Raw genomic sequence first — 57,671 nt, forward strand, 5'->3', positions numbered from 1 at the left:
CGGACTTCAGCGCTGCCAGCCGGGCTTCGATCTCGGTCTGCTCGCCAAGATCTTCCAGCGAATTGAACTGGGCGTCCAGGCTCGAGGCGGCGAGCTCCTGCTGGCCGCGGACCTTGGCTTCTTCGCGGCGGATCTTCTGTTCGAAGCGGCCCACCTCGGAGGTGGGGTCCATGATGTTGATGCTCTTGAGGGCGTCGTGAACCTGGCTCTGGGCCTGCACGGTCTTTGACCGGGCCACCAGCTCGTTGCGCTTGCTGGTCAGTTCGTTGAGCTTGCCCTTCATCTGGTCAAGGCCGTGCTTGAGCTTGTCCACCACCTCGGTCTGGGACGCGATGCTCGGCTCGGCAGCCTTGGCCTCGTTCTCAGAACCCATCTGGCGCTGCAAAGCTACCTTGGCCAGGTTGTCGAACTTCTCGGCATCGCCGACGTCGCCCTTCGCCCGGTACTCGTCGGCCTTGCGCGAGGCGGCGAGGGCCTTTCTGCCCCAGTCTTGGGCGTTGCGGACGTCCTCGTTGTAGTCGTCCTGGAGCATGCGCAGGTTGCCGATGGTCTGGGCCACGGCGGACTCCGCCTCCGCGATGTTGTTCGTGTAGTCACGGACCATCTGGTCCAGCATTTTCTGCGGATCTTCGGCCTGGTCCAGCAGCGAATTGATGTTTGCCTTCGCCAGCTGCGCCATGCGGCCGAAAATGGACTGCTTAACCATGGTGTTACCTTTCGTCCTGCTCCGTTGTCTCACTGCTTCCAGTGATCGATGATGTATCGCATCTATCCGCTGTCCGGGCCGTTGCGGCCGGCGCGTGGTCTGTAATGTTTCCCGTCACTGTTTCCCCACTTTGTCCTCTGCGGGGGCGGGGCCAGCGGGCTAGAAACTTCCGGAGTCTCCGCCACCGAAGTCTCCGCCGCCGCCAAAGTCGCCGCCACCCCAGCCGCCGCCGGAATCATCGCCGCCTCCGCCGCCCCAGCCTCCTCCGCCGCCGCCCCAGCCGCCGCCTCCGCCGTGGAGGATCGAGTTGATGAGGATTCCGCCGAGGATCGCGCCGCCGAGGCCCCCTCCGCTGCTGCCGCCGAACATGCCGCCCCGGCCGTAGCCTTGGCCCTGGTTGGCGTAGCCGCCGAATTGGTCAACGTCGGACTGGGCCAGCTGCGCGGCCTGTGCCGCCAGCGCGTAGGCCTGCTGCGCGTACTGCAAGGCCGTGACAGGGTCCGTGCGGGAAATGGAGAGCGCATAGTCCAGGTTCCGCTGGGCTTCCGCCAGGCGTGTGCGGGCATCGGTGCCCACGCCACCGCGGCGGGCGGTGATGTAGTCCGACGTCGCGCTGATCTGGGCCTGGGCCGACATGATGCTCTGCTGCAGTGAGGCCTGGGCCCGGCGCGCCTGGTCCTGCTGGTCGCGGATTCCGGCGAGGGACTGGTCGAGTGCCTGGTGGGCCGTGACCACCCGTTCCAGCGTCGCGATCGGATCAATCTTGCCGCCCTGGATTTCCGCCTTGACCTGGGCAAGCGCAGCTTCCGCCGCGGCCACCGGGCCGGCAAGTTCCGGATGGGCGCCGGACTGGATCATCGCCTTCGCCTGGGCCAGGTCCTGGGCGGTATCGACGACGGCGGCTTCCAGGCTGTTGCGTGCCTCGTCGAGGCTGCCAGCCACCTTGGTGATGGCGCCGATCAGCACGTTCGTCTGGTGCAGGCTTTCCTCGGCGGCGCGGACCGCGACCGCGGCCAGGCTGCTCTCACCCGCGGCGAGCTTTTCGTGCGCCGCCGTGGAGGCATTCTGCACGAAGTCGAGACGTTCCTTGGCCTGTTTGATGTTGTCCGCAACCTGGACCAAGGCGCTCTCGGCGTACTTGGCACGCAGATCGGTCAGGGACTGTTCGGCGCTGGCAAGCTTTGCCTGGGCGTCCGCGGCGCCGGCGCCGACGGCGGCGAGGGCCTGCGGTGCGTTCTTTTCCAGCTCCCGGAGGGAATCGAAATCCGCTTTCTGTTCCTGCAGCGATGCCAGCGCGGCCTCGGAGCGGCCGATGATTTCAACGAGCCAGCTCCGTTGCTGCTCCTCGGTGTCGGGGATGTGGTCGTCAAGCTGCTGCTGCAGCTTGAACGATTCCGTCATGTGGCCCTTGGCCTCCTGCAGGGCTTTGGTGAAATTGCCCACCGCGGCGTCGCCGTACTGGGCCTGGGCGAATCCGAGCTCCTGCTCACTGGACTTGATGGCGTCATCGGCTTCGATCAGCAGGGAATCGCTCTTCCGGCGCAGCTCGGCCACGCTGAGCCCCGCCAGCGGGTCCGGCTGCGAGCCTTGGGCCCCGGCTGACGCCCCCGAACTTTGCAGGGCCTTCTTCCGCCGGTTGCGCAGGTACAGGTACGTTCCAGCTCCGCCCACAGCCACGACGCCGACTCCCACGAGGACGGCGCTGCCCGCTCCGTCGCCGGAGGGCACCGTTCCGCTGCCGCCGCCGGCCGCGTCGCCCACCGCAGCGGCCGTATCAATGGCGGCCTGGGAGAAGTCGCGCTTTCCGCCAGCCAGGTTCGGCACGATGGCGTTCTGGACGATGTTGGACGTCTTGGGATAGATGGCGCTGGCCGAACTGGGTGAGAAGTAGTACTTGCCGTCGTCGGACATGGTCAGGATGACGTCGGCCTTGCCCATGCCCTTGTTGGTCGCGACGGCCTGGGCCCACGCCTTGGGGTCGGCCGGATTCTCGAACGTCTTTGCCGTGATGACGTAGAGGTTGTACTTGTGGTCCTTCAGGAGCTTTTGGATGGCGTCCTGGACTTCGGCCTTGCGGCTGCCGAGCACGTTCGCACTGTCCACGATGTTCTGCCCGGACGGAATGGTCACCGGATCTTCGGCCCGGGCTGGAGCGGCAGGGAGCGCCAGCAATCCAGCGACGCCAAGGACGGCGAGGAAACGATTCAACTTAGACCGCATGTGCAACCCTTCAGCACTTCTGGGACCGGTTCGGTCGAACCAGCCGTCACAGAAAGCAGCAGCGCCCCCACGCAGATGTAAAGCCGCAGGTCGCTGTGGCATTTCCATTTGATTCTATGGTGCACCCAAATGGCAGTCCACCTAGGGGAATATGCCACCAGCGAAACGCGCTTAACCAAAGAAACACCGGCCCGCGGGCCGCGAAACTGTCCGTTCAGGAACCTCCCAGCAAATGTCCGCTCTAGTGTCAGCCTGAGCGTCCATAGTTAAATGCAGACGAGGATGAAAGGAAGTCTCATGACTGAGAACCCAGTGCCGGGTGTGTCACCGGAGCCGACACAACAGAACCAGGAACCGGCGGGAGCGCAGGAGGGCTCGCCGGAGCAGCCGCATGCCGGCCGCACGCCTGAGGCGGCACCGGGAAATCCGGTATCCGAACGACCGGCCGCGGGAAGCCCGGCGCCCGAGAACCCGACCCTCCGGCTGGACCGCACCGAAGACGGCGCACCGCGTCCGGTGTACCAGCAGCACCAGCCCCCCGCCGCGGACACCCAGCAGATAGGCGCCCCGGCCCAGCACGCAGGCCCCTACGGCGGACCATCGCAGCCCGGCCAAGGCCAGCCCTCCCAGCCCGGCCACCCGCCCTACGGCCAGTCGCAGCAAACCCCGTACGGCCAGTCGCAGCAAGCCCCGTACGGCCAGTCCCAGTACGGCGCCAACCCCTACGGTGCCCACTCCGGCGGCCAGCCGCCGTCGGGTCCGTCCTACCCTTCCGGCCCGGCCTTTGCGAACGACCCGGCGCACGCCCCAAAGCGCAAGGCGGCATTCGGCGTCCCCACCCTCGTGGCCAGCATCGTGGCCGCCGGCCTGATCGGCGGCGGCGTGGTGGCCGGCAGCAACGTCCTGCTGGGCGACCGTCTTGCCCCGTCCGCCGCGAGCAACACGAGCCAGGCCGGTCCGGTGATCGTCAACAACAGGGACGACGTCAACGCCATCACCGCCGCCGCCCTCAAGGCTTCCCCGAGTGTTGTGACCATCAAAGCCACCAGCGGCAGCGACGGCGGCACCGGCAGCGGGATCATCCTCGACACCCAGGGCCACGTGCTGACCAACACCCACGTGGTGACACTCGACGGCAAGGCCGCCAACGCTTCCATGGAGGTCCGGACCAGCGACGGCAAGGTCTTCTCCGCGAAGATCGTCGGTACCGACCCGCTTTCCGACCTCGCCGTGATCAAGATCGAGAACCCCTCGGGGCTGGTCCCGGCAACGCTTGGTGACTCGGGCAAGCTGAACGTCGGCGACACTGCAGTCGCCATCGGATCGCCGCTGGGACTCACCGGAACAGTCACGGACGGCATCGTCTCAACCCTGAACCGGACCATCAGCGTGGCATCCTCGGCTGCGCCGAAGGACGGTGCGGACAACTCCCAGGGCGGTGACCAGGGCTTCCAGTTCGCACCTCCCGGCGGCGGCGAGACTCCGAACACCGCGGACCAGGGCTCGATCTCGATCAATGTCATTCAGACGGACGCGGCCATCAACCCGGGTAACTCCGGCGGCGCGCTGGTGAACACCAAGGGCGAAATCATCGGCGTCAACGTCGCGATCGCCTCCGCCGGCGGCGACGCGGCCAGCGGGAGCAGCAGCGGCAACATCGGCGTGGGCTTCAGCATCCCCATCAACCACGCCAAGCGCGTGGCTCAGGAGATCATCAGCGCCGGCAAAGCCTCCCACGGGCAGTTCGGCGTCAGCGTGAAGCCCAAGGCCGCCGGCTCGTCCTCCTCCGGGTTCTCGGTGGGCGCGGAGGTCGCGACCGTCGAGTCCGGCTCGGCCGCAGACAAGGCCGGCATCAAGGTCGGCGACGTCGTGACGAAGTTCCAGAACCTGACCATCAGCGATCCCAACCAGCTCACCGCGGCGGTGCGGGAACAGGCCGCCGGGGCCACGGTCAAGGTGACGGTGCTGCGCGGCGGCCAGCTCAAGGACGTCGACGTGACGCTCGGCGCCGCAGCTGAGCAGTAGAACTGAGCAGTAAGAAGCCAGCGCAGCACTAAACAGCGCAGTACCGGGCAGGCCGGGCGGCACCGAAAAGGTGCGGCCCGGCCTTTGCCGTCACGGGCCCGTTCACTGACACAGACGTTAACCGTGGCCGCGCTGCCCGGCGGCTATGTGGTTAGCTAGGAACAGCCCGGCTGCCGGGCGATCCGTGGCCATGACCCCGTCAGGGGCGGCTGTCCACCCGCATGGAAGGCTGCTGTAGACACAGTGGAAGAAACTCTGAAAATCATTGTGCTGGTCAAGCACGTCCCGGATGCGCAGTTCGACCGCCACCTCACCGGTGAGGCCAACACGGTGGACCGCTCCGAAAGCATCCTGTCCGAACTGGATGAATACGCCCTGGAAGCGGCGCTGCAGCTGACCGAGGCCCGCGGCGGAGAAGCGGCCGGCAACAAGGTCATCGCATTGAGCATGGGCCCGGCCGGGGCCGTCAATGCGGTGAAGAAGTCCCTCCAGATCGGCGCCACGGAAGGCGTGCACCTCAGCGATGAGGCCTTGGCCGGTTCTGATGCCGCGGCCACGTCGCTGGCGCTGGCCGCCGCGATCCGCCACCTGGGCGCGGATGTCCCCGCGGACCTCATCCTCACCGGGATGTCCTCCACGGACGGGGAGACCTCGCTGGTCCCGGCACAGCTCGCTGAACGGCTGGGTCTCCCGCAGGTAACTTTCGCCGCGTCCCTGGAGCTCGACGCCGGCAAGCTTACCGCCCGCCGCGACGGCGACACCCACGCGGACACCATTGAGGCCGCACTGCCGGCCGTCGTTTCCGTCACCGACCAGATCAATGATCCGCGGTACCCCAACTTCAAGGGCATCATGGCGGCGAAGAAGAAAACCATCACCACCTTGAGCCTTGCCGACATCGGCGTCGACGCTGCCCAGGTGGGCAAGTCCGGTTCCTGGACCGCCGTCGAGACCGCAGAGGCCCGCCCGCCGCGGACGGCCGGCACCATCATCACCGACGAAGGCGACGCCGGCATCCAACTGGTCGAGTTCCTGGCCGCCCAGAAGCTGCTCTAAAGGGGATTATCCGAATCATGGCAAAAGTACTCGTTTTCATCGACAACCCCGGTGCCGCGCTGAAGAAGTCGAGCCTGGAACTGCTCACGATCGCCCGTTCCCTGGGCGAGACCGTCGCCGCCGTCAACGGCGAACTGCACGACGACGTCGCCTCGACCCTGGCCGCCTACGGCACCCAGGCACTGTACCGCCCGTCCGCCGCGGACCTCGACGACTACCTCGTAGGACCCAAGGCGGCATTCCTGGCCGCGGCCGCCGACGCCGCCGGGGCCGACGTGGTCCTGGCCGAGAACTCGGCCGAGGGCAAGGAAATCGCCGCCCGGCTCGGCATCAGGCTCGGCGCCGGCGTCATCACCGACGTCGTGGCCGTGGACCCCGACGGAACGGCACACAAGTCCGTGCTGGCCGGGTCCTACACCACCACCGCGAAGGCCACGACGCCCGTTTCCGTGCTGACTGTGAAGCCCAACAGCGTCACGCCCGAGCCCGCGGTCACCGGCACGGCGCCGGAGAGCATCCCTGTCCAGGTCCCTGACGTGACCGCGGCCGCCGCCCGGGTCACGGCGCGCACCGAAAAGCCTGCCAGCGGACGCCCCGATCTGTCCGAGGCGCGGGTCGTCGTGGCCGGCGGCCGCGGCGTGGACGGCAACTTTGGTCCGCTGGAGGAACTCGCCGACGCCCTCGGCGCGGCCATCGGCGCCTCGCGGGCTGCCACGGACGCCGGCTGGATCGGCCACGACGCGCAGATCGGCCAGACCGGCAAGACCGTCGCGCCGCAGCTCTACATCTCCGCGGGCATTTCCGGAGCCATCCAGCAGAAAGCCGGCATGCAGACCGCCAAGGTGATCGTGGCCGTGAACAAGGACGCCGAATCGCCGGTCTTCGAGATCGCGGACTTCGGCATTGTGGGCGACCTCTTCCAGGTCCTGCCGCAGGCCACCGCCGAAATCAAGAAGCGCAGAGGCTGACCGCATGAGCACCACCGCCATTCCGGCACAAAGCCCGTTCGACCCGGAGAGCTCCCGGATCGAGCGGGTGCTTTGTTTCACGGCACACCCCGACGACATCGATTTCGGCGCCGCCGGCACTGTTGCAGCTTGGACCGCCGCCGGCGTCCAGGTCAGCTACTGCATCATGACCGACGGCGATGCCGGCGGCTTTGATCCGGAGCAGCGCGAGGAAATCGTGCGGCTGCGCGTTGCGGAGCAGCAGCGCGCCGCCGCCCTGGTCGGCGTCACGGACATCCATTACCTGCACCAGCGCGACGGCTACCTCGAACCGTCGCATGAGGTGATGCGCGAGGTGGTGCGCCTGATCCGGCAGCTCCGGCCCGACGTCGTGGTGTCCATGCATCCGGAACGCAACTGGAACCGGATCCAGAAGAGCCATCCGGACCACCTGGCCGTGGGGGAGGCCGTGACCCGTGCTGTGTACCCCGCGCTGGAAAACCCGTTTGCGTACCCGGAACTGGCCGAGGCCGGGCTGGAGGCCTACAAATTGCCCTGGCTGTGGCTCTTCGCCGGGCCGGAAGAGCGCGAAAACCACTTCGTGGACGTCACAGAGCATGTGGAGAGCAAGCTGGACGCCATCCACATCCACGTCAGCCAGCATCCCGACGTCGACGCCATGGAGCGCACGGTCCGCGGCCTCATGCTCGGCACCGGGGCCCGCGCCGGACTTCCCGCCGGGCGCAGCGCCGAGGCCTTCCATGTCGTAACAGTCAACGGCCAGGGGACCATCGCCGGCTTCTAGTGTTGCTGCAGCACAACCTCTGCCATAAGCTGGCCTCTGTTTAAATCATATTTATTTGATGGAAGGCAGACTTTGATGGCGAAGACTGCGCAACACCCCGTTCTTGTGATCATGGGCGTCTCCGGATCCGGCAAATCAACTGTCGCGGGACTTCTGGCCGGCAGGCTGGGCTGGGACCTGGCCGAGGGCGATGATCTGCACCCCGAATCAAACGTCGCGAAGATGCACGCAGGACAGCCGCTGACCGACGAGGACCGGTGGCCCTGGCTCGAAAGCATTGCCGACTGGATCAGGGCCCACACCGGGGCCGGGAATCCCGGCGTCGTGACCTGTTCGGCGCTGAAGAAGCGCTACCGGGACATTCTGCGCGGCGAAGGGGTGGTCTTCGTGTTCCTTGAGGGATCACGGGACAAGATCTCCGACCGGCTGGCTTCCCGCCACGGGCACTTCATGCCCCCCGCCCTGCTTGAGTCCCAGTTCGACGCGCTCGAAGCCCCCACAGCGGACGAAAACTTCATTTCCCTGTCCGTCTCCGCAACGCCGGCGGAAGAAGCACAGGAAATCATCACCCGACTTAATCTCGACGCCGCCGACGCCAGGCCCTGAGCCTTCCCGCGTTCCGCCGCGACCAAGGAATTTTTGTGAAATCACTGATAGCAATGCAGCTTCCGGCTGCCGTTGAGGCCGGGACCGGCGTCAATAACCAACTACTGCTCATTGCGGGCCTGGGCATCGCCCTGCTCGTGGTGCTGATCGCCAAATTCAAGTTCCACCCCTTCCTGGCCCTGATCCTGGGATCCGGATTCGTCGGCCTCGCCGCCGGTGTGGAACCGGCCAAGGTGATCGCCAACTTCGAAGACGGTGTGGGCGGCGTCCTGAAGGAAGTCGGCCTGCTGGTCGCCCTCGGCGCGATGCTGGGCAAACTGCTCGCCGACTCCGGCGGTGCCAACCGGGTGGTCGACACCCTCCTGGCCAAGGCCACCGGAAACAAGCTGGTCTGGTCCATCACCCTGGTCGCCGTGATCATCGGCCTGCCGATGTTCTTCGAGATCGGGCTCGTCCTGCTGCTGCCGGTGATCGTCCTGGTCACGCAGCGCTCGAAGATGCCACTGATGCGCATCGCCATCCCGGCGCTGGCCGGCCTGTCCGTGCTGCACGGGTTGGTGCCGCCGCACCCGGGACCGCTGATCGCGATCAGCGCCGTCAAGGCGGAACTGGGCACCACCCTGGCCCTCGGCATCCTCATCGCCGTCCCCACGGTGATTATCTGCGGCCCGCTCTTCTCCCGTCTGGCGGCCCGCTGGGTGCCGGTGGGCGCCCCCGCCGTCGCCGGCGGCGTCGACACGGTGCACGGCGCGGACATGGAAGGCGTCAAGCGCCCGCCGAACTTCACCGTCACGCTGCTGACCATCCTCTTCCCGGTGGTCCTCATGCTGCTCAGGGCCGTCGTGGACATCATCTGGCCCGACCCCAGGACGGCCCCGGCGATCCGGATGTTCTTCGACTTCGTCGGGCAGCCGCTGGTGGCGATGACCCTGGCCGTCCTGCTGGCCATGGTGACCTTCGGCTACGCCGTGGGCCTGAACGGCGCCAAGATCACGAGCAAGATCGCCGCCAGCCTGGGCCCGATTGCGGGGATTATCCTGATCGTCGGCGCAGGCGGCGGCTTCAAGCAGACGCTGATCGGTGCCGGTGTGGGTGACTCCGTGAAGGCTTGGGCCGAGGGGACCAACATGTCCGTCCTGGTGCTCGGCTTCATCGTGGCCGTTGCCCTGCGCCTGGCGACCGGCTCGGCCACCGTCGCCACAGTCACGGCCGCCGGCATCGTGGCACCGCTGGCCAGTTCGCTGTCGCCGACGCACGCGGCCCTCCTGGCGCTGGCGATCGGTGCGGGCTCGCTGTTCTTTTCGCACGTGAACGACGCCGGGTTCTGGCTCGTCAAGGAGCTGTTCGGACTCACGGTGGGCCAGACGTTCAAGACCTGGTCCGTCATGGAAACGCTGATCTCCGTGGTGAGCTTCGGCCTGGTCATGCTGCTCTCGCTGGTCATTTAGCCGGGCAGGAAAGCGGCCGGACAGGACGCCCGCCGGACAGGACGCCCGCCGGACACAACACAGAAGCCGCCCGGGCCTTGAGTCCTTCTACGGAAGGAGCCAAGGCCCGGGCGGCTTTGTCTGTCCGGGCGGCTTTGCCGTGTCCTGCGGGTTGCTAGGCGTCCAGCGGTGCGGCCGCGACGGTCGGCAGGGTGGGTGACGCGGATCCGCCTTCGGGTTCCACGGTGATGCCCAGGGCGGCAGCGGAACCGATGCCCTTGACCACCGCGGGCTTGGACAGGGCTTCAGCGTCCATGAGGCCCTGCGAGACCGGGGCAGAGCCGTCCTTGGGGATCAGCCACATCTGGTAGACCTTGCCCGTGGGCGGAGCAGGGACGCCGTTCATTTTGACGACGGCCGCGTCCTTGGACGGGGAAATCGACACGGTGGCGGTGCCGCCGCCGTTGACGTCGACGGTCGCCTGGCGGACGTCACTGGCCTGCATCACCTGATTCAGCGGATCGTTCTGGTTGGCCACGTACGCGCCGACACCCACGCCGCCCAGGGCGATCACGGCTGCGGCGGCGACGCCGATAAGCCAGTTCCGCATGCCCTGCGGGCGGCGGCGTTCTTCCCTGCGCTGGCGGGCCGCACCGAGTTCGTCGGTGGCGGGCAGTGCGGAGCTGTCGCGTGCCGGATGCGGCAGCACCGGCGTCGCTTGCGGACCCGTGCCGGGAAGGGGCACTGCGGCGGGGATCTGCGCTGCGGCCTGCTCTGCCGTCTGCGCAGGCAGGGATGACATGATCCGGTCCAGCAGCCCGGCCGGAGGCTCTTCCTCTGCGGTGAAGCTGGTGGCCAGGGTCTCCCGGGCCTGCCGGACACGGTCGTTGAAGGCATCCCGGTCTGCTGCCGGTGCGGAGGCGAGGAACTGCTCGATTGCGGTGCGTTCGGCGTCGTCCACGGCGTTGAGGGCGTAGACCTCGGCGAGGTCCACGACGCGGCCGGCCGACAGATCGGTGGCGATCTCGGCGGTGAAGCCGCCGGGGAGGCGGTTGTTGTTCTCAGGTGCGTTCATGTCGGTCAATTCAGCTCACCCCCAAGCAGGTCTTCAGTCGGATGAGTCCATCGCGGATGCGGGACTTGATGGTAGGTACTGCGGCATTCAGCCGCTCGGCCACTTCCCGGTAGGTGAGGCCGCCGTAATATGCCAGCCGGACGGACTCCTGCTGCGTATCGGTCAGCGTCTCCATGCACCGGACCACGGCCTCGGCCTCGAGCCGGCTGCCGACTTCGTCCGAGACGGAATCGTGGTCGATCTCCTGGCTGCTGGCACCGTATCTGGCTTCGCGGTCGGTGGCGGACTGCGAGGACCGGACTTTGTCAACGGCGCGGCGGTGCGAGATTGTCATGAGCCAGGCGAGCGGACTGCCGGCGGCGGGATTGAACTTGGCGGCGTTCTGCCACACCTGCAGGAAGACTTCCTGGGTGGTGTCCTCACTGAGTTCGGTGTCGATCAGGACCCGGCGCGCCATGCCGAAGACGCGCCTGGAGGTAAGGCTGTAAAACTCCGCGAACGCCGTCTGGTCACCCTGGGCAATCAGTGCCAGCAGGCTGCTGAGCCGGCCGTTGATGTCGGCTGAGGTGCCCGCCGGTGCGGCGGCCTCGGGGTTCGGGGCATTCGGAGTTTCCATCACTCCCAAGCATAGGGCGCCTGCAGGCCAACGCGGGCCACTCGGTGCGAAATGCTGCGCGAGGCCGGCCCCTGCCGCACCGGCAGAGGATCTGTCCAGATGTACTGTTTTCACCCGCCGTTCCTCGCTCCCTTCCGTTTCTCCGCATGATGCTTGGTAGACACAATGCCGAGTGGGCGGATTTGGTGTCCGCCTTCAGAAGTGATTCGGCGCAGCCCGGCACCTGGATGGGCGCGGTGCGCGGGAATTCTTTCCCGCGGGCCCCCCACGGGGCCGCCGCCGGTCCTGGCGGGCCTCCGCGGCGGACCGCTACAACTTGGCCCCTGCGAACCCGTTCTGGCGCCACGCCTCGTAGACGGCGATGGACGCCGCATTGGCCAGGTTCAGTGAGCGCAGGGACGGCAGCATCGGCAGGCGGACCCGGGACGTCACCCGGGGACTGTGTTTGACTTCCTCGGGCAAGCCCACGGATTCAGGACCAAACAGGAGGACGTCCCCGGCACGGTAGCGGATGTCTGTGTACGTGGTCTCGCCGTCAGAGGTGAAGGCAAATACCCGTTCCGGTTCCAGAGCGGCCCACGCCGCGTCGATGTCCGGGTGGACGGTCACTACGGCGAGGTCATGGTAGTCCAGGCCCGCCCGCCGGAGTTTGGCGTCGGAGAAGTCAAAGCCCAGGGGCTCCACCAGATGCAGTTCGGCGCCCGTGATGGCAGCCAGCCTGATGGCGTTTCCCGTATTGCCGGGGATTTCGGGGGTGTGGAAGAGTATGCGGAACACCTTTCCATCCTAGCGAGCCGCCGGCGTCGAACGCGCCGCGGGCCTTCTGTCCCGGGGGCGCAGGGGAGTGCCCGGGCGGTATCTAGTGCATTCCGCCCAGCAGGCGGGCCAGAACGGGAACGTTGACCGTGTTGGGCGCCGGTCCCGAGCCGAGGAACAACTTGAGGCCACGGGCCAGGCCCGCGGCATTGACCACCTCGACAAGGCCCGAGCCTTCCCCGTACCCGCTTCCCTGGCCGCCGGCGCGGCGGTGCCGGTCGATGACCGGTTGATGCAGATTGCCGTCCGTACTGTGGACAACAATCCAACCGGTGACATTGAGCTCGGGAAATATGTCCTGCATCCGGCGCACGATGTGGCCCAGTTGGGGCGGGGCAACGGAGCGTCCACCGTGGGTCAGCGTGCTGCCGTTCCATGCATAGGCGCCCGGCGGCAGGAGCATGGATCCCACGATCGCGAGCCGGTACCCGGCAAGGACGGCGTGGTCGATGTGGCTGTTGTCCGCCGGGGACTGCAGCCCGTTGACGAGGCGCGCCGCCGGGATGGTGGTCAGGATCTGCCTGCTGATGAGCTGCACGGTGCGCATCTCGCGTTGGATCCGGGCTTCGGCACCGAAGATTCCGCGCTTGCGGGGCATGCCGTGGACCTGCTGTCGGGCCACGCTGGCGGGAATCAGCGGCACCGCCGTCCCGCTGTCAAACTGCTCGAACGGCGGAACGTAGACGGGTGGGTCCGCGGCCGTATTCCGCGGAGTGTTCGGCCGTCGCACGTTGGCCGAGGCCCGGCTGCCAGCAGCAGGCGCGTCGAAGTGGGCGCCCTCGTCGCCGGCGGGCGACGCATACGCCCCGCCGGATGCGCTGCCGTAGGAGCGGTCATAGTCCGCGCGGCGCTTGGTGTCGATGAGTGTCTCGTAGGCGAGGGTGACGCGCCGAAACGCGGCAGGATCGCCGCCGTGGTCCGGGTGGGCGGTCCGGGCGGCCTTGCGGTACGCCACTTTGATGTCCTTCTCCGTCGCCGTCACGGGGATCCCGAGGACCTGGTAGTGCGAGCTGCTGCCCTGCGTCAAACAGAGATCCTTTTCATTGATGGTGCCGGCGGTGCGAATGCCGGACCGTTCGTGGGCGTCCGGCGTGCCCAGTTTAACCGGCTGGAGGGATAACGACTGCGTGTACAGGGATGGTTCCCGGCGGCTGGCATAATTGCGCGCATGCTGATCGCCGTCGCCGTCAACCCGCGCGCATCCTTTGGCCGGGCGCGGCACGCCGGGAAGGACGCGGCGGCGCACTTCCGTGCAGCCGGGGCGGAGGTCCTGCTGCTGTGCGAGGACAGCTATGCCGGGCTCGCACAGACCGTTGAAGATGCGCTGGAGTCCGGCGTGGATGCCCTCGTGGTGGTGGGCGGCGACGGCATGGTCCACCTCGGGCTCAATGCGATTGCCGGTGCCGGCCGTCGGGTTCCGCTGGGCATCATTCCCACCGGGACGGGCAACGATACGGCCCGGGCGCTGGGCCTGCCGCTGCACAACCTCACGGCGGCCTGCGAAAGGGCGCTGGAGTCTTTGGCCGACGGCGGCCGGATGATCGACGCCGGCAGGATCACCGCTGGAGGATCCTCCCGCTTGTTTGCGGGCGTCGTCTCGGCCGGATTCGATGCCGCCGTCAATGAGCGGGCCAATGACTGGCGTTGGCCGCGCGGCAAGATCCGCTACCAGCTCGCCATGCTTCGGGAACTGGCGTCGTTCCGGGCCATCGATTACACGGTGACGGCCGACGGCGAGCGGTGGCAGCAGGGCGCCATGCTGATTTCCGTCGCCAACGGCCAGTCGATCGGCGGCGGGATGATGATTGTCCCGGAAGCCGTCCTCGATGACGGCTACCTGGACCTGTTCATTGTCAGCAGGCTGTCCCGGACCGGGCTGCTGGCCGTGTTCCCGAAAGTGTTCGCCGGCAAGCACGTGGGCCACCCCGCCGTGCAGCTTCGCCGGGTCCGCACCGTGGAACTGTCGGCCAGCAACATCGTGGCCTACGCCGACGGCGAGCGGATCGGGGCGCTCCCGATGACCATCGAGGTCGTTCCGCGGGCCGTCTGCGTTTTGGCGTAGTGGCGTGCCCGGCGTCGTCGCCTAACTGCTGGGGACCAACCTCGATGACCCAGTACACCTAGCTGCCCGGCGTAGCGGCCGGCGCGGCCTTGCGCGGGGACAGCCTGTTCAGTGCCAGGGCGCCCACGAGCAGCCCGAAGTCACGCAGAGCGACGTCATAGAAGCCGCCGAGGATGATCAGGTTGATGATGATGCCCAGCAGCCAGGCAGCCACAAGCGCCGATCCGAAGCGCGGGCGCAGCGCCACCGCTACACCGGCGGCGATTTCCACCACGCCAACGATGTACATGATCGTCTGGGCCGGCAGCGGAACCACCTGGGTCACCACGGGGGCCAGATACATGGTCCAGTCGGTCAAAAGGTTCGTGAACTTGTCCAGGCCGAACAGGATCGGCGCAACCGTAAAGACGGTCCGCAGCAACAGGAAGGCCTGGCGGTCCCTTGTGGGCTGATGCGTCGGAGTGGCGAGGGCTGGGGAAACTTTCATGGCATTGCTCCTTCTAAAAATGGATACTTCGATTTTAGAGGCCCGCACGAGGATTAAGCAATGATTCTTGTTTTTAGAGATATTCTTGTCTCATGACCAAGCCTCCGTGGAACCACAGGCTTGCGGCGGTCGCGTCGCTGGGAGACGAGAGCCGCAGGAGGCTGTTTGACTTCGTCGCCTCAGCGGCAGATGCCGTTGGCCGGGACGATGCAGCCCAGGCCGTCGGCCTGGCGCGGAGCACCGCCTCCTTCCATCTTGACCGGCTGGTGAAAGACGGGCTGCTGGCCGTGGAGTTCCGAAAGCTCGGAGGGCGGGAGGGCCCCGGTTCCGGCAGGCCCGCCAAGCTGTACCGGGCCGCCGTGGACGAGGTCGCGGCCTCCGTTCCCGACCGCCACTATGACCTCGCCGCCGAACTGCTGGTGTCCGCGATCGAGGACGCAACCAGCGGCGGCGGATCGCCGCGGGAGGCCCTGCTCCGGGCTGCCCGCGCCAGGGGGCAGTCAGCGGGTGAGTCGGCAGCCCGCGCAGCCGGCCGCGAGCCGGAAGGGGCCGCCGGGGCGGCGGAGGCGGACCGGACCGCCGGTCCCGATGGCGCCGGTCCGTTCGCGGACTTCCTGGCGGGGCAGGGCTACTGCCCGGCGGACGACGGCGGCGGGGGACTGGTGCTGCTGAACTGCCCGTTCCACCGGCTCGCCGCCGGGCACGCAGACGTGGTGTGCGCCATGAACGGCGCCTTCCTCGGCGGGGCCTCAACGGCCCTGGGGATCGACCCGGACCGGATCGAAGCGCTCGCCATCGAAGATCTCAGGGAGCAGGGCGGCGCGCAGCCCGGGCAGTGCTGTGCCCGTATTCTGCCATCGTGACCGGGCTGCCTGCGTGACCCTGCCCGCCTGAAGCGGCGGCGACCGTCCCGGCCGGGGCCCTGCCGGCGGGCCGGCCGGCACTGCGGGCCTGGCCCTTGATTCCGGTCAGCAGGACGCCGGCGATCACCAAGAGGCCGCCTACGATCTGCACTAGGGTGAGCGGCGTCCCGAGCAGCACGGTGATGATCGCGGTGAAGACGACCATCAGGTTGAGGTAGTTTCCCGCGGTCCCGGGCGGGGTGGTTTTCAGCGCCAGGTTCCACAGCAGGTAGGAACCAAGGGACGGGAACAGGGCGATGTACGCCATTGACCAGCCCTCGGCCGCGGTGTCGGGAAACTGCACGTTCATGGCGAGGGCAAACGGCGCCAGCATCACGGTCGCGATCACCACCTGCACCGCTGTGGCCGCGATGGGCGGCACAGTCAGCCGGCGGGCAATGATCGTGTAGAAGCCCCAGACGATGATCGCGCCGATCATCATGAGCTCACCGGTGTTGATGGAGAGGCTGACCACGCGGGCCAGGTCGCCCTGGGTCAGGACGAGCAGCACACCCAACAGGCCAAGGCAGATGCCGAGCCAGCCCAGCCGCGTGGTCTTCTCGCCGAGCAGGATGATCGCCATGACCACGATGAGGGCCGGGTTTGCGGCCGTCATCAGGGAGGCGTTCATCGCGGACGTGAATCCGAGCGCGCCGTAGAGCAGCAGCGTGTAGCCGCTCATGCCCAGGACACTCAGCAGCAGGAGCACTCGCCAGTGGCGCAGCACGGCGCCCCAGTCGGGCTTTTCGATGAAGTGGGCCAGGACCAGCAGCGGCACGGCGGCCAGGGTCCAGCGCCAGAAGGTCAGCTCCAGCGGGGGCATGGAGGCAACGGCGGCCCGTCCGACGACGAAATTGCCGGACCAGAACAGGGTCGCCAGCACAAGGCAGAGGGGCGCTTTCACCGCTTGAATGTACACCAGCACCGTGCTCTTCACCGTCCCTCCGCCCGGCGCCCTCGCCCCGGGCCTTCGGCCCGGCACTATGCCTTCGCCCTAACGCTGCGCCTTCGCCCTGGCCCCGCGGCTGCCCGGGTGCACGCAGGTAGAATTGGGCTGTGCCTGTCTACCTCGATCACGCCGCCACTACCACCCTCGCCCCGGAAGCGCTGGCCGCACTGACGCGCGAACTGGCCCGGACCGGCAACCCCTCATCGCTGCATGGATCGGGCCGCCGTGCCCGGCGTTCCGTGGAGGACGCGAGGGAAGTACTCGCGGCGGCCGCCGGCGCCCATCCCTCGGAGGTCATCTTTACCTCCGGCGGGACCGAGGCGGACAACCTGGCGGTCAAGGGCCTGTACTGGGCCCGCCGTGCCGAGGATCCCGCGCGTAACCGCATCCTTTGTTCCGCCGTCGAACACCATGCGGTGCTGGACACCGTCGAATGGCTCGAACGGCATGAGGGCGCCGAGGTTTGCTGGCTCCCGGTCGATGCCGCGGGCGTCGTGGACCTGGCCGTGTTCGAAGCCGAGCTGTCCCGGGATCCGGGCTCGATCGCACTGGTGAGCGTCATGTGGGCCAATAATGAGGTCGGCACCATCCAGCCCGTCGCCCGGGTTGTGGAACTGGCCCACGCTGCCGGCGTACCGGTCCACTCCGACGCCGTCCAGGCCTTCGGTTCCCTGCCCGTTGACTTCCGCGGGACGGGCCTGGACGCCATGTCCGTCTCCGGGCACAAGATCGGCGGACCGGTCGGCGTCGGTGCGCTGATCCTGGGCCGGGCGGTGAAGCTGACCCCCGTCCAGCATGGCGGCGGGCAGGAACGCGACGTCCGTTCCGGGACGCTGGACACCGCCTCGATCGCCGCGTTTGCCGCGGCCGCCGAGGCCGTTGCCGCGAAACTCCCCGAGGAAGCGGCCAGGATCGCGGCCCTTCGGGACCGGCTGATCGAGGGGGTCCGTGCGGCCGTCCCCGAGGCCGTCCTGCGGGGTGCCCCGGGCCCCGGGCGGCTGCCCGGCAATGCGCATTTCACGTTCCCCGGCTGCGAAGGGGACTCGCTGCTGTTCCTTCTGGACCTCGCCGGCGTCGAATCCTCCACGGGCTCCGCCTGCACCGCGGGTGTTCCGAGGCCCTCCCATGTGCTGCTGGCGATGGGCCTGGATGAGGACACGGCGAGGGGGGCGCAGCGCTTTACGCTCGGGCATTCCTCGACCGACGCCGACGTCGATGCCCTGCTCGCTGCGCTGCCGGGCGCCTATGCGCGGGCCCGCCAGGCGGGCATGGCCGGGCATGAGTCCAGCATCCAGACCGCGGGAACAGTCGCGCGGGAGTCTGCCCGTCAAGCCCCCGCAGGGAGTTAATCCAGGAGCTGATCCAGGGGTACTGAGGAGTCGGCAAGCAGGTCCGGGCTCACGGCGGTGCGGGCGTTGATGAGGGCCTTGATCGCCTTCTGCGGCTTGGCGGCGCGGGGCCAGTTGACGTTCATTCCGGCGATCACCCGGCCTTCCTGCTGCCAGAACGCAATGAACTCCTTGTCCGCCAGTGAGCCGCGGATGACCGGTGGCCCGGCAACGAGCGTCGGGAAGCCCGAGTACTCCATGCTGACGTCGTACTGGTCCGTGTAGAAGTACGGGATGGTGTCCAGCGTGGCGTCGAGGCCGAGCATCGCCTTGGCGGCCACCTTGCCTCCATTGAGGGCATTGGACCAGTGCTCGCTGCGGTGGTGCTCGCCGGTGAACGGGTGCAGGGCATTCGCGACGTCGCCGGCGGCGAAGATCACGGGCGCGGAGGTCCGCAGCGACGCGTCGGTGAGGATGCCGTTGCGGATCCCGAGGCCGGCCGCCTCGGCCAAGCCGACCTCCGGCACGACCCCGACGGCGACGACCACCAGGTCGGCGGGCAGCACTTCGCCGGCATCGGTGACCACTGCCGTCGCCCGTCCCGACTGCCCCTGGATCCCGGCAGCAGACGCCGGAAGCCTGAACCGTACGCCGTGGGCCTCGTGCAGCTCGCGGAAGAAGCCACCCAGGTCCGGGCCGATCGCCGCGCCCAGCGGCACGTCCTCCAGCCCCATCAGGGTAACCGTGTTTCCAAAGGTGCTGGCGGCGGCGGCCAGTTCCATCCCGATCCAGCCGGACCCGACCATGACCACGTTCAGGCCACCTTCGGCGAGGCGGGCGTGCAGGCGCCGGCTGTCCTCCACCGTCCGGAACGTGCTGACGCCGTCGAGCCCGCTGCCGGGCAGCGGGATGGTCCTGGGCCGCGCTCCCGTGGCGAGCAGGAGCGAGCCGTACTCCAGCCGCTGCCCGTGCTCCAGAACCACGGCCCGGGCCGCCGGGTCCAGCGCCGTGGCCTGGACGCCAAGCCGGAGGTCGACGTCGTTCGCGTCGTACCAGTCCTCGGGCACCACCGGCAGGGTGTCGTCGCCGGCCTTGCCCAGCAGGTACTCCTTGGACAGCGGCGGGCGCAGGTAAGGCGGGTGGGACTCGGCGGCCACCAGCACCACGGGGCCGCCGAATCCCTCCGCCCGCAACGTCTTGGCGGCGGTGGCACCGGCCAGCCCGCCGCCCACGATCACGATGTTCCCGACAACCATGTCCGCTCGATTCCCGCGAGTGCGCAGTTCCGTTTTCTAAAACTGCTTATCCTGACGCTAGAAGGGGGACGCGGCCCCGTCAAGGCCTTTTGGGGAGGATTCGGCGTGGCGATAGAATGGCGTAGCAGGCATTGTGCTATTTCCGGGGGCCGGCAGTACCAGTGCAGTTAAGCCCAGTTGTGAAGCCCAGTTGTGAAGCCCAGCAGTACTGCAGCTGTGAACAGCACCCCCGGAGCCTGCGACACCCCGAACCCTAGAGAAAGCCAGTATGCGAGTTCTTGCAGCCATGAGTGGCGGCGTCGATTCCGCCGTTGCCGCCGCCCGCGCCGTCGAGGCGGGGCACGACGTCGTCGGCGTCCACCTCGCGCTGTCCCGGATGCCGGGCACCCTGCGAACCGGCAGCCGAGGCTGTTGCACGATCGAGGACTCCCGTGACGCCTGGCGTGCCTGCGACATCCTCGGGATCCCGTACTACGTCTGGGACTTTTCCGAGCGGTTCAAGGAAGATGTCGTCCAGGACTTCATCGATGAATACGCCGCGGGCCGCACCCCCAATCCCTGCATGCGCTGCAACGAGCGGGTCAAGTTCGCCGCCCTGCTGGAGAAGGCCATCGCCCTGGGCTTCGATGCCGTGTGCACCGGCCACTACGCCAAGGTCATCACCGACGCCGACGGCAACCCCGAACTGCACCGAGCGGCGGACTGGGCCAAGGACCAGAGCTATGTGCTCGGGGTGCTGACCCACGAACAGCTCAAGCACTCGATGTTCCCGCTGGCCGAGACGCCGTCCAAGGCTGAGGTCCGCGCGGAGGCGGAGCGCCGCGGCCTTTCCGTGGCGAACAAGCCGGACAGCCACGACATTTGTTTCATCCCCGACGGCGACACCGCCGGCTGGCTCGCCGAGAAGATTGAAATGACCACGGGGGACATCGTGGACGAATCCGGCGCGAAGGTCGGCGAGCACCCGGGCGCCAACGCGTTCACCGTGGGCCAGCGCCGCGGGCTGAAGCTCGGCACCCCGGCCGCGGACGGCAAGCCGCGGTTCGTGCTGGAGATCCGGCCCAAGGAGAACAAGGTGGTGGTGGGCCCGGAGGCGCTGCTCGCCATCGACGAAATCCGCGGCATCAAGGTCTCCTGGGCGGGGCTGCCCATCGCCGAGGTGGCAACGGGCGAAGAGTTCGACTGCTACGCCCAGGTCCGCGCCCACGGCGACCCCGTCCCGGCCCGCGCGCACATGGCGGGGGACGAGCTGGTGGTCACCCTCACCGAGCCGCTGCGCGGCGTGGCCCCCGGCCAGACCGTCGTGCTCTACCAGGGCAGCCGCGTGCTCGGCCAGGCCACGATCGATGCCGCGCGCTCACTGCAGCGGGCCGCTCTCTAGCCGCCCGCCACACCGAATCCAGCGAAGGGTCCCGCCAGATGGCGGGGCCCTTCGTCGTTCACCCGACGGCCGGCGGGCCAGTGACCCTGCCGAAGATCCGGGCGGAATCCTGAAGAAAATGAGAGAAACCTTCGAATCGTGTAAATTTTGTGTCTCAACTCACAAAATGCAACGTTTCACCGAATGATTGTCTGGTTGAATCTAGGGATCAGCAAAGCGTGCCGCCCGACGAGTCCTTCGTTTCACTTCGGGTTGCGCTAGAACGCATCGAACAGAAAGTTCACAGATGGCAATGAACAAAAAGGCCTGGCAGAGCGTCATCGCGCTCGCCGGGGTTTCCGCCTTTGCACTGACGGCCTGCACCGGGCCGACCGGCGGCGCTGGCGGGTCATCAGCCGCAGCAAGCGGTCCGATCGCCTACGGCACCACGGACAAGGTCACAGCCTTGGATCCGGCGGGCGCCTACGACAACGGTTCGTTCATGGTGATGAACCAGATCTACTCCTTCCTCCTCAACTCGAAGCCGGGCAGCGCAGATCCCGTGCCGGACCTGGCCGAGTCCGCGTCCTTCACCTCGCCGACCGAGTACACGGTCAAGCTCAAGCCGGGCCTCAAGTGGGCCAACGGCCACACGCTCGACTCCAAGGACGTCAAGTTCTCCTTCGACCGGCAGACCAAGATCAATGATCCCGCCGGTCCCGCAAGCCTGCTGACCAACGTCGAAAGCATCACCGCCCCCGATGCGAACACCGTGGTCTTCAAGCTGAAGCAGGCGAACGACCAGACCTTCGCCCAGATCCTCAGCAGCCCCGCCGCGCCGATCGTAGACGATGAAGTCTTCCCGGCCGACAAGCTGCTTGACGACGACTCGATCGTCAAGGCCAAGGCCTTCTACGGCCAGTATGTGATCGACACGTACAAGAAGAACGAGCTGATCAGCTTCAAGGCATTCCCGGACTACCAGGGAGTCCTCGGCAAGCCGGCCAACGACGCCGCCACCATCAAGTACTACGCCGACCCCACCAACATGAAGCTGGACATCCAGCAGGGGAACATCGACGTCGCTAACCGCAGCCTGAGCGCCACCGACGTCGATGACCTGAAGAAGGACTCCAAGGTCAAGGTCAACGTTGGCCCCGGCGGCGAAATCCGCTACATCACGTTCAACTACGACACCATGCCGTTCGGTGCCAAGGCTGCCGACGCCGATCCGGCCAAGGCGCTCGCCGTCCGCCAGGCCATCGCGAACCTCGTTGACCGCCAGTCCATCGCGGACCAGGTCTACAAGGGCACCTACCTGCCGCTGTACTCCAACGTTCCCAGCGGCTTCCTGGGCGCCAACGAATCGTTCAAGGACGCCTACGGCGACGCCGGCAAGCCGAGCCTGGACAAGGCCAAGAAGGTCCTGGCCGACGCCGGTGTGACGACCCCCGTCTCGATGAACCTGCAGTACAACCCGGACCACTACGGCAAGTCCTCCGGCGACGAGTACGCCATGATCAAGGACCAGCTGGAGAAGTCCGGTTTGTTCAAGGTCAACCTGCAGTCCACCGAATGGGTCACCTACAGCAAGGCCAGCCGCGCCGACGAATACCCCCTGTTCCAGTTCGGCTGGTTCCCGGACTTCAGCGACGCCGACAACTACCTGACCCCGTTCTTCCCGGAGGGCGGCTTCCTGAAGAACCACTACAACAACCCGACCGTCAACGACCTGATCAGCAAGCAGCTCACCACCGTCGATAAGACTGAACGCGAGTCCACGATCAAGGATGCGCAGAATGCCCTCGCCAAGGACATCTCGACGCTTCCGTTGCTCCAGGGCGCGCAGGTTGCCATTTCCGGCAGCGGTGTCAAGGGTGTCGATTCCACCCTCGATGCCTCCTTCAAGTTCCGTTTGGGAACTATTTCCAAGTAAGGCTGCACCTGTGCTGACCTGACCAGCCTGCCAGGCGGGGCGCCCTCGAGGCGCCCCGCCTTTGCTGGTCATTGCCGCACCCTGCAGTCCACGCCGGCCCGCCCAAGGCCGCGACAGCACAATCTTAGGTACCAATGACAACATTGACTGAGGCGCCGCTAAACGACGCCGACGGACTTCTTCCGTCCAAGAAAAAATCCTCGGGTGGGGGCTTGGGGACCTACATCCTGATCCGGTTCTTCCTGATCATTCCGACCATATTCATCCTGGTGACGTTGGTCTTCTTCCTGATGCGGGTCATCGGCGACCCCATCACCGCCGCCCAGGGCGGCAGGCTTCCCCCGGAAGCGCTCGCGCAGCGCATCCACGACGCCGGCTACGACCGCCCGATCCTCGTGCAGTACCTCGAATATGTTGGCCAGGTGGCGACCGGCAACTTCGGCACCACCATCACCGACCGCCGGCCCGTGGTCGAAATGATCATCACGTTTGGCACGGCAACCCTGGAACTGGCCATCAACGCCCTCATCGTGGCGCTCGTGGTCGGCATCCCGCTCGGGCTTATCTCCGCCTACAAGCGCGATAAGGCACCCGACGCCGTCCTGCGGTTCTTCGCCATCCTCTGCTACGCCACCCCGGTGTTTTTCGCCGGCCTGCTGATGAAGCTGGCCTTCTCCGTCTGGCTCGGCTGGCTGCCCGTCGCAGGACGGGCCTCCACCAGGACCGAACTGGCCATGGGAAGCCTGGCCGCACCGACCGGGATCTACTGGCTGGATGCCTTGCGCAGCGGCAACATGGCCGCGTTCGGCGACGTCGCGGCCCATTCAGTCCTCCCCGCGCTCACCCTCGGGCTTCTGACGGCAGGGGTCTTCCTGCGGCTGGTCCGCACCAACGTCATCGGCACACTCGGCAAGGACTACGTCGAGGCCGGCCGGTCCCGTGGCGTCAGCAATTACCGGCTCGTGACCAAGCATGCCTACAAGCCTGCCCTCATCCCGATCATCACGGTCATGGGGCTCCAGATTGCCCTCCTGCTCGGCGGCGCCGTCCTCACGGAGTCCACCTTCGAGTGGAAGGGCCTCGGCTACCAGCTGGTGCAATACCTGAATGCCCGCGACTTCGTGGCCGTCCAGGGAATCGTCGTAATGCTGGCGGTCATCGTTGCCGTGACGAACTTCATCGTGGACGTCGTCGCAGCCCTGATCGACCCGCGAGTGAGGTACTAGCCATGAATGCAACCAAAGTAAGCGGGCGCAAGCAGCCCCTCGTCTACCGGCTGCCGGTGATCTCGCATTTCCGCTCGAGCGTCGGGCTGCAACGCGGCATGCTCGTTACGGGCATGGTGCTGGCCGCCGTCTTCCTGCTCGTCGCCGTGTTTGCGCCGTGGATCGCGCCCTACGGGTTTGCCCAGCTCAGCGACGCCGCCGGTCCCTTCCCGACCCAGCAGCCCCCCAGCCCGGCCCACATCTGGGGCACCACGGTTGGTGGCTATGACGTCTATTCGCGGGTGCTCTGGGGTGCCCAGACGGCCGCCGTGGTGATCATCGTCGCCGTCGCAATGTCGATCTTCCTCGGCGTAGCCCTCGGACTCGTCAGCGGCTACTTCGGCGGCTGGCTCGACCGGGTGTTCGTGGTGGTCGCCGATGCGATCTACGCTTTCCCGTCCCTGCTGCTGGCCATCGTGATGTCAATCGTCATCAGCCACGGCCAGTCCAGTTTCTGGGGAGGCATTGTTGCCTGCTCCATTTCCATCTCGGTGGTGTTCGTCCCGCAGTACTTCCGCGTCATCCGTGCCGAGACCATCCGGCTGAAGGCGGAGCCGTACGTCGAATCGGCCAAGGTGGTGGGGGCCTCCAGCATCCGCATCATGGGCCGGCACATCTTCAAGAACGCAACCCGCACGTTGCCGCTGATTTTCACGCTGAATGCGTCCGAGGCCATCCTGACCCTGGCGGGCCTTGGCTTCCTGGGGTTCGGCATCGAGCCGACCTCCGCCGCCGAGTGGGGCTATGACCTGAACAAGGCCATTGCAGACGCCTCTTCGGGCATCTGGTGGACCGGTGTCTACCCCGGTACGGCGATCGTCCTGACCGTGCTTGGGCTGACCCTCGTCGGTGAGAGCATCAACGACCTCAACGATCCCCGCCTGCGGGGCCGCAAGAAGGCTGTGGCAGGCAAGGGTGGACCGGACTCAACCGCCGGTGCCCAGGCTGCACTCGAAGCAGAATCGAGAGTTCTATGACCATCAACATCGACAAACCCGGCGCAGGCGCAGGCCCTGTCCTTGACATCGACCGCCTTAAGGTCACCTTCGCCACCGACGCCGGGGATGTGTATGCCGTCAAGGACGTCAGCCTCACTGTCAACCCCGGCGAGGTCGTGGCCATCGTTGGCGAATCGGGATCCGGCAAGACCGTGACGGCCAAGACCATCCTGGGACTGCTGCCGGAGACGGCCATCAGCCAGGGCGCGGTCCTGATCAACGGCAACAACGTCATCAGCGTCAGCGAGGCGAAACTGCGGGAGATCCGGGGCCGCGATGTGGCCATGGTGTTCCAGGAACCATCCACCGCCCTTAACCCGGTCTTCACCGTGGGCTGGCAGATTGCCGAGGGCATCCGCGCGCACGCCGGCAGCGGCGGCCGCAGCAAGGTCTCGGCCAAGGAAGCCAAGGCGCGGGCAATTGAAGCCCTCCGCAAAGTGGGCATCCCGGACCCGGAAACGCGGGTCAACTACTACCCGCACCAGTTCTCGGGCGGCCAGAAACAGCGCGTCGTGATTGCCGCAGCGCTGGCCCTGAACCCTGGCCTCATAGTGGCGGACGAGCCGACGACTGCCCTGGATGTCACCGTGCAGGCCGAGATTCTTGAACTGCTGCGGGACCTGCGCGACAACTACGGAACGTCCATCGTGCTGATTACGCACAATATGGGCGTTGTCGCTGACCTCGCCGACCGCGTCGTGGTCATGTACCAGGGCGACGTTGTGGAGGAGGCATCCTCACGGGTGCTCTTCGCCCAGCCCAAGGAGGACTACACCAAGAAGCTCCTCGCCGCCGTCCCGCACTTGGGCCGCAACTCCGCGTCCGAGGGCATGGTGGAACGCGCCCATCAGGGGGGCAAAGTGCTGGTCGAGGCAAAGAACCTGACCATCGAGTATCCGGGGCGGCTCGGCAGCCCGGGGTTCAAGGCAGTCGACGGCGTCAGCTTCACCGTGTCCGAAGGCGAAGTCTTCGGTCTCGTGGGGGAGTCGGGCTCCGGCAAGACCACCATCGGCCGGGCGATCGCCGGCCTCAACCGGACCACTGGCGGCAGCCTGAAGGTGCTGGGCTACGAGATGCTGAACTTTAAGGAGCGTACCTTCAAGCCGCTCCGCAAGGAGATTGGCTTCGTGTTCCAGGACCCGGCGGCCTCGTTCAACCCGCAGCTGACCATCGGCGACTGCGTGGCGGAACCGCTGATCATCCACTCCAACCCGACCGCGGCCGAGGCGCGCAAGCGGGTCGGCGAGCTGCTCGAGTCCGTGCAGCTGCCGGCGTCGTACGCTGACCGCTTCCCGCACGAACTCTCCGGCGGGCAGCGCCAGCGTGCCTCCCTGGCGCGGGCGCTTATCCTGAACCCGAAGCTGCTCATCGCCGATGAGCCGACGTCGGCCCTGGACGTGTCCGTGCAGGCCGTGGTGCTGGAGCTGTTCAAGGAGATCCAGCAGGAGTTCGGCTTCGCGTGCCTGTTCATCAGCCACGACCTCGCCGTGGTGGACATGCTCTCCCACTGGGTCGGCGTGCTCTACAAGGGCAAGATGGTGGAGCAGGGCCTCGGCAACCAGGTGATGGGCAACCCGCAGCACGACTACACGAAGAAACTCATCGCATCCTTGCCCGTTCCGGATCCCGACGAACAGGCAAGGCGCCGCGAGGCATTCAAGGCCGTGCTCCACAGCTAACTGCCAGAACCGGGCACCGGCAAGGCCGCAGCCACATGGGCATGCGCACCGTTCGCCACGAACGGTGGGCATGCCCATTGGTGTCTCCGCGGGCGGCCTGCAACGGTGCTTAACAGCGGGAGGCATTGGCCGCAGAACCCCTAGACTGGGTCAATGACCGAGCAGAACCCCAATCTTCCCGAAACCGATTCCTACGACCCGGCGGCAAGCTCCCTGGCCGGTTCCGTGGATCCCGCGGTCATGGCGGAGCTGCTGTCGATCCGCTCCAGCATCGACAACATCGATGCCACCTTGGTCTTCCTCCTCGCCGAACGCTTCAAAGCCACCCAGAAGGTCGGCTTCCTCAAGGCCGCGCACCAACTTCCCGCCGGGGACCCGGGCCGCGAAACGGCGCAGATCGCCCGGCTGCGGCACCTCGCCGCCGAGGCCCACCTGGATCCGGCGTTCGCGGAGAAATTCCTGAACTTCATCATCGGCGAGGTCATCCGCCACCACGAGGCCATCGCCGAGGACCACCAGGCCGCCCAGGCCTCCGGCTCCGCGGACCCCGCCCGCGCCGCGGGCGCCTAGCCATGGCCGCATCAGATGCTCCCGCACCGGGCCAGGTGACCGCGACGGCCCTTGGCCCCTGGCCGGGCGAGGACCCCGCCGAGGCCGCGCGCATCATCCGCGGGGAACTGGGCAGCCCGCACCTGCCGTTCCTCGCCGAACTTCCCGACCGCGGCGTCGGCTCCGATGCCCTGGGCCGGACCGCCTCATTGCTCGTGGAACTCGCCGTCGACGTCCAGCCGCATGGATGGCGGTTCGTGGACCGGCCCGGCAAGGACCTGCAGCGGGCCAAGTCGGCACTGTCCACCGACATCAACATCCTGGCGGACGTGATCGGCGTCGAGGAAGTGCCGTCGGACGATATCAAGATCCAGCTGCGCGGGCCGCTCAGCCTTGCCGCCGGCCTGCACCTGCACAACGGTGAGCGGGCCCTGATCGACTACGGCGCCCGCCGGGACATCGCAGACTCGCTCGCGGCAGGCGTGGAAGGCTACCTCAAGCGGGTGGCGGCGGCCGCCCCCGGTGCCCGGATCGTCGTCCAGATCGACGAACCTGAAATTGCCTCGGTGCTGGCCGGCACCATTCCCACCGCCAGCGGTTACCGGACCCTGCGCTCGGTGCCGGGCCGGGAGATTACCGAGTCCTGGCAATTGGTAATCGACGCGCTCCGGGCCGCGGGCGCCGTCGAAACCGTCGTGGCGGTCTCCGAGGTCGAGGCGCCGTTCGAGCGGATCCTGGCGGCGGGCGCGGATGGAATCGCCGTACCGCTTCGGGCCCTGACCTCGCGCCAGTGGGAACAACTCGCGGGCGCGGTGGAGGCCGGCAAGCGGCTCTGGGCCGGCGCGCTGGACGTGGCCGACCCTGCCGCGTCGCTGCCAAGGGTCCGCGACGTCGTGGAAGACGTGTGGCGCCCATGGCGGCAGCTGGGTCTCCCCGCGTCCACGCTCGGGGCGCTCCGGGTCACGCCGTCGGAGGGCCTGGCACGGCACTCACCCGCCACTGCGGCAGCGGTCCTGACCCGCCTGACCCAGGTCGCGGACGGCCTCAACCAGCTCGCCCTCGGCTAGCCCGGCACCTTCAGCCCCCGGCGGGCCCGGGCCGCAACCGGGCCCTGGCCGCCGGGGACCCGGTCAGACCCTGCTTTCCCAGCCGTCCGGGCGGGCGTGCCCGGGCAGGTAGCCCGGCGTCGCAATACCGCCGGGGTACGGCTCGAGCCGGTAGTCGAAATGGCCGGCGTAGACCAGCACCAGGCCGAGCTGGGGCTGGATCACCTTGACCTGGATCCGGTGCCGGCCGCCGTCCTGCGGCTCCCACCACTGCTCGGCGTAGGCCTTGGCGTCGAGGGCTGCCGGCAGCGGGATCCGGAGCGGTCCCAGGAACAGCCGCGACGCCTCGGACACGCCGCGCAGCCGGCCCTCCGGTGTGACGCTGAGATTGAGGTCGGTGACCAGCCGCCGGTACCGGCCCACGTAGTCCACGAGCCCGGGCCCGCGCCCGCCGTTATCGCCGTCATCAAAGCTGGTGGTGTCCTGGAACAGCCGGGTGGTGTCCGGGAAGAAGATTTCCCGGCGGGCCGTCAGGCTTGACCGGCCGAAGGGGTCCAGGTGGGCGTGGTTCTCGATCCGGAAGCGCACGCCCTCGCCGTATTCGGGGAAGAAGGCCTGCTCGCCGGTGGTGAGCCGCAGCAGGGGGCGCAGCCAGGCCTGCCGGCAGCCGACGACGTCGAACACCCCCTCGCCGACGCCATAGTGGCCGGATCCCGGCGCCAAAGCAAAGTATTCTTGAAGCTCGGGCTGCAGTCGGGCAAAGTCGCTGCCCAGGGCGCGCTCGTAGATCGGGGTGTTCACGGGTTCCTCCTGCGGTCCGGGCCGGTTCACTGGGCCTGTCCACAGCATGCAGGACAACGCGGCAATTGTCACAGCGTCCCGTGCGGCGGCGGGGTTCCGGCAGCGGTGGCAGGCCCGGTTGCACCATGCCGGCGGGCCGCCCGATACGACAAAGCCAATTCAATGGGGGAATATATAACTATGAAGGCACGCATTCTGGTAGTGGATGATGACGAGGCACTGGCCGAGATGATCGGTATTGTGCTGCGCAATGACGGCTTCGAACCCGTCTTCTGCGCTGACGGCGCACAGGCGCTGGACGTGTTCCGCTCCGCCAAGCCGGACCTCGTGCTGCTCGACCTCATGCTTCCGGGGATGGACGGCATTGAGGTCTGCCGCCAGGTCCGTGCCGAGTCCGACGTCCCGATCGTGATGCTCACTGCCAAGGCGGATACCTCGGATGTGGTCCGCGGCCTCGAGTCCGGGGCCGATGATTATGTGCCCAAGCCGTTCAAGCCCGCCGAGCTCGTCGCCCGGGTCCGGGCCCGGCTCCGCCCGGGTGACCAGAAGGCCCCGGAAACCCTGCGGATCGCCGACGTCACGATCGACGTGGCCGGCCACCTGGTCAGCCGCGGCAACGACCGGATCTCCTTGACGCCGCTGGAATTCGACCTCCTCGTTGCCCTGGCCCGCAAGCCGTGGCAGGTCTTTACCCGCGAACTGCTCCTGGAGCAGGTCTGGGGCTACCGGCACGCTGCCGACACCCGGCTGGTCAATGTCCATGTCCAGCGGTTGAGGTCCAAGATCGAACGCGACCCGGAAGCCCCCGAAGTTGTATTGACGGTCCGTGGTGTCGGCTATAAAGCAGGTTCCTGAGCCTGCGGACCGCAGTGTCCGGCAGGCCATAGCAACGGATACGTCGCCGGACACGAGGCCGGCCGAACCATCCGCGGCGCCATCGCCAGAGTCATCAGCAGGCACCTCGATGCCCCGCGCGTCCGAAACGCCGCCTGCCGGCGGCGGGCCGGGCCCTTTGCGCCGTCTCGCCTTCCGGACCCGGTTGTGGGCCAAGCGCGCAAGGATCGTGGGCGTCCGGGTCGCGCGGCTGGTCCGCACCGGGATGCAGCGCCTGTGGCCCGGCATCCTGTACCTGCTCCGGGCGGTGCAGCGGAAGTGGCGGCGGTCCCTGCAGTTCCGGACCGTCCTGACCACGCTGATGCTGGCCATGGGCTCGTTCGCTGTTGTGGGCGCCTACCTGTCCAACCAGATCGCCAACAACCTGTTCCAGGAACGGCTCGCCCAGGCCGAATCGGAGACGCGTTACAACGTCAAACAGGTCCAGGACACGTTCGACGGCGCCCAGGTCACGGACCAGTCCAGCGTCATCACCTTGGTCTATGACACCCTGAATGCGGTCGAAGGCCGCGGATCCGTGATCCAGCGGCGCTATGTCTTCGAGGCCATGCCGGAGCAGACCAAGCCGCGCAACCGTTGGGTTGAATCCCGGGCCTCGGACCAACTCACCATCGGCGTCATCCCCCCGGACCTGCGCAAGGCTGTGCAGGACTCGGGCAAGGACCAGTACTGGGCGTCCACCCAGTTCCCGGTAGGGACCGAAGACCGGCCCGGCATCGCCGTCGGCAACAAGGTGACCTTCAACGGCACCGTCTACGAGCTCTACCTCATCTATGACCTCAACACGGCACAGAAGACGCTGGACGAGATCCAGAATGTCCTGCTGGCCGGCGGCGCGCTGCTGGTGCTCATGATCGGCGGCGTCGCCTGGTATGTGACCCGCAACGTGGTCAGCCCCGTCAGCCATGCCGCCGTCGTCTCCGAGAAGCTCGCCGCCGGCCAGCTGCAGGAGCGCATGGTGGTCAAAGGCGAGGACGAGGTTGCCCGGCTTGGTGCCTCGTTCAACCACATGGCCGCAAGCCTCCAGGAACAAATCACCCAGCTGGCCACGCTCTCCCAGATGCAGCAACGGTTCGTCTCCGATGTCTCCCACGAGCTCCGCACACCGCTCACCACGGTGCGCATGGCCGCCGAAGTCCTCTATGACGCCCGCGACGACTTCGACCCGATCAACAAACGCTCCGCGGAGCTGCTCTACAACCAGGTGGAACGGTTCCAGTCGCTCCTGGCGGACCTGCTGGAAATCTCACGCTTTGACGCCGGCGCCGCCACCCTTGACGCCGAGCCCACCGACATTGTGCAGCTTGTCGCGCATGTCATTGAGGGGGTGGCGCCCGTCGCTGCCGAATACGGGTCCGCCGTCACCCTCAACGCCCCGGCCGGCAGCGTCATTGTCGACATGGACGACCGCAGGATCGACCGGATCCTGCGCAACCTGATCCTGAACGCCCTCGAACACGGCGAGGGCCGGCCGGTGAACGTTTCCGTGGCCGCCAGCGACACCGCCGTGGCCGTCGCCGTACGGGACCACGGAATCGGCATGACCCCGGCTGAGGCGGCGCGCGTCTTCGACCGCTTCTGGCGCGCCGATCCGGCCCGGGCCCGCACCACCGGCGGCAGCGGGCTGGGACTGTCCATTGCCGCCGAGGATACCAAGCTCCACGACGGCTGGCTGCAGGCCTGGGGGAGCAAGGGACACGGGTCGAACTTCCGCCTGACCCTTCCCCTGCGCCGGGACGAGCCGATCACCAGGTCCCCGCTCCAGCTCGAACCGGTCAACGTCGGGCTCCCCGAGGCAGGCCGCCAGCGGACCGTGGTGTTGCCGGACCCGCTACGGACCGCGGGCCGCGGGACCAGTGCTGAGGGGTCCGCGGGCGGATACGCAGACGGTGTCGATGGCGACTTTTCTGGCGACGGCGGCAGCGGTACCGCCGGCGGGGCAATCCCGGACGGCGGTTCGGCCGGAACCCGGGGAACCGGGACGGAGGGCAGGGCATGAGTGGGGTTTCGGGCAAGTTCACCCGTGTGGGGGCTGCGCTGCTGGCGCTCGTCCTGCTTCTGTTGACCTCGTGCGCCCAGATTCCGCGCTCGGGGCCGGTGGGCAAGAGCACGGACGAGAGCGCGGGCAACCCCAACGCCCCGGTCTTCTTCCCGGCCGCGCCGCGTCCCGGCGCCGGACCCGAAGCGGTGATCGAAGACTTCTACCTCGCCGGCAGCGGCTACGAGGACGACTACGCCGTGGCCCGGCAATACCTCACCCAGGGTTCGTCGGTGACGTGGAAGCCGGACCAGCGGGCGCTCGTGTTCCGCAAGGCCACTGTGGTGGCCAGTGGCGTCGAAAACGTCTTCAACTACCAGCTCGACCTCGCCTATTCGGTAGACGCCGACGGCGTGGCCACGCAGCTTCCCGAGGGCACCACCGAAAACATACCCGTCACCGTGACCCAGGTGGACGGTGAGTGGCGAATCTCCGATCTTCCGGACGGCACGGCCATTCCGGAAGAGACCTTCAAAGTCATCTACGGCGCTTACCCGATCTACTTCTACGACCCCACGTTCACCTACGCGGTGCCCGATGTCCGGTGGTTCATCCGCAAGAAGACCGTCAAAGCCATGACGAGCGCCCTCCTGGGCGGACCCGCCCCCTACCTCAAGGGCGCCGTCGTCAGCGCGTTCCCTTCGGGCATCAAGCTGGCCCGCGAGTCAGTGCCCGTGGTTTCCGGCGCCGCGCAGGTCGATCTCACCGCCAAGGACCTGGTCGAGGCCTCCAACGAGGACCGGCTGCGGATGCAGACGCAGCTGGCACTGACGTTCCGCAGCCAGCCCGATGTGATCAATGTCGAGCTCCGGGCCAACCAGGACCTGGTGCGCGTCGAGGACAACGGCACGGTCCTGCCTCCGGTCCAGAACGAAAGCGTCCCCGCCTACCAGATCGCCGTCAGCAACAATGACCTGGTCCGGTACGAAAACAACAGGCTTTCACCGCTCCCGGACGTCCGGTCCGTCGCAGCCCTGTCACCCCGGGCGCCTGCGGAGTCCACCGAGTCGCAGGCGGCCGCGTTCCTCAACGCCGCCCGCACCACGCTGTACTCGATCGTTCCGGGCCAGCCCGCCAGGGCGTTGACCACCCGGGCCGCACTGTCCCGACCTTCGTTCGGCCGGTACGACTGGGTCTGGACCGCCGGGCCGGGTGCCGGCGGCGCCACCGAGGTGGTGGCCTACCGGCCGGTCGGTGTGGCGGAGAACGCCAGCGTACCCACCGTCACCCTGTCGCCGGGGTGGCTCTCGGGCCGGACGGTCAAGGAGTTCCGGATTTCCCGGGACGGCACGCGTGCCCTCGTCATTTCCCAGCAGAACGGCAAGAGCAAGGTCCAGATCACCGGGATCATCCGGAACGCGGACGGCACCCCGAGGGACCTGACCGTGCCCCTGACCCTCCTGACCCCACGGGATCCGGATCAAGGCGTCTGGGTGGATGACACCACAGTCGCGGTCATGAAGGCCTCCGCCAGCGATACCGTCACCCCCGAGCTGTTGTCGCTGACCTCGGCACAGCCGCAGCAGCTGGCGCCGTGGCCCGGGCTGACCGCGCTCAGCGCAGGCAACGGACCAGCCGAGATCTACGGCCAGTCCGCGGAAGGGATCTTCCAGCGGCTGGGCAACGGCTGGTCACCGCAGCTCAAGGGCCCCATCGACCCCTCGTTCCCCGGCTGACCGGTGCCCCCTCGGACGGCGCCCCCTGCAACGACGACGGCGACGACGACGACGGCGGGGCCGCCATCACCGGGAGCCGGTGACGGTTCCGGCCGGGTGTTGTCCACATAGCTGCCCGCCGGGCTACTACCCGGGGCGCACCCGGTCCAGGATCGGAGGATGGACAGCCACACCACCCGCGTCCCGTCCGCCGATCCTGACCTCGCCCCGGCCGCGGCCAGGGCGGCGCGACACCGCGGGAGCTACGCGCGGCCGCTGGCGAGGCTGGGGGACCGGACAGCCGAAGCGGCGGCTGAGGTGCTCGCCCTGGCCATTCCAGTGGACTGCGTCTGCTGCGGGGCGGAGGACTCCGCACTCTGCGGCGCGTGCTCCCGGAAGCTGCGCCTGCTGACGCTCAGACCGTTCCGGGCAGAGGCCCAGGCTCCGGCCCTGATGGACATGGACGGCTCCGTGCTGCTGCCCGTGGTGGCGGCGGGGGCCTACCGGGCGGAGCTGGCGCAGTGCCTGCTGTCCTTCAAACGTCATGGGCAGGCCCGGCTGGGCGGCGAACTGGCCCGGGGCCTGGCGCGCGCCCTCCACGCCGCGGCCGGGCCCGGGCAGGGACTCGTGCTCGTCCCCGTGCCCACGAGCGCCGCCGCTTTCCGCATGCGGGGCTTCAGCCCCGTCCATCTCCTGCTCCGTCGGCTCGTCCGCGGCAATGAACTCGCAGGGTTCACCGTCGCGGACGCGCTGCGGAAATCCGTGCCGCCCGCGCGGACCACGAAACCCCCGGCTTTGCCCCTGTGGGACCGGTTACGCCCCGGCCCCACAGGAGCCCGCTCCCTGCCCGGCGGACAGAAGGGACTGGGCCGGGGTGAGCGCGCCCGGCGCGTGCGCGGATCCATGCGGGCCAGGTCCGGTCCGTGGCCTGCGCGAGTCGAAGGACGTCCCTGCATCATCGTCGATGACGTGCTGACTACCGGCGCCACCCTGGCGGAGGCGGCCCGTGCGCTCCGGGCCGCGGGGGCCATTGTCAGCGGCGCCGTTGTGCTGGCCGCGACACGCCCGCCGGCCGCCGCCGATGTCGGCGCCGCCAACCCCGCGGCGGCGCGGACGATCGGCGGGAGCCAAAAAAATAAACCGTAAAAGGATGAATAACAGGTGTCTATGAACTAACGTCGAAGATGGGTACCAAGAACAGATGTACCTGTCGATAGCGGCTCGGAAAGGGGCTCGACTGTCAGTCAGATCGGCCCCCGGGAAGTACCGCCGTCGTGTCACCGAAGTCATTTGGAGGGCACCATGGAGTTCATGATCAGCGGACGCAACTTGACGGTCTCAGACCGGTTCCGCGAATATGCCGACGACAAGATCTCAAAGATCGCGTCGTTGGGAGACAAGGTCCAGAGGGTAGACGCGAAGGTCACCAAAGAGACCAAGGCCCGCCAGACCGCCGAATCGCTCACGGTTGAGTTGACAGTCCTGGGACGCGGCCCAGTAATCCGCGCAGAAGCGAGTGCCGCCGACAAGTTCGCTGCGTTCGATCTCGCTTACAACAAGCTTCTTGAACGCCTGCGCAGGGCCAGGGACCGCAGAAAGGTCCACCACGGCCGGCATACCCCCAAGTCCGTCACCGAGGCGACGGCAGCCCTGGAGCCGGCCAGCCCCAGCGAACCCCTCTACGTCGAGGCGGCGCAGCAGCAGGAGAGCCAGGCGACGGCGGCAGAGAAGTCGCCGTATGAGGTCGAGAACGATATTCCGGCCGGCGACTCGCCCGTGCTGATCCGCCGCAAGGTGTTCGCCGCGTCCCAGCTCACCCTCGATGACGCCGTCGACAACATGGAACTTGTGGGTCACGACTTCTATCTTTTCGTGGACAAGGAGACCAAGGCGCCGTCGGTCGTCTACCGCCGTGACGGCTGGACCTACGGGGTCATCTCCCTGGACCAGACGTGCGAGCCCGGACATTCGAGTCTGGAAGAGAAAATCCTGGCCTACCGTTCAGAGGATGAGCCCGCCAGCGCATAAGCTGGTGCAGACTTTTCCGACGAAGGGACTAACGTGCAAGCATCGCTGAGCCTGGCACAGGCACGGCGGATCGCGTTGGCAGCCCAGGGACTGGACAAGGAACGGCCCACCGGACCCGTGAATGCACGGGCGGTGGGCCGTACCTTTGCCCGCCTGCACCTGGTTCAGATCGACTCCGTCAATGTGGTGTCCCGCAGCCACTTCCTGCCCTTCTTCTCGCGGCTCGGCAACTACGACCGCACCATCCTGGCGCGCATGGCGGGGACCCACCCGCGCCGGATGATGGAGTACTGGGCCCACGAAGCCTGCTTCATCCGCCCGGACCACTTCCACGATCTCGTGCAGTGGCAGAGCCGCAAATGGGTGGGCGCGCATGCGATGGACCCCGAATTGCGCAACGGGGTGGCGGCCAAGGTGCTCGAAACCCTGGCCGGCGGGAAGCCGCTGACCGCCGCCGAACTGACAGCCCGGCTCGGGCACGTGGAAGACCAGCAGCGGGACAACTGGGGCTGGAACTGGAACGCCGTCAAAAGGGTGCTGGAACACCTCTTCGAAGAGGGCCTTGTCTCCGCATCCTCGCGGACCGAATCCTTCGAACGGCGGTACACCCTCACCGCCCGGGTGCTCCCCGGACCGGACGGGGAAGCGGCGGCACCCGAACCGGATGCGGCCGCCGCCATGGACCGGCTGATCGACGCCGCGGCCCAGGCCCACGGTATTGGGACCGTGCGGTGCTTCGCCGACTACTTCCGGACACCGCAGAAGGACGCCGCCGTGGCCGTCCGGAACCTTGTGGACAGCGGCCGGCTGCAGCCGGTCACGGTAGCCGGCTGGGACCGGCCCCTGTACCGCCACACGGAGGCGAAACTGCCGCGCTCAGCCACCGGCCGGGCGCTCCTGAGCCCCTTCGACTCCCTCGTGTTCGAACGCCGGCGGCTCGAGGAGCTCTTCGGGTTCCACTACCGGATCGAGATCTACACGCCCGAGCCGAAGCGGAAGTACGGCTACTACGTCCTGCCGTTCCTGCTCCGCGACGCGATCGTCGCACGGGTCGACCTCAAAGCGGACCGGGCCGGCGGGCGGCTCCTGGCCAGGGCTGCCCATGCGGAACCCGGCGCGCCGGAGGACACCGCCGTCGAACTCGCCGCGGAACTGCAGCTCATGGCAGAGTGGCTGGGACTGGACGACGTAGTTGTCTCGCCAACGGGGAACCTTGCGCCGGCGCTCGCCGAAGCCATGGCTGCCCGGTGAACCGCACTATCCGCTGTGAGGGAACAGGCGCCACCGGCCCGGCGTCTCTCCCGTAGACTAAACACGCCAGAATTCGGCAGCTTGAGACTGGGAGCAACTTCACGTGGCATCACTTATCGAAAAACTTCTCCGCACGGGTGACAAAAAAACCCTGCGGCAACTGCGGAACTATGCCGATTCCATCAATGCCCTGGAGAGCTCCTTCCAGACCTTCACGGACGCCGAGCTCCGTGAAGAAACTGACCGTCTGCGCGAACGCCACCAGGCCGGCGAGAAGCTCGACGATCTGCTGCCCGAAGCCTTCGCGGCGGTACGCGAGGCCTCGTCCCGTACCCTCGGCATGCGCCACTTCGATGTCCAGCTCATGGGCGGCGCCGCCCTGCACCTGGGCAACATCGCCGAAATGAAGACCGGTGAAGGCAAGACCCTGGTGGCCACCGCTCCGGCCTACCTCAACGCCCTCACCGGCAAAGGCGTCCACGTCGTCACCGTGAACGACTACCTCGCCGAATACCAGTCCGACCTCATGGGCCGCGTCTACCGCTTCCTCGGCCTCACCAGCGGCTGCATCCTCTCCAACCAGGACCCTGCGCTGCGCCGCGAGCAGTACGCCGCGGACATCACGTACGGAACGAACAACGAATTCGGCTTCGACTACCTGCGCGACAACATGGCGTGGGACAGCTCGGAACTCGTCCAGCGCGGCCACCATTTCGCCATCGTCGACGAAGTGGACTCCATCCTCATCGACGAGGCCCGCACCCCGCTCATCATCTCCGGCCCGGCGCAGGGGGACACCAACCGCTGGTACAGCGAATTCGCCAAGGTGGTCATGCGCCTGCAGGCTGAGACCGACTACGAGGTCGACGAGAAGAAGCGCACCGTCGGTGTCCTCGAGGCCGGCATTGAAAAGGTCGAGGACTACCTCGGCATCCACAACCTTTACGAGTCCGCCAACACGCCCCTGATCGGCTTCCTGAACAACGCCATCAAGGCCAAGGAGCTGTTCAAGCGCGACAAGGACTACGTCATCCTCGACGGCGAGGTGCTGATCGTCGATGAGCACACCGGCCGCATTCTCGCCGGCCGCCGCTACAACGAAGGCATGCACCAGGCCATCGAAGCCAAGGAAGGCGTCGAGATCAAGGCCGAGAACCAGACGCTCGCCACCGTCACGCTGCAGAACTACTTCCGCATGTACGACAAGCTCGCGGGCATGACCGGCACGGCCGAGACCGAGGCCGCCGAGTTCATGAGCACCTACAAGCTCGGCGTCGTTGCCATCCCCACCAACCGTGACATGACACGGATCGACCAGGCCGACCTGGTCTACAAGAACGAGACCGTCAAATTCGACGCCGTGGTCAAGGACATCGCCGAACGCCACGAAAAGGGCCAGCCTGTCCTCGTCGGCACCACCAGCGTCGAGAAGAGCGAATACCTCTCCCGGCTGCTGGCCAAGGAAGGCGTCCGGCACGAGGTCCTGAACGCCAAGAACCATGCCCGTGAAGCGTCCATCGTGGCCCAGGCCGGCCGCAAGGCCGCCGTCACGGTCGCGACCAACATGGCCGGCCGCGGTACCGACATCATGCTCGGCGGCAACGCGGAGTTCACCGCCGTCGCCGAAATGGCCAAGCGCGGCCTGGACCCGGAGGAGAACTCCGAGGAATATGAGGCCGCATGGCCCGAGGTGTTTGAATCCGCCAAGCAGGCCGTCAAAGACGAGCACGAGGAAGTCCTGAACCTGGGCGGACTCTACGTGCTCGGCACTGAACGGCACGAGTCCCGCCGCATCGACAACCAGCTCCGAGGCCGTTCCGGACGCCAGGGCGACCCCGGCGAGTCCCGGTTCTACCTCTCGCTGACCGATGACCTGATGCGCCTGTTCAACTCCGGCGCGGCCGAGCGGCTCATGAACAGCTCGGTGCCGGACGACGTCGCCCTCGAATCCAAGCTCGTCTCGCGCGCCATCGCCTCGGCCCAGGGCCAGGTGGAGGGCCGCAACGCCGAACAGCGCAAGAACGTGCTGAAGTACGACGACGTCCTGAACCGCCAGCGCGAGGCAATCTACGGTGACCGCCGCCGCATCCTCGAAGGCGATGACCTCCACGAGAAGGTCCAGTACTTCCTGGAAGACACCATCAACGCCTTCATCGACGCAGCCACAGCCGAGGGCACGGGCGATGACTGGGACTTCAACCTCCTGTGGTCGAATCTCAAGACTCTCTACCCCGTGAGCTTCTCTCCGCGCGACGTCATTGACGAGGCCGGCGGCAAGTCCCGGATCACGGCCGAGTTCCTCCGGGAAGAGATCCTCTCCGATGCCCGTCTGGTGTACCAGGCCAGGGAGCAGGCGATCGGCTCCGAGAGCATGCGTGAACTGGAGCGCCGGGTTGTCCTGTCCGTCATCGGGCGCAAGTGGCAGGAACACCTGTACGAGATGGACTACCTCAAGGAGGGCATCGGGCTGCGCGCCATGGCCCAGCGTGACCCACTCGTGGAGTACCAGCGCGAGGGCTTCATCATGTTCCAGGCCATGATGGAGGCCATCCGCGAGGAGAGTGTCGGCTTCCTGTTCAACCTCGACGTCGAAGTGACGCCGGCGGAGGACGTTGTGGTGGCGGACGCCCAGGGCCAGCACACCGAACACCACGAGCCGCAGATCCATGCTGCCGGACTCGAAGCCCCGGAGAAACCCGCGCAGCTGCAGTACACCGCCCCTGGCGAGGACGGTGCCGCCCAGACCCGGATCGAGGCGAAGGTCTCCGGACGTTCGGGAAACCCGGCCAAGGCCGCGGCGCAGGACATTGGCCGCCGCGCTGCGAAGAAGAAGCGGCGCTAGGCACGACGCCAACGTACGGGAGGACCGGAGCATTAGCTCCGGTCCTCCCGTGTTTGCGCCTCCTTTCCTTGACAGTCCGGCCCTAGACAGTCCGGGCTTTCCCTTGCAGGCCGACGCCGGTCCTGCAGGTTCCTGCCCGTTGCGCCTTCGGCCCGCTACTGTTTTCTGCCTGCGGCCGTGTCGTTCAGCCGATCTCCAGCACGGTGACGCGCCATGCCGCCGTGTAGCGCTCCAGCCGCAGCGCGACCGCGCGGACCCGTGTTTCCTCGACCACCACCGCGCTGGCCTCGTAGACGTCATCCGCTACGCGGCAGGCCCGGACGGACCGGACGGACGGATTGCGGTGCAGCCTGCCCGCTGTTGGCGAGCTGCCGGAGGCAACCCGGCGAGTCAGTGCGGCGCGGTGCTGGAGGGCCGCCAGGCAGCGCGGGTCCAGGCGCCGGGAGAGCTGCTGTGCGGGCCGCGTGCCGGCCAGCACTTCGATCGCTGCCTGCACGGTGCTGCGGGAAATCGCGCATATCTCGCGGGCCTCGTCAACAACGCGCAGTGGCGGCGGGGCCGCGGCGGCGTGGTTGGCCGCTGGTGTTGCCGTGCCGGACACAACCCGGAGGGCGGGGGCGTGCGGGACGGGGGTCGCCGCGGCTGAGCGGATCCCGGTGACTGCGTTCATGACGGTTCCTTTGCTGATGGCTAATGGCTAATGCGGGTGGCTGGTGCCTGTGCGGGTGGCTGCGCCGGACGAACTTCCGGCCGGCCCGTGCTGTGGTCTTCGGTGTAGGCGGAGCCGGGCGCGGGGCAGGGGCCGTGGCCGTGGCTGCGGCCCGTGGTGCGGCGGGCGCCTAGCGTGGCGGCGGGAGGACCAGGACCTGTCCGGGCCGCAGCAAGTGCGGGTCGGCTCCGATAGCGTCGCGGTTGCCCGCATAGAGCCGGGGCCACTCCCTGGCGATGTCGACGTCGGAAGCCAACGGCCCCAGCGCCGCCGCGGCGATGCTCCACAGCGAATCGCCGGACCGGACCGTGACCTCTCTGCGGGCGCCGGGGATGTCCCGCGCGCGCACATGGCGTGCAGCCAATGGTCCGGCATCCACGATGGGGCTCAGCGGCTTCCACCGCGGGTCCAGCGCGGTACCGGCTCCCGGCCCTGGCGGGTCCGGCGCCAAGGCCTGCCCGGGCGACGGTGTCCACGAAGCCGACACCGCTGCCGGGCCGGTCCGGTCCGGCCCGGTCACGCCGGGCGCAGTGGCCGCGTTGGCCAGCGGCGCTGTCAGCAGCTGCAGCCCGACGGCGGCGAGCACCAGCCGCCGCATGAACGCCGGGCTGAACCGGGCCGTGGCCGCCGCCGCGCGGGTCCTGCCGAAGCGGTCCAGCAGTGCCGCTGCGACGGCGATGGCGAGTGACATCACCCACCAGGTGATGACAATCAGCCCGGCCGTATTTGCCACGATCCCCACCTGGTCCTCGAAGGACAGTGACTGCCGGCGCGCCGAGCCGGACTGCCAGCGCTGAATGAGGAAACTTCCCGTAGCCGCGAGGAAGATCCCAAGCAGCAGGATGACGGCGGCCATGGCGGCGTCGGCCCGAACTGTCTGTCTGGGCAGGCGGACGGGCAGGGGGCGGGCCCCGGGGTGCGGTGTTGCTGTCCGGTCCATGGGCTGTTTCCTCCAGTCAGAATGAATATCTTTTGATGCTGTTTAATGTCGTTTGATTATTTTTAATCCTGTTTAACGAAGTGTGATCCTGTTGTGTCCCGGTTGTCTAGGTGCAGTCCGTGCCTGTGGATAGGGTTGCCTACGGATTGACCGGTGCGGGAGGCCCGCCTACGCTGGCGCCATGCGGTGGGATGCCTTGTTTGAGGACATGGAGGGACAGCTGGCTGGGCGCCAGCGGCTGGAATTTGAGGCCGAAATAGCCGAGCGTGCACTGGTGGACTCTGCGGGAGTGGAGCTCGCGGACCGGCTCCGGGGGTCCCTCGGGCTCAGTATCCGCGTGCAGCTGTCCTCGGGGAGGGCGTACGAGGGAGTGCTGAGCCATGCGGGCAGCGAAGCCCTGGTCCTTGACGAGCCCCAGCACCAGGTACTCATTCCCTACGCCGCGGCGGCGCACTATGGGGGTCTTTCGCGGGTGGCGGTCTCCGAACCGTCAGTTGTCCGCCGGCGGCTCGGTTTGGGCAGCGCCCTGCGGGGACTCGCGAGAAACCGTGCGCCGGTGACGATATTTTTCGCTCACGACGGGGCGGATGCCGGGCTCTATGGCGTCATTGACACAGTCGGCAGGGACTTTTTGGACCTGGCCGTGACACGGGAGGGCGAGGAACGGCCTCCGGGGAACGCCCGGCAGGTGGTGGCCATTCCCTTCGGCGCCCTCGCGGGCATCAGATCCGTTGGTGCCGCCGGCAGCTAGTCAGCCCGCCAGGTTCAACTTCCGGCGGACTTCGCCTTGGCCTCTTCGATCATGCGGCTGGCCTCGGCGTAGCGCTCCTGGATGTACTGCTCGAGCATCTTCTCCTCGACGCGCCACTGGCCGCGCCCGCCCACCTGGATTGCCTTCAGCTCGCCGCTGCGAACAAGCGCGTAGGCGGCCGGAGAGTTGATCTGGAGCTGCTCGGCAACGTCAGCGAGAGTCAGGAATCGGGGCATGAATCCATTTTGCCACCGTTGAGGCCTACTGGTGCCGTTATCCACAGTTTGCGCCTGTTTGACCTTGGATCTTCCACCAGGGCGGCCCGGGCGCAACAATAGGGGTTGCCCGGCATCCCGGGAACGGACGGCGACGACAGGGGGAGCGGACGCATGAGTGGAAGCGCGGCAGCCGGAGGGGCCCGTTTGAAAAGGCCGTCCTGGAAAGACCCCCGGCTCCTCGTCGGAATCCTGCTCGTCCTGGCATCCGTGGTGGGCGTGGTCTCGCTGGTCGGTGCCGCGGACCAGACCACGGAAGCGTATGCAGCCCGGGAGCCGATCGCCGTGGGGGAGACGCTGACTACCGACAAACTGCACCGGGTCAAGGTACGGCTCGGGGAGTTGGAACAGCACTACCTGACCCCGGAGGCCGGCCTGGATGCCGGACTCGTGGCCGTGCAGCGGATCGGCAAGGACCAGTTGCTGCCGCGCGAGAGTGTCGGGCAACTGGACGGGCTGGACCGCAAGCCGGTCGCCGTCACCGTCGAGGAGAACCTTCCGGCCCAAGCCGTGGCGGGCTCGCGCGTGGATGTCTGGGTTGCCTTGCCGGACACCCGCAACGGCTTCAGCGAGCCCACCCTGCTCCTCTCCGGCGCCGAAATTGCCCAGATCACCTCGGGCAGTACGGCCTTGGGCTCCTCCCGCGCCACGGTGGTCATGGTGCTCGTCCCGGACGCCCAGATGCCCAAGCTGCTGGGGGCCCAGGCCAACAAAGCAAAGATCGCGGTCGTGTGGAACCCGGGCGGTACCGCGCGATGAGCATTCCCGTGGTGACCGTGGGGGACTCCCGTGATGACCTGGTCGGCGGACTCGAACGGCTGCACGGGCCCGTGTCCGTTGTCCGGCGGTGCAGCGAACTGGCTGAACTGCTGGCGGCCTGCCAGAGCGGGTTGGCCCGCGCCGCCGTCGTAGCGGCCGGCAGCGAAGAGCTGACGGCCTCGCTGGTGGACCGGCTGTCCGCCGTTGGCGTCGTCGTTATCGCACTGACCGACAACCCTGAGGAAACGGTCCGCCTGCGGACTATTGGCGTGGCAGCAGAAGCCCGCGCCATTGATGCCGCGGCCCTGGCGGCGCGGATTTCCGCGGCGGTGGCGCAGCTCAGCGGCGCCGGAGACGGGCCGGGGCTGGCCGCGCGTGACGGCGCCTCATCCGTCGCCGTCGCGGCCGCAGGGCAGATGCCGCGGTCTTCCGGGGCGCCGCCGGTCACCGCAAGTCCAGCCGCGAAGGGCCGGATCATTGCGGTCTGGGGCCCGGCCGGCGCGCCGGGCCGGACCCTGGTGGCCGCCAACATCGCGGGGGAGTTGGCCGCGGAAGGCCAATCCGTGCTGCTGGTCGACGCCGACAGTTACGGTGCCAGCGTGGCCGCCCTCTTGGGTCTGCTTGACGAGGCCGCCGGGCTGGCCCAGGCCTGCCGGCTGGCAGACCAGGGTCTGCTCGACGCCGATGCCCTGGTCAGGATCGCCACGACGGTGCCGACCAAGGCCGGGACAATGCGGGTGCTCACCGGCATCACGCGGGCGGACCGCTGGACGGAACTGCGCGCTGCGGCCCTCACGCTGGTGCTGGACCGTGCCCGGGAGATTGCGGATGTCACGGTGGTGGACACCGGTTTCTGCCTCGAAACCGATGACGCGCTGGGCTTTGACAGTGGCGCGCCGCGCCGCAACGCCGCGACCCTGCGAAGCCTGGAACTGGCCGACACGGTCTTTGCCGTCGGGGCAGCGGACTCCATCGGCGTGCCGAGGCTGGTCCGTGGCCTCGCCGAACTCCGGACGGCCGTCCCGCAGGCATCGCCCCACGTGGTCCTGAACAAAGTCAGAACCTCCGCCGTTGGACGCTCGCCCGAACGTCAGCTGCGGGCCGCCTGGGAGCGGTACGGCCCCTCGGCGCCATTGTCGGCGTTCCTGCCCTCCGACCCCGCGGCGAGCGATGCCGCCCTCCTGTCGGGGGCACTTTTGCTCGAATCCGCCCCTGAATCCGAGCTGCGGCAGGCGATCGCCACATTGGTTTGTGCACCTGCCCAGCGAATCAAGAAATCCTTTGTCTTTTCTTCCACAGCACGACGCCGGGCAAAGGGTTAGTGTCAACGTAAGGGCCGCAAAGAGGCGGCTGTGAACTTCTTTTATGGAGGCGTTTCGATGTCGTCTGGGTCCAGCGTGGAGGATCAGCCCGTTTCGATCGGTAGTAGCGAAAGCTACCTCGGGGATTACTACGAGCACCTCGCGGAGGAGGATTTCCGGGCCTATCCCCAGGAAGTCCTGACGGCAAGGACCGAAACCCACCGCCAGATCGCGGCGACGCGGAAGCCGGGCATCGCGAACATCGCCCTCCGTGACGAGGCCGACTGCAGCGTCCTGTACATCGTCACCGATGACATGCCCTTCCTCGTGGATTCCGTCAACGCCGAACTGGTCCGCCAGAACGCGCCCATCCACCTCGTGCTGCACCCGCTTTTCGTGGTGACCCGCAACCGGGAGACCGGCGATCTCGTCAAGGTGGCGCGCGTCCCCTCCCACCTGGGCATCTCCAGCGGTGACACGGCGGCCATGCCGAACCTCTCCCACCTCATCGCCGAGGGCGACAACGCCTCGCACATGGAATCCTGGATCGCCGTCGAGATCGACCTCGTCGACGACGAGAAGCGCGCGGAACTGGTCAAGGGAATCTCCCGCGTGCTTGGCGACGTCCGCGCCGCCGTCGAAGACTGGCCCAAGATGCGCACGAAGGCCCTGGAGATCTCCGCGGATCTGGACCGGGTGGCCAACCGGGCGCAGATTGCCGAGCTGCGGCAGGCCCAGGACCTGCTCCGCTGGCTCGATGACGGGAACTTCACTTTCCTCGGCTACCGCGAATACGACCTCGTGAACGAATCCGGCGAGGATGTCCTCGAACTGCGCGAGGAAAGCGGCCTCGGCCTGCTCCGCGCCGGCGCGGACACCCGACAGGTCCAGCACCTCACCGAGGCCGGCCGGAAGAAGGCCCGCGAGAAGCGCGCGCTCGTGATCACGAAGGCGAACTCCCGCTCCACCGTGCACCGCCCGGCGTACCTGGACTACATCGGCGTCAAGAGCTTCGACGCCGCCGGCAACGTCAACGGGGAACGCCGCTTCATCGGCCTGTTCGCCACGACCGCCTACGCCGGATCCGTCCGCGATATCCCCGTCGTCCGGGAAAAAGTGGCCGCCGTCCTCAGCGACGCCGGCTTCCCGCCTGACTCGCACTCGGGCAAGGACCTGCTGGGCATCCTTGAAACCTATCCGCGCGATGAGCTCTTCCAGATCGAAATCCCGGACCTCGCCGCCATCGCCACCGGCATCCAGCGGCTGCAGGAGCGCCGCCGGACGCGGCTCTTCCTCCGCCCCGACATCTACGGCCGCTTCATGTCAGCCGTCGTCTATCTGCCCCGCGACCGCTACACCACCAACGTCCGCCTGCGCATTGAGCAGGAACTGCGGGAGACCTTCAACGCCGTCTCCATCGACTACGAGGCGCGCATGACAGAGTCCGCTCTGGCCCGTCTCTTCTTCCGGATCCGGCTGCCCAAGGACGCCGACGTCAGCAACGTCAACAGTGACGAGCTGGAGAAGCGCCTGGTCCGGGCCGCCCGTTCCTGGGGCGAAGGCATTTCCGAAGTTCTGCGCGCCCGCGGCGACGGCGGAGACGCCAGCGCCAAGGAACTGGCAGCCGTCTGGGCGGAAGCATTCCCGGCCGGCTACCGGGTGGACTACGAGATCGAAGACGCGCTGCAGGACATCGACCGCTTCGAAAAGTACGGTGCCGCGGCCGAACGGGCCGGCGAAGCCGTCAAGGAGCACCCCGGTGTCCACGTGTACCTCCCCGATGGCGCCGGAGCCACACTGGAAGAGGACGCCCGGGTCAAGCTCTACATGCTGGAGCCGAAGAGCCTGAGCCAGATCCTGCCGTACTTCCATAACCTCGGCCTCGAGGTCCTGGACGAACGCCCGTTCGAGATCGAGACCGCGGATCACCGGGACTTCTTCCTCTACGACCTTGGCCTTAAATACCCCGCCGGCGTGGATCCCCAAGCCACCGGCCAGCTGCTGGGCGAGTTTTTCGGCGCCGCCGTGACCGGCGCCGTGGAATCCGACAGCTTCGACCGGCTGGTGCTGCGGGAAGGCATGCACTGGCGCCAGGTGGTCGTACTGCGCGCTTACGCCAAGTACATGCGGCAAATGGGCAACACTAACTCCTTCGGATTCCTGGCTGACACCCTGCTGGCGAACCCGGATGTCACCAGGGGACTCAGCGCCCTGTTCACAGCACGCTTCGACCCCGCGCTCAGCGACGCCGACCGCGTGCTCAGGGAAGTTGAGGTCCTCGCCGGCCTGGATGCAGCGATCGAGCAGGTCGCCACCCTCGATGCCGACCGCGTGCTGCGCACGTTCAAGAACCTTATCCAGGCCACGCTCCGCACGAACTACTTCCAGAACAAGCCCCACCTGAGCTTCAAACTGGATCCGTCCCTGATCGAGGGCCTGCCGTTCCCGCGGCCCATGTTCGAGATCTGGGTCTACTCGCCTCGGGTCGAGGGCGTGCACCTGCGCTTCGGCAAGGTGGCCCGCGGCGGCCTGCGCTGGTCGGACCGGCGCGAGGACTTCCGCACCGAAATCCTGGGCCTGGTGAAGGCGCAGACCGTCAAGAACGCCGTCATTGTCCCGACGGGTGCCAAGGGCGGCTTCTACGCCAAGCAGCTCCCGGACCCCGCGGCAGACCGCAGCGCCTGGATGGCCGAAGGTGTCGAGAGCTACAAAACGTTCATCCGCGGGCTCCTGGACATCACGGACAACCTGATCGTGACGCCCGAGGGCGAAACCGTCCGGCCCCCGGCCGACGTCGTGCGCCATGACGACGACGATTCCTACCTCGTGGTCGCGGCCGACAAGGGTACGGCGTCCTTCTCCGACATCGCCAACGGACTGGCCTTCGAATACGGCTTCTGGCTCGGCGACGCCTTCGCCTCCGGCGGCTCCGTCGGCTACGACCACAAGGCCATGGGCATCACCGCCCGCGGCGCGTGGGAGTCGGTCAAGCGCCACTTCAGCGAACTGGACCTCGACACCCAGGCCGAGCCCTTCACCGTGGTGGGCGTCGGCGACATGTCCGGCGACGTGTTCGGCAACGGCATGCTGCTCTCCAAGCACATCCGCCTGCTGGCGGCGTTCGACCACCGGCACATCTTCCTCGACCCCACCCCGGACGAGGCAACGTCCTACGCGGAACGCCAGCGGCTCTTCGAACTGCCCCGGTCCTCGTGGGATGACTACAACAAGTCGCTCATCAGCGAAGGCGGCGGCGTCTTTGCCCGGCAGGCTAAGTCGATCCCGGTGTCCGCGCAGGTCCGCGCCGCCCTCGGCCTCCCGGAGGGCACCACGGAGCTGAGCCCGCCGGAGCTCCTGCGCGCCATCCTCCTCGCCCCGGCCGACCTGCTCTACAACGGAGGCATCGGCACCTACGTCAAGGCCAGCACCGAAACGAATGCCGAGGTCGGTGACAAGGCCAACGACGCCATCCGCGTGGACGGCCGCGAACTGCGGGTCAAGGTGGTCGGGGAAGGCGGAAACCTGGGGATGACCCAGCGCGGACGCATCGAGGCCGCGCTGCAGGGCGTCATCCTCAACACGGACGCGATTGACAACTCGGCCGGCGTGGACTGCTCGGACCACGAGGTCAACATCAAGATCTTCGTGGACCGGATGGTGGCGGCAGGCAAGCTTGAGCCCGCCGAGCGTGCGGACTTCCTGGCCTCGATGACCGACGAGGTCGGCCGGCTGGTGCTCGAGGACAACATCGACCAGAACATCCTGCTCCTCAACGACCGGATGCGGGTCTCCGAATGGAGCCCCAGCTACGAACGGCTCATGGACTGGCTGGAAAAGTCTGCGGACCTCAAGCGGGACCTGGAGGCGCTGCCCACCACGGACACGCTGCGGGAGCGCCTGGAACAGGGCCAGGGGCTGACCTCCCCGGAGCTTTCGGTCCTGGCCGCCTACGCCAAGATCGAACTTGCCACCGCGCTGCGCGACAGCGACCTCGCCGATGACCCGTGGTTCCGCACGACACTGCGGGCCTACTTCCCGGAGCAGCTGCGGGAGAGGTTCGACGCCGAACTGGACACCCACCCGCTGCGCCGCGAGATTATCGCGACCGTGGTTGCCAACGACATGATCAACCTCGGCGGCATCACCTTCGCGTTCCGTGCCATCGAGGAAACCTCGGCCACGGAGGCGGCCGTCGCCAAGGCGTTCGTTGCCCTCCGCGAGGTCTACGAGCTGGACATCATGGTCACGGAACTCAACGAACTGCCGGCGTCGTTCCCGACCGAACACTGGAGCACCGTCCACCTGGACATCCGGCGGCTGCTGGACCGCGCCGTCCGGTGGCTCCTCGGCCAGGGCTCGGCGTCCCGTCCGATCGCCGAGATCGTGGCCGAATTCAAGCCGCTGATGGATCCCATGCGGGCCCGGCTGCTCGACTACCTCCGGGGCGACGACCGCGCCCGCGTGGCCGAATGGCTGGAGAAGGCCCGCAGCTGGGACCTTCCGGAAGACCTGGCTCACCGCTGGGCGGAACTGTTCGAGAGCTTCGTGCTCCTGGACATCGCCAAGATCGTCCACGGCAGCAAGGAATCCGTGGCCGATATTGCCCACGTGTACTACACCGTCTTCAACCGCTTCCATGCAGATTCCCTCCTCGAACGCATCACCAAGCTGCCGAGGGAGGACCGCTGGCAGGCCCTGGCCCGTGCAGCACTGCGCGATGACCTCTACTCCACCGTCTCGGACATGACGACGGCGGTGCTGGAGTGCACCCCCGCCGGGACTCCCGCGGAGGAGCGGCTGGCGGTCTGGGAGGGCCAGAACGCGGAGCAGCTGGGCCGGGCGAAGTCAATGTTTGACGAGGTCAATGCGCTCGAGGCCGATGACATGGCCTCACTGTCGGTAGCATTGAGGCTCTTGAGGTCAATCGTCCGACGCTAAGGGGCTGCCGTCCCTGGCGTCGCAAATGGAGGTGCTGTGGCAATCTTTACGGACCCAATCAGGGAACATGCTGATTTCGGCCCGGGGGACGCCGAATGGCTGCATCTCCTGGTCGGCGACTGGCAGATGGTCGCCGATCTCGCGTTCGCCGACCTTGCCCTGTGGTTTCCGCATCCGGAGTTCGGCTATGTGGCACTGGCCCACGTCCGCCCCTCCACCACGCACACGGTGTTCCACGCCGACTTCGTGGGGGAGGGGATCCGGTCGGACCTGCAGCCGCTGGTCGACAAGGCGTGGGAGAGCCGCGCGATCGAGCGCTCCAACGAGACCAACTGGAGCAGCGACATGGCGCTGCGGGTTGAGGCAGTCCCGATGGTCCGCAACGGCCGTACCCTGGCGATCGTGACCTCCCACATGGACCTTTCGAGTTCGCGGATGCCCTCCCGGCTCGAGCTCACCTACCGGCAATGCGCGTACGATCTGCTGCGCATGGGAACCCTGGGGCTGTGGCCGGACTTCGCGTCGCCCACGGGCTCGCGCCGGGGCGCTCCCCGCGTGGGTGACGGTTTGATCAGGCTCGACGCCGAGGGGATCGTGCAGTACGCCAGCCCCAACGGGGTCTCGGCGTTCCGCCGCCTCGGCGACGGCGAGTCGCTCGAGGGCCGGTCCCTGGCCGAGGTTACTGCCGGGCTTTTGCGGGACCGGCGCATGGTCGATGAAACACTGCCGCTCGTCGTCACCGGCCGGATGCCGTGGCGCAGTGAAATCGAGTCACGCGGCGTGAGTCTTTCGCTGCGCGCGATCCCGCTGCGCGACGAACAGCAGCGCTTCGGCGCCTTGGTCCTGTGCCGGGACGTCTCGGAGCTGCGCCGCCGGGAGATGGAGCTGGTCACCAAGGACGCCACGATCCGCGAAATCCATCACCGGGTGAAGAACAACCTGCAGACTGTCGCGGCCCTCCTGCGGATGCAGTCGCGGCGCATGGTCAGTGACGAGGCCAAGCAGGGACTCGAGCAGGCCATGCGGCGGGTGGCGACCATTGCCCTCGTGCATGAGACGCTCTCGCAGGGCCTGACGCAGAGCGTTGATTTTGACGAACTCATCGGCCGCCAGTTCCGGCTCTCGGCCGAGGTTGCCTCGCCTTCTCAGCAGGTCAAGACGCAGCGTTCGGGCCTCTTCGGCGAACTGCCGAGCGACTTCGCCACCCCGCTGGCCCTCGTCATCAACGAACTGGTCACGAACGCCGTCGAGCACGGGCTGGAGGGGAGGACCGGCACTGTCTGGCTGCTCGCCGACCGGTCTGAGAGCGAGGACGGGGATGAACTTCTCACCGTGACAGTGGAGGACGACGGCGTCGGACTGCCGGACACGCCGTATGTCGAGGGCCTGGGCCTGCAGATTGTCCGCACACTGGTCATGAGTGAACTCGGCGGCACCATCCACTGGCAGGGAAGGGATGGCGGGGGAACGGCAGTCCAGATTGTCCTGAGCCTGACGCCGCGCTGACAGCTTGCCGCATTGACAGCTTGGCGCCGCATTGACAGCTTGGCGCCGCGCTGGCGCCGGCTTAACGCGCTGGCGTGGGCTTAAACGGAGAATGGCCGCGGACCTGTGGGTCCGCGGCCATTGCTGCAGGGTAGGACGATGGCTGCCGGCACTCCGGCAGCAGGCTTAGGAGGCGCGCCGTGCCCGTGCTGCGCGGCGTTTGAGGGCGCGGCGCTCGTCCTCGCTCATGCCGCCCCACACTCCGGCATCCTGGCCGGATTCCAATGCCCATTGCAGGCAGGTGTCCACGACGGGGCAGCGCCGGCAAACACTTTTCGCTTCCTCGATCTGCAGGAGGGCAGGGCCGGTGTTTCCTACGGGGAAAAACAGCTCCGGGTCCTTGTCAAGGCAGGCTGCGCGGTTACGCCAATCCATGCTGATCAGTCACTCCATTCCTGGGAACTCGTTAAATGCCTTTGTGAAATTATTCACTAGAGGCTTCATAAGAAAAGGGCCCATTGGGGCCCCCTCGGTCATCTGGATTAAGCGTGTCATGTTAACGCTGTGTAAACAAGGGGTAATTGAGGCCAAGATGCCTCGAGACCGTGAGCGATGCATCACATTCAGTGGCGGAGTCCTCACATCTAGACGACTATGTCCGGTAGTGTGCCAGTGTGTCAAGGCCCCCTGTGAACCCTGAAGACCCCCGTGAAAATGCCGGCGAAAACCCCGGTGAGAATCCCCGCGAAAACCCCGGCGACAGTCTCCGTGAAAATGCCGGCGGGCATCCCGCAGCAGATACGCTGCGGAATCCGGGCGAAGCCCCTGCCGGAAGCCCTGTGCGGCCACGGGGAATTGTTGTCATCGCCGTGATCGTGGCACTGGAAGCCGCGGCGCTGCTCGTGGCGGCCATCTGGTACGGGACCCAGCTTTTGACCGGGGCGCCAGTGCTCTCTTTCTGGGGTGCCGTCTTTACGCTCTGCCTCCTGCTGGCCTTCTCCGTCTGGCTCTTTGCCGTCGCCCGCTTCCTGCTGCGAGGGTTCCGCTGGACTCGGGCCGGTGCCCTGGTGGCCCAGCTCTTCCTGCTGACCATCGGCTTCCCCACCCTGACCGGCGGCTATCCCGTGGCCGGACTGGCCATGCTGATCCCCGCTGTGACGGCGATCGTGCTTCTGTTCGACAAGCGGGTCATAGCGTTCGCCTCACGGGCAGCCGGAGCCCCGCCCGCCCTGTAGCGGTCCGTCCCGTGCGGCGTGCCGCCCAGATGAGATGCGCTCGGCCCCGCCGTTGGACCGGAGAGACTCCGGCCGGACGGCAGGGCGGGGCGCAGCCAGCTGGACCGGCGTCGCGCGGCCGTCGGAAATGATGACGGCGCGTCCCGGCGGGGGACTGTGCTCCGGATCGAACCGGACCCCGAACGGCTCACTGTCCATGGGCCCCCGCGGACGTATCAGGACCGCCCGTCCCTGGCCACGCACGGTGGCGGCTAGATCCACCCGTTGCCCAAAGGCCGGGCCAAATCCCGCGGTGAGGATCACCCTCCAGCCCAGACTGTTCAGGGACGCCAGGGCCCTGTTGGCCTCGGGTGAGAGCAGATCGGCGTCGTCTGCGAGCGCAATCGCTGACCGGTCCAGGGTGCCTGCGAGCGCGCTGGCGTGGAGTCCGGACCAGTACTGGCCGGAATCGGTCCCCGGCCGCGGCGCGAGCCAGGCGCAAGCGGGGTTCATCCCCGGCAGCGCAGCCAGCAGCGTGCTTTTGCCCGAGCCGGGGCCGCCGAGGACCGCGAGGACGCCGCCGGGCGGCAACTGAATCTGTTGCGGCCGGAGTTCGTCGCCGCCGACCCCGAGGACCAACGCGGCCGCCGGGACCGGGACGTCCGCGGTGCCGGGCAAGGCGCTGGACCCGGCAGCAGGCGCCGGAATCCTCTGCCCTGGACCGGAGCTGCCGCACTGGGCCAGCACCTCGTCCACGGTCACCAACCCAGGCAGCGCGTCCACCCGGAAGGGACTCGTCGAGACGGCTGCACCCGTGGCGTGCCGCCCGCCCGCGGCTGCTGGTTCGAACAGCTGGGCCGCATGCCCGGTCGCCAGAGGCGTGGGAACAAAGGCGCCGAACACGGCCACGCGGCCGGGGACGGGTTCCAGCGCCGGAAGCCGCGGCCATGCAAGCCGGCCTTCGTCGGTAGACCCCAAAGGGAAGAAGATCCGGTTGGGCAGGCCAGCGAAGAACCTCGCGGTCACGAGCTCACGCCCGCCCGAGACGATGACAGTGATCCCTGCCCGGGAACCGTCCCGCACGATGTCATGAACGAGGTCTTCGGCCCAGGCCAGCGGGCCGGACCGGAATGCCGAAACCCAGGCGCCCCAGCCGCTGAGCACCAGGACCAGTCCGGACCGCGGCCCGCCCGCCGGCGTCCCCAGCCGTGACGTGGCTTCTTCGGCGACCCGCCGCAACACCCTGGCGGCCCGGCGCACTTCCTGCAGCCCGGCCACCGCGCCGACCCGGGGCTCCGCCGCGGCGCCGCTGAAAGCGCCGGTGGCGTCAAGTATGTACAGGTGCGACTCGACGCTGCCGGCCAGGAGCTGATCGACTGCGAGGGCCAATACAGGATCGCCGGCGCCGGCCTCAGCGCCGACAAGGCCCAGATGCCCGTGTACGGCAGGACTCCAGCCCAGCTCCGCGACGCCTTGGAGTTCCGGCAGGTCCACCCGCCCCAGCCGGACTGTGTCCCGCTCGGCGTGCCCGGGACCTGGATGCGGCAGCAGGGCCGGCAGGGGATCTGCCACCGGCCGGCGGGGACGCCGCGCGCCAAGATCCTCCCAGATGGCTATAGCGGAGTCGATGAGCGCGGCCGTTCCCTGTGCCGGAGTCGGAACAGGAACCGGGACCGGTGTCGGGGCCGCGCCGTCGTCAGCGTCGCGTCCGCCGGAGCCGCCGCCGCGGGAACCTGCGGCTGCCGGTGGCCGCGTCAGCTCGTCCGTGACCGTTCGAACCGTGATTGTTCCCTCTGCCTGCGGGGCGGTCCGGGGCGTCAGGGCGGCCGTCTGGAACTCCTCCGGAGCTTGTGCACCGCGGATCAGGTACGCCCGCCCGGGGCGGCCAATGGGAATGGCGGCCGCAAGCCCGGAGCCCATAATGTCGAACGATTCGGAGCCGGACTGGACCCGGAGCGCGATGCAGGTGGTGACATTGGCCCTGATGTCGGCGTTCAGGGCTCCCTGCGGGCGCTGGGTGGCCATGACGAGATGGATCCCCAATGACCTGCCGATGGCGGCAATCCTCATGAGTTCGGAGAGGGCGCCGGGCGCTTCGTCCACCAGGATCCTGAACTCGTCAACGACGATGACCAGATAGGGGACGGGCGGTCCGGCGGCCGGTGACGCCTCGTAGGCTGTGAGGTCCGGTGCATTGGCCCGGGCGAGCAGCTCCTCCCTCCTCCGGACCTCGGCCCGCAGGGAAACCAGTGTGCGCTCCACCTGTGTGGCGCCCAGATCGGTTAGCATGCCGACGCAGTGCGGAAGGCCGGTGAGCGGGCCCAGGCCGGAGCCGCCCTTGAAATCTATGAAGAGCAGGTTGACCCGGTCCGGAGGATGGCTGGCCGCGAGGCCGGCGGCAAGAGTCCGCAAGAACTCCGACTTCCCGGAACCCGTGGTCCCCGCGACCAGGAAGTGCGGACCGTCAGCCTTTAGATCGATCCGCACGATCCCCCGGATCGCCGCGCCGACCGGCGTACCCAGCCCGGCCTCCGTGCCGCTCCGGGACCAGCGCCGGGAGATGTCCGATGCCGAGAGGGGAAGGACGTCGGCCAGGCTGCAGTGCTGCGGGATGGCCGGCGGGGGAGTCGCCGGCGTGCGCCGTGTGGCACTGAACCCCCGGCAAAAGCGGTCAAAGACCTCGGCCGGGACCAGATCCGGGACGAAGTCCAGGGGCAGGGACCCAGTCCTGATCAGGGCACCGCGCCGGCCGAGGACAATGCCGGGGTGCACGCCGGGACCCGGCTCCGGCGAGCACTCGATCACCTTCCACCCGTGTGCCGCCGCCATTGCCCTGAATGCCGGGCCGGCGCCGGCAGCGCCCGGCCCGGTCGGGGCGCCGGCAGCGTCCGGCCCGGGCGGGGCGCCGGACCGCGCCGGAGTGTCCCAAAGAATGAGGAACCCCCCGTCGAAGCCCTCGCCCGGACCCGGACCACCGGTGCCGGTACTGCCGGGACCGCCCGGACTGCCCTGACCCGCAGGACCTCCCGGATCGCCCGGTCCGCCTGGAGCGCCCGGACTCCCGGGATCGCCGGTACTGCCGGGACCGCCCGGACCGGCAGCGAGCAGGGCCGCGGTGGTGGCGTCATTTGCGGACAGTGTGACGCCGGGCAGGAAACGCGCTGGCAACGGCACCGTGTCCGCCGGGCCGTGCAGCAGCAGGCGGGTGCTGCCCGCCAGAGGATAGGCGGCCAGTTGCAGGATGAACGAGCGCATCAGCCCGGCCGTCGCGGGCGCGGGGCCGTGGACAGTCACCACTGCCGGGACCGGGTCCAAGGTCAGGGGCACTTGGCCGAGCGGGGGTGGCCGGAAGCCGGAGTCGGGTGGTTCAAGCCGGATATTCGCCCTCTGGTCCGCCAGCCCCAGCCGCAGGCAGATATCCGGCGGCTCCCCGTGACGTGCACGGGCCGCCGGGGGTACCGCGGCCGCGCAACCAATGGTCAGGTCCGCCGCGGACGGTGCGGCCTGCCGGCGACGTTCCCGGTCCTGCAGGGCGGCCTCCGCCACAGCGGCATGGAGCTCGCGGCGCTGGCGACGGCCCGCAAGGAACGGGACGAGGACGGACACGCCAGAGACTGCGGTGAAGGCCAGGAACATCCACATGCCGGTAAGAAGTGCCAGGCCGACGCCGACCAGGAGCGGCAGCACCGCGGCCAGCGCCACGGCGGCCCGGTGGCCTGGGGCGGCGGCGCCGCGGACAACCAGCGGCGCGGCAACGCTGGAGCCGGCCAGCGATGTCACGGTATCCCCCGCAGCACCGGGTACGCCCGGCGGCCCGAGTCGGAGCGAGATGGTGGAATCGCCGCAGCGGATCGAGGACGCCGTCGTCACCGGGGCCATTCGCACTTTCCGGCCATCGACGCTGGTGCCGTTCACACTGCCGAGGTCCTGGATCGTGACGTCCGAGTCCGCGACGTCCAGGCGCGCGTGCTCCCGGGAGAGCGCAGCATCAGGGATCACGATCTCGGTGCCGCCGCGTCCGATCCGGAACCGTCCCCGCCGCAGCGCGACAAGCATGCCCGCGCCGGGACCGCTGTCCACGGCGAGCAGCAACGTGGCAGTGTCCGGTTTGCCCGGCCCGGAGCGGAATGCCGCGACCGATCCGCTCACCAGCCCTGCACCCTCAACCAGCCCAGCGCCCTCAACCAGCCCCGCCCCCTTAGCCAGCCCGGCACCCCCAACCAGCACCGCCGTATCAACCAGTACGGCACCCTGGACCAGGGGAGGCACGCCAACGGTCATGGCGGCGACCGGCGCTCCCCGGACCGACAGCCCACCGGTCCCGTAGCGCCGGGCGACGGCAGCCTCCAGGTCCGCGCCCGGGCACGGGTCGGGGACCTCGACGGACAGCTCAATGAGCTGCCCGTCCGGCATCGAACCCGCCGCGGGCGCGCTCTGGATCAGGGTGCTGGGCACGAGAGTGCAGTGGTAAATCATCCGCGACCTCCTTTCCCGTGCGGCGGCCCGGTTCCATAGGCCCGGTTCCACAGGCCCGGTTCCACAGGCCCGGTTCCACAGTAGGGATGCTCCGCCCCGGCCGCGCCCGGGAAAATGATCCATGTGGAAAACGCTTCGGAGCGGCGTGGCTACCTCCGCCAGGCGGGGCTCCCGGACCCGTTATGGGGGTGGTATCGGACCGTGGGGCGAGGCGCGATTCGCCGGTACCCGCCGGGTCTCAGGTAGGCTAGACCAGCAGACAATGCACAACATTGCGCTGCCCGCATTCGAACCAGGAGAGTTTGTGACCGCTGACCTCGTCATCGTAGGGTCGGGCTTTTTCGGCCTGACAATCGCAGAACAGGCCGCCACTGAGCTGGGCTTGAAGGTAGTCGTCATCGACCGCCGGCACCACATTGGCGGCAACGCCTACAGCGAAAAGGAAGAGCAGACCGGCATTGAGGTGCACCGTTACGGTGCCCACCTCTTCCACACGTCCAACGACCGCGTGTGGGAGTACGTGAACCGCTTCACGACGTTCACGAACTACGTCCACAAGGTCTACGGCGTGCACAAGGGCGAGGTCTACTCCCTGCCCATCAACCTGGCCACGATCAACCAGTTCTTCCGGGCCAACCTCACCCCCGGGCAGGCCCAGGAACTGATCAAGGAGCAGGCCGGCGAACTGGCCGGCACCGATCCGCAGAACCTGAACGACAAGGGCATCCAGCTGATCGGCCGCCCGCTCTACGAGGCGTTCATCAAGCACTACACCGGCAAGCAGTGGCAGACGGATCCGAAGGACCTGCCCGCGGGCATCATCTCCCGCCTTCCGGTGCGCTACAACTACGACAACCGGTACTTCAACGACAAGTACGAGGGCCTTCCGACCAACGGCTACACGGCGTGGATCGAAAAGATGGCCGAACACCCCAACATCGAGGTCCGGCTCAACACGGACTTCTTCGATGAGTCCCACGAGTACAGCAAGGGCAAGGTGGTCGGCAACATCCCGGTCGTCTACACCGGACCCGTCGACCGCTACTTCGACTACGCCGAAGGCGATCTGTCCTGGCGCACCATCGATTTCGAAGAAGAGGTGCTCGACGTCGGGGACTTCCAGGGCACATCGGTAGTGAACTACAACGACGAAGACGTCGCGTACACCCGCATTATCGAACCGAGGCACTTCCACCCG

At 67.6% G+C, this 57,671-nt stretch carries 45 protein-coding genes (1 of these 45 running past the window's edge); 30 read left to right on the top strand and 15 right to left on the bottom strand.

All coding sequences use genetic code 11. The features are described from left to right. Positions 1–706, bottom strand: a 706-nt coding sequence (locus C566_RS0115025) for a PspA/IM30 family protein (protein ID WP_018775177.1), incomplete at its 3' end; no start/stop codon positions are given. Between the two features lie 159 nt (positions 707–865). Beyond that, positions 866–2,926 (bottom strand): TPM domain-containing protein, encoded by a 2,061-nt coding sequence (locus C566_RS0115030; RefSeq protein WP_026266732.1) that lies wholly within the window; start codon positions 2,924–2,926, stop codon positions 866–868. Positions 2,927–3,223: 297 nt separating this feature from the next. On the opposite strand from C566_RS0115030, the gene C566_RS0115035 reads away from it, so the two are divergent. The 6 genes from C566_RS0115035 (at position 3,224) to C566_RS0115060 (ending at position 9,813) form a co-directional block, all read left to right on the top strand. After that, the gene (locus C566_RS0115035) at positions 3,224–4,951 is read left to right on the top strand and encodes a S1C family serine protease (protein WP_018775179.1); all 1,728 of its coding nucleotides are present in this window, start codon (positions 3,224–3,226) and stop codon (positions 4,949–4,951) included. 255 nt (positions 4,952–5,206) lie between these two features. Continuing rightward, positions 5,207–6,007: an electron transfer flavoprotein subunit beta/FixA family protein gene (locus C566_RS0115040; RefSeq protein ID WP_026266733.1), complete on the top strand. Its 801-nt coding sequence runs from the start codon at positions 5,207–5,209 to the stop codon at positions 6,005–6,007. Between the two features lie 17 nt (positions 6,008–6,024). Continuing rightward, the gene (locus tag C566_RS0115045) at positions 6,025–6,975 is read left to right on the top strand and encodes an electron transfer flavoprotein subunit alpha/FixB family protein (protein WP_018775181.1); all 951 of its coding nucleotides are present in this window, start codon (positions 6,025–6,027) and stop codon (positions 6,973–6,975) included. Between the two features lie 4 nt (positions 6,976–6,979). After that, positions 6,980–7,759, top strand: a complete 780-nt coding sequence (locus C566_RS0115050; RefSeq protein ID WP_018775182.1) for a PIG-L deacetylase family protein — start codon at positions 6,980–6,982, stop codon at positions 7,757–7,759. 75 nt (positions 7,760–7,834) lie between these two features. Continuing rightward, positions 7,835–8,365 (top strand): gluconokinase, encoded by a 531-nt coding sequence (locus tag C566_RS0115055; protein WP_018775183.1) that lies wholly within the window; start codon positions 7,835–7,837, stop codon positions 8,363–8,365. A 53-nt stretch (positions 8,366–8,418) separates the two neighbouring features. Then, complete coding sequence (locus tag C566_RS0115060) at positions 8,419–9,813, top strand: GntT/GntP/DsdX family permease (protein ID WP_018775184.1); 1,395 nt, start codon at positions 8,419–8,421, stop codon at positions 9,811–9,813. A gap of 154 nt (positions 9,814–9,967) precedes the next feature. Here the strand turns inward: C566_RS0115060 and C566_RS0115065 are convergent, their stop codons facing one another. The 4 genes from C566_RS0115065 to C566_RS0115080 form a co-directional block, all read right to left on the bottom strand. After that, positions 9,968–10,867 carry an anti-sigma factor gene (locus tag C566_RS0115065; RefSeq protein WP_018775185.1) on the bottom strand — a complete coding sequence of 300 codons (900 nt, stop codon included), beginning with the start codon at positions 10,865–10,867 and terminating at the stop codon, positions 9,968–9,970. Between the two features lie 10 nt (positions 10,868–10,877). Continuing rightward, a complete protein-coding gene (gene sigK, locus C566_RS0115070; RefSeq protein WP_018775186.1) occupies positions 10,878–11,483 on the bottom strand; it encodes an ECF RNA polymerase sigma factor SigK in 606 nt (201 codons plus the stop codon). Positions 11,484–11,792: 309 nt separating this feature from the next. Continuing rightward, on the bottom strand, positions 11,793–12,260 hold the full coding sequence (locus C566_RS0115075) for a tRNA (cytidine(34)-2'-O)-methyltransferase (RefSeq protein WP_018775187.1): 468 nt from the start codon (positions 12,258–12,260) through the stop codon (positions 11,793–11,795). Positions 12,261–12,342: 82 nt separating this feature from the next. Then, positions 12,343–13,326: a J domain-containing protein gene (locus tag C566_RS0115080; protein WP_018775188.1), complete on the bottom strand. Its 984-nt coding sequence runs from the start codon at positions 13,324–13,326 to the stop codon at positions 12,343–12,345. 141 nt (positions 13,327–13,467) lie between these two features. Between C566_RS0115080 and C566_RS0115085 the strand changes: the two genes are divergently transcribed. Then, positions 13,468–14,361: a diacylglycerol/lipid kinase family protein gene (locus C566_RS0115085; RefSeq protein WP_018775189.1), complete on the top strand. Its 894-nt coding sequence runs from the start codon at positions 13,468–13,470 to the stop codon at positions 14,359–14,361. Positions 14,362–14,419: 58 nt separating this feature from the next. Here the strand turns inward: C566_RS0115085 and C566_RS0115090 are convergent, their stop codons facing one another. Then, a complete protein-coding gene (locus C566_RS0115090) occupies positions 14,420–14,848 on the bottom strand; it encodes a hypothetical protein (protein ID WP_018775190.1) in 429 nt (142 codons plus the stop codon). Positions 14,849–14,940: 92 nt separating this feature from the next. Between C566_RS0115090 and C566_RS0115095 the strand changes: the two genes are divergently transcribed. Next, a complete protein-coding gene (locus C566_RS0115095) occupies positions 14,941–15,711 on the top strand; it encodes a helix-turn-helix transcriptional regulator (protein WP_018775191.1) in 771 nt (256 codons plus the stop codon). On the opposite strand, the gene C566_RS21600 is transcribed toward C566_RS0115095, so the two are convergent. Then, positions 15,653–16,654 (bottom strand): DMT family transporter, encoded by a 1,002-nt coding sequence (locus C566_RS21600; RefSeq protein ID WP_155846898.1) that lies wholly within the window; start codon positions 16,652–16,654, stop codon positions 15,653–15,655. The two genes, C566_RS0115095 and C566_RS21600, sit on opposite strands and share 59 nt — an antisense overlap. Positions 16,655–16,806: 152 nt before the next feature. On the opposite strand from C566_RS21600, the gene C566_RS0115105 reads away from it, so the two are divergent. Next, positions 16,807–18,048 carry a cysteine desulfurase family protein gene (locus tag C566_RS0115105; protein WP_018775193.1) on the top strand — a complete coding sequence of 414 codons (1,242 nt, stop codon included), beginning with the start codon at positions 16,807–16,809 and terminating at the stop codon, positions 18,046–18,048. On the opposite strand, the gene C566_RS0115110 is transcribed toward C566_RS0115105, so the two are convergent. After that, positions 18,045–19,283, bottom strand: a complete 1,239-nt coding sequence (locus C566_RS0115110; protein ID WP_018775194.1) for an NAD(P)/FAD-dependent oxidoreductase — start codon at positions 19,281–19,283, stop codon at positions 18,045–18,047. The genes C566_RS0115105 and C566_RS0115110 overlap by 4 nt on opposite strands. 268 nt (positions 19,284–19,551) lie before the next feature. On the opposite strand from C566_RS0115110, the gene mnmA reads away from it, so the two are divergent. The 7 genes from mnmA (at position 19,552) to C566_RS0115145 (ending at position 28,137) form a co-directional block, all read left to right on the top strand. Continuing rightward, positions 19,552–20,664 (top strand): tRNA 2-thiouridine(34) synthase MnmA, encoded by a 1,113-nt coding sequence (gene mnmA, locus C566_RS0115115; protein ID WP_081627349.1) that lies wholly within the window; start codon positions 19,552–19,554, stop codon positions 20,662–20,664. Positions 20,665–20,950: 286 nt separating this feature from the next. Continuing rightward, entirely contained in the window at positions 20,951–22,579 is a 1,629-nt protein-coding gene (locus tag C566_RS0115120; RefSeq protein WP_018775196.1) for an ABC transporter substrate-binding protein, read from the top strand. A 134-nt stretch (positions 22,580–22,713) separates the two neighbouring features. Then, positions 22,714–23,805 (top strand): ABC transporter permease, encoded by a 1,092-nt coding sequence (locus C566_RS0115125; RefSeq protein WP_026266736.1) that lies wholly within the window; start codon positions 22,714–22,716, stop codon positions 23,803–23,805. A gap of 2 nt (positions 23,806–23,807) precedes the next feature. Then, positions 23,808–24,821, top strand: coding sequence for an ABC transporter permease (locus C566_RS0115130; protein ID WP_018775198.1), 1,014 nt, complete (start codon positions 23,808–23,810; stop codon positions 24,819–24,821). After that, positions 24,818–26,521 (top strand): ABC transporter ATP-binding protein, encoded by a 1,704-nt coding sequence (locus tag C566_RS0115135; RefSeq protein ID WP_018775199.1) that lies wholly within the window; start codon positions 24,818–24,820, stop codon positions 26,519–26,521. Before C566_RS0115130 ends, C566_RS0115135 begins: the two co-directional genes overlap by 4 nt. A gap of 153 nt (positions 26,522–26,674) precedes the next feature. Continuing rightward, positions 26,675–27,091: a chorismate mutase gene (locus tag C566_RS0115140; RefSeq protein ID WP_018775200.1), complete on the top strand. Its 417-nt coding sequence runs from the start codon at positions 26,675–26,677 to the stop codon at positions 27,089–27,091. A 2-nt stretch (positions 27,092–27,093) separates the two neighbouring features. Beyond that, positions 27,094–28,137 (top strand): hypothetical protein, encoded by a 1,044-nt coding sequence (locus C566_RS0115145; protein WP_018775201.1) that lies wholly within the window; start codon positions 27,094–27,096, stop codon positions 28,135–28,137. A gap of 63 nt (positions 28,138–28,200) precedes the next feature. On the opposite strand, the gene C566_RS0115150 is transcribed toward C566_RS0115145, so the two are convergent. Continuing rightward, positions 28,201–28,917 carry a DUF4166 domain-containing protein gene (locus C566_RS0115150; RefSeq protein ID WP_026266737.1) on the bottom strand — a complete coding sequence of 239 codons (717 nt, stop codon included), beginning with the start codon at positions 28,915–28,917 and terminating at the stop codon, positions 28,201–28,203. Between the two features lie 180 nt (positions 28,918–29,097). Between C566_RS0115150 and mtrA the strand changes: the two genes are divergently transcribed. From mtrA to secA, 7 genes are all read left to right on the top strand, one after another. After that, a complete protein-coding gene (mtrA, locus tag C566_RS0115155) occupies positions 29,098–29,772 on the top strand; it encodes an MtrAB system response regulator MtrA (protein WP_018775203.1) in 675 nt (224 codons plus the stop codon). 109 nt (positions 29,773–29,881) lie between these two features. Further along, a complete protein-coding gene (gene mtrB, locus C566_RS21605; RefSeq protein WP_155846899.1) occupies positions 29,882–31,810 on the top strand; it encodes an MtrAB system histidine kinase MtrB in 1,929 nt (642 codons plus the stop codon). Continuing rightward, positions 31,807–33,525, top strand: coding sequence for an LpqB family beta-propeller domain-containing protein (locus C566_RS0115165; RefSeq protein WP_018775205.1), 1,719 nt, complete (start codon positions 31,807–31,809; stop codon positions 33,523–33,525). The genes mtrB and C566_RS0115165 overlap by 4 nt, the downstream gene beginning before the upstream one ends. A gap of 159 nt (positions 33,526–33,684) precedes the next feature. Beyond that, positions 33,685–34,650 (top strand): ComF family protein, encoded by a 966-nt coding sequence (locus C566_RS0115175; RefSeq protein ID WP_018775206.1) that lies wholly within the window; start codon positions 33,685–33,687, stop codon positions 34,648–34,650. Positions 34,651–34,806: 156 nt separating this feature from the next. Continuing rightward, on the top strand, positions 34,807–35,532 hold the full coding sequence (hpf, locus tag C566_RS0115180) for a ribosome hibernation-promoting factor, HPF/YfiA family (RefSeq protein ID WP_018775207.1): 726 nt from the start codon (positions 34,807–34,809) through the stop codon (positions 35,530–35,532). A 33-nt stretch (positions 35,533–35,565) separates the two neighbouring features. Next, positions 35,566–36,783: a winged helix-turn-helix domain-containing protein gene (locus tag C566_RS0115185; RefSeq protein ID WP_018775208.1), complete on the top strand. Its 1,218-nt coding sequence runs from the start codon at positions 35,566–35,568 to the stop codon at positions 36,781–36,783. Between the two features lie 103 nt (positions 36,784–36,886). Next, positions 36,887–39,625 (top strand): preprotein translocase subunit SecA, encoded by a 2,739-nt coding sequence (gene secA / locus C566_RS0115190; protein WP_018775209.1) that lies wholly within the window; start codon positions 36,887–36,889, stop codon positions 39,623–39,625. A 184-nt stretch (positions 39,626–39,809) separates the two neighbouring features. On the opposite strand, the gene C566_RS23230 is transcribed toward secA, so the two are convergent. Further along, entirely contained in the window at positions 39,810–40,295 is a 486-nt protein-coding gene (locus C566_RS23230) for an Rv3235 family protein (protein WP_018775210.1), read from the bottom strand. Positions 40,296–40,464: 169 nt separating this feature from the next. After that, on the bottom strand, positions 40,465–41,274 hold the full coding sequence (locus C566_RS0115200) for a LysM peptidoglycan-binding domain-containing protein (RefSeq protein ID WP_051082332.1): 810 nt from the start codon (positions 41,272–41,274) through the stop codon (positions 40,465–40,467). A gap of 181 nt (positions 41,275–41,455) precedes the next feature. On the opposite strand from C566_RS0115200, the gene C566_RS0115205 reads away from it, so the two are divergent. Then, positions 41,456–42,025: a hypothetical protein gene (locus tag C566_RS0115205; protein WP_018775211.1), complete on the top strand. Its 570-nt coding sequence runs from the start codon at positions 41,456–41,458 to the stop codon at positions 42,023–42,025. A gap of 14 nt (positions 42,026–42,039) precedes the next feature. On the opposite strand, the gene C566_RS0115210 is transcribed toward C566_RS0115205, so the two are convergent. Next, positions 42,040–42,261, bottom strand: a complete 222-nt coding sequence (locus tag C566_RS0115210) for a helix-turn-helix domain-containing protein (RefSeq protein ID WP_018775212.1) — start codon at positions 42,259–42,261, stop codon at positions 42,040–42,042. A gap of 153 nt (positions 42,262–42,414) precedes the next feature. Between C566_RS0115210 and C566_RS0115215 the strand changes: the two genes are divergently transcribed. Genes C566_RS0115215 through C566_RS0115230 form a run of 4 tightly spaced genes read left to right on the top strand, consistent with a single transcriptional unit; the run spans position 42,415 to position 50,804 of the window. Next, positions 42,415–43,059 (top strand): hypothetical protein, encoded by a 645-nt coding sequence (locus C566_RS0115215; RefSeq protein ID WP_026266739.1) that lies wholly within the window; start codon positions 42,415–42,417, stop codon positions 43,057–43,059. After that, the gene (locus C566_RS0115220) at positions 43,056–44,381 is read left to right on the top strand and encodes an AAA family ATPase (protein WP_018775214.1); all 1,326 of its coding nucleotides are present in this window, start codon (positions 43,056–43,058) and stop codon (positions 44,379–44,381) included. The genes C566_RS0115215 and C566_RS0115220 overlap by 4 nt, the downstream gene beginning before the upstream one ends. Positions 44,382–44,438: 57 nt before the next feature. Beyond that, on the top strand, positions 44,439–49,298 hold the full coding sequence (locus C566_RS0115225) for an NAD-glutamate dehydrogenase (protein WP_026266740.1): 4,860 nt from the start codon (positions 44,439–44,441) through the stop codon (positions 49,296–49,298). A 36-nt stretch (positions 49,299–49,334) separates the two neighbouring features. Next, the gene (locus tag C566_RS0115230; RefSeq protein ID WP_018775216.1) at positions 49,335–50,804 is read left to right on the top strand and encodes a sensor histidine kinase; all 1,470 of its coding nucleotides are present in this window, start codon (positions 49,335–49,337) and stop codon (positions 50,802–50,804) included. A gap of 165 nt (positions 50,805–50,969) precedes the next feature. On the opposite strand, the gene C566_RS0115235 is transcribed toward C566_RS0115230, so the two are convergent. Beyond that, positions 50,970–51,218: a WhiB family transcriptional regulator gene (locus C566_RS0115235; protein WP_003804966.1), complete on the bottom strand. Its 249-nt coding sequence runs from the start codon at positions 51,216–51,218 to the stop codon at positions 50,970–50,972. 404 nt (positions 51,219–51,622) lie between these two features. On the opposite strand from C566_RS0115235, the gene C566_RS0115245 reads away from it, so the two are divergent. Further along, on the top strand, positions 51,623–52,018 hold the full coding sequence (locus C566_RS0115245; RefSeq protein WP_018775218.1) for a hypothetical protein: 396 nt from the start codon (positions 51,623–51,625) through the stop codon (positions 52,016–52,018). Here C566_RS0115245 and C566_RS21610 read toward each other — a convergent pair. Further along, a complete protein-coding gene (locus tag C566_RS21610; RefSeq protein ID WP_051082333.1) occupies positions 51,986–56,473 on the bottom strand; it encodes an FtsK/SpoIIIE domain-containing protein in 4,488 nt (1,495 codons plus the stop codon). The two genes, C566_RS0115245 and C566_RS21610, sit on opposite strands and share 33 nt — an antisense overlap. Positions 56,474–56,777: 304 nt before the next feature. Between C566_RS21610 and glf the strand changes: the two genes are divergently transcribed. Further along, positions 56,778–57,671, top strand: partial view of a UDP-galactopyranose mutase gene (glf, locus tag C566_RS0115255; RefSeq protein WP_018775219.1) — the 5' portion only. The gene runs 294 nt beyond the window's last position; only the first 894 of its 1,188 coding nucleotides appear in the window; the start codon lies at positions 56,778–56,780; its stop codon lies off the right edge, out of view.

It is taken from the genome of Arthrobacter sp. 131MFCol6.1, from assembly GCF_000374925.1.
GTDB lineage: Bacteria > Actinomycetota > Actinomycetes > Actinomycetales > Micrococcaceae > Arthrobacter.

Coding starts and splice junctions, on each gene's coding strand:
- C566_RS0115030 (WP_026266732.1), bottom strand. CDS start 2,926: ATGCGGTCTAAGTTGAATCGTTTCCTCGCCGTCCTTGGCGTCGCTGGA.
- C566_RS0115035 (WP_018775179.1), top strand. CDS start 3,224: ATGACTGAGAACCCAGTGCCGGGTGTGTCACCGGAGCCGACACAACAG.
- C566_RS0115045 (WP_018775181.1), top strand. CDS start 6,025: ATGGCAAAAGTACTCGTTTTCATCGACAACCCCGGTGCCGCGCTGAAG.
- C566_RS0115050 (WP_018775182.1), top strand. CDS start 6,980: ATGAGCACCACCGCCATTCCGGCACAAAGCCCGTTCGACCCGGAGAGC.
- C566_RS0115055 (WP_018775183.1), top strand. CDS start 7,835: ATGGCGAAGACTGCGCAACACCCCGTTCTTGTGATCATGGGCGTCTCC.
- C566_RS0115060 (WP_018775184.1), top strand. CDS start 8,419: ATGCAGCTTCCGGCTGCCGTTGAGGCCGGGACCGGCGTCAATAACCAA.
- C566_RS0115065 (WP_018775185.1), bottom strand. CDS start 10,867: ATGAACGCACCTGAGAACAACAACCGCCTCCCCGGCGGCTTCACCGCC.
- sigK (WP_018775186.1), bottom strand. CDS start 11,483: ATGGAAACTCCGAATGCCCCGAACCCCGAGGCCGCCGCACCGGCGGGC.
- C566_RS0115085 (WP_018775189.1), top strand. CDS start 13,468: ATGCTGATCGCCGTCGCCGTCAACCCGCGCGCATCCTTTGGCCGGGCG.
- C566_RS0115090 (WP_018775190.1), bottom strand. CDS start 14,848: ATGAAAGTTTCCCCAGCCCTCGCCACTCCGACGCATCAGCCCACAAGG.
- C566_RS0115095 (WP_018775191.1), top strand. CDS start 14,941: ATGACCAAGCCTCCGTGGAACCACAGGCTTGCGGCGGTCGCGTCGCTG.
- C566_RS0115110 (WP_018775194.1), bottom strand. CDS start 19,283: ATGGTTGTCGGGAACATCGTGATCGTGGGCGGCGGGCTGGCCGGTGCC.
- mnmA (WP_081627349.1), top strand. CDS start 19,552: ATGCGAGTTCTTGCAGCCATGAGTGGCGGCGTCGATTCCGCCGTTGCC.
- C566_RS0115120 (WP_018775196.1), top strand. CDS start 20,951: ATGGCAATGAACAAAAAGGCCTGGCAGAGCGTCATCGCGCTCGCCGGG.
- C566_RS0115125 (WP_026266736.1), top strand. CDS start 22,714: ATGACAACATTGACTGAGGCGCCGCTAAACGACGCCGACGGACTTCTT.
- C566_RS0115130 (WP_018775198.1), top strand. CDS start 23,808: ATGAATGCAACCAAAGTAAGCGGGCGCAAGCAGCCCCTCGTCTACCGG.
- C566_RS0115135 (WP_018775199.1), top strand. CDS start 24,818: ATGACCATCAACATCGACAAACCCGGCGCAGGCGCAGGCCCTGTCCTT.
- C566_RS0115140 (WP_018775200.1), top strand. CDS start 26,675: ATGACCGAGCAGAACCCCAATCTTCCCGAAACCGATTCCTACGACCCG.
- C566_RS0115145 (WP_018775201.1), top strand. CDS start 27,094: ATGGCCGCATCAGATGCTCCCGCACCGGGCCAGGTGACCGCGACGGCC.
- mtrA (WP_018775203.1), top strand. CDS start 29,098: ATGAAGGCACGCATTCTGGTAGTGGATGATGACGAGGCACTGGCCGAG.
- mtrB (WP_155846899.1), top strand. CDS start 29,882: ATGCCCCGCGCGTCCGAAACGCCGCCTGCCGGCGGCGGGCCGGGCCCT.
- C566_RS0115165 (WP_018775205.1), top strand. CDS start 31,807: ATGAGTGGGGTTTCGGGCAAGTTCACCCGTGTGGGGGCTGCGCTGCTG.
- C566_RS0115175 (WP_018775206.1), top strand. CDS start 33,685: ATGGACAGCCACACCACCCGCGTCCCGTCCGCCGATCCTGACCTCGCC.
- hpf (WP_018775207.1), top strand. CDS start 34,807: ATGGAGTTCATGATCAGCGGACGCAACTTGACGGTCTCAGACCGGTTC.
- C566_RS23230 (WP_018775210.1), bottom strand. CDS start 40,295: ATGAACGCAGTCACCGGGATCCGCTCAGCCGCGGCGACCCCCGTCCCG.
- C566_RS0115200 (WP_051082332.1), bottom strand. CDS start 41,274: ATGGACCGGACAGCAACACCGCACCCCGGGGCCCGCCCCCTGCCCGTC.
- C566_RS0115205 (WP_018775211.1), top strand. CDS start 41,456: ATGCGGTGGGATGCCTTGTTTGAGGACATGGAGGGACAGCTGGCTGGG.
- C566_RS0115210 (WP_018775212.1), bottom strand. CDS start 42,261: ATGCCCCGATTCCTGACTCTCGCTGACGTTGCCGAGCAGCTCCAGATC.
- C566_RS0115215 (WP_026266739.1), top strand. CDS start 42,415: ATGAGTGGAAGCGCGGCAGCCGGAGGGGCCCGTTTGAAAAGGCCGTCC.
- C566_RS0115220 (WP_018775214.1), top strand. CDS start 43,056: ATGAGCATTCCCGTGGTGACCGTGGGGGACTCCCGTGATGACCTGGTC.
- C566_RS0115225 (WP_026266740.1), top strand. CDS start 44,439: ATGTCGTCTGGGTCCAGCGTGGAGGATCAGCCCGTTTCGATCGGTAGT.
- C566_RS0115235 (WP_003804966.1), bottom strand. CDS start 51,218: ATGGATTGGCGTAACCGCGCAGCCTGCCTTGACAAGGACCCGGAGCTG.
- C566_RS21610 (WP_051082333.1), bottom strand. CDS start 56,473: ATGATTTACCACTGCACTCTCGTGCCCAGCACCCTGATCCAGAGCGCG.